Consider the following 55,628-nt stretch of genomic DNA (forward strand, 5'->3'; position numbering starts at 1 on the left):
AGCAGTGACTGCCTGACCGACATGGGGCTCCTTCCGAGGCGACGGGGGACGCATATATGCATACCGGGAAACGTTCAGCCGCGGCCTCGCGGCGCGCCGCGAGGCCGCGGCTGGGTGGGCAATGGCTTTGAAACCCGTCGTTCGTCGTGCTCTGAGAGGTCACAGACGGATAACATGGGGGCGGTGTGCCCGGGCTCCGGGTGCGACTGGGCAGAAGCACGCCCACCCGACAGATGGAGATGCCACGTGGCCAACCCTCTCGAGAAACTCCTCCGTGCCGGCGAAGGCCGCGTCATCCGCCGCCTCCAGCAGGTCGTGAAAGCCGTCGGTGCGCTCGAAGAGGAGTACACGCAGCTCACGGACGAGGAGCTCCGCGGCGAGACGGCGGAATTGCGCGCGCGCTATCAGGCGGGGGAGACGCTCGATGAGCTCATGCCCGAAGCCTTCGCCGCCATCCGCGAGGCCGCCAAGCGCACGCTCGGCCAGCGCCCCTACGACGTTCAGATCATGGGTGGTGCGGCGCTTCATCTCGGCAACATCGCCGAGATGAAGACCGGTGAGGGAAAGACCCTGACGGCGACCTTCGCGGCCTACCTCAACGCCATCGCCGGTGAGGGCGTCCACGTCATCACGGTCAACGACTTCCTCGCCAGCTATCAGGCCGAGCTGATGGGACGCGTCTATCGCGCGCTGGGGATGACCACAGGCACGATCGTCTCCGGCCAGACGCCCGAGGTGCGCCGCGAGCAGTACAACGCCGACATCACCTACGGCACGAACAACGAGTTCGGCTTCGACTATCTGCGCGACAACATGGCGTGGCGCAAGGAGGACCTCGTCCAGCGCGGCCACTTCTTCGCGATCGTCGACGAGGTCGACTCGATCCTCATCGACGAGGCCCGCACGCCGCTCATCATCTCCGGACCCTCTTCGGGCGAGGCCAACCGGTGGTTCGCGGAGTTCGCCAAGATCGCGCGCACGCTCGAAGCCGGCGTCGACTACGAGGTGGATGAGAAGAAGCGCACGATCGGTGTGCTCGAGCCGGGCATCGAGAAGGTCGAGGACTACCTCGGCATCGACAACCTGTACGAATCGGCCAACACGCCCCTCATCTCGTTCCTGAACAACTCGATCAAGGCCCTCGCGCTCTTCAAGCGCGACACCGACTACGTGGTCATGAACGACGAGGTCATGATCGTCGACGAGCACACCGGCCGCATCCTCGTCGGACGCCGCTACAACGAGGGCATCCACCAGGCGATCGAGGCGAAGGAGGGCGTCCCGGTGAAGGCCGAGAACCAGACGCTCGCCACCGTGACGCTGCAGAACTACTTCCGTCTCTACGACAAGCTCTCCGGCATGACCGGTACCGCCGAGACCGAGGCGGCCGAGTTCATGTCGACCTACAAGCTCGGCGTCGTCCCGATCCCCACGAACAAGCCGATGATCCGCAAGGACCAGCCCGATCTCGTCTACAAGAACGAGCAGGCCAAGTTCGCCCAGGTGGTCGAAGACATCGCTGCTCGCCACGAGAAGGGCCAGCCGGTGCTCGTGGGCACGGTGAGCGTCGAGAAGAGCGAGTACCTCTCACGTCTGCTCGCCAAGAAGGGCGTCAAGCACGAGGTGCTCAACGCCAAGAACCACGCCCGTGAGGCCGAGATCGTCGCCCGCGCCGGACGCCTGGGGGCGGTCACGGTGGCCACCAACATGGCCGGACGAGGCACCGACGTCATGCTCGGCGGGAACGCGGAGTTCCTCGCAGTGCAGGAGATGAAGAGCAAGGGCCTGGACCCGGTCGAGACTCCCGAGGAGTACGAGGGGGCCTGGGACGAGGTCTACCAGCACGTACGTGACACGGTCGCGGCGGAGGCCACCAAGGTCGTCGAGGCCGGCGGTCTGTACGTGCTCGGTACCGAGCGCCACGAGTCGCGTCGCATCGACAACCAGCTGCGCGGTCGATCCGGTCGCCAGGGCGACCCGGGCGAGAGCCGCTTCTACCTGTCGCTGACCGATGACCTGATGCGGTTGTTCCAGTCTGGCGCTGCGGAAGCGATCCTCGCGCGCACCAATTTCCCCGATGACGTCGCGATCGAGTCGGGAATGGTCTCGCGCGCCATCAAGAGCGCGCAGGCGCAGGTCGAGGCGCGTAACGCCGAGATGCGCAAGAACGTCCTGAAGTACGACGACGTCCTCAACCGTCAGCGTGAGGCGATCTACACGGACCGCCGTCAGATCCTGCACGGCGACGACATCCAGGGGCGCGTCACGAAGTTCATCGAGGACGCGATCGACGCGATCGTGGACGACCACACCGGCAGCGGTCACACCGAGAGCTGGGACTTCGACGCGTTGTGGACCGAGCTCAAGACGGTCTACCCCGTGGGCGTGACGATCGACGAGGTCGTCGCCGAAGCCGGCGAGAAGGGACGCGTCACCCCCGCAGGGCTCAAGCGCGAGCTGCGCAGCGATGCATCCATCGCCTACGCCGCGCGCGAGGAGCAGCTGGGCGAACAGGCGATGCGCGAGCTCGAGCGTCGCGTGGTGCTCCAGGTGCTCGACCGCCGCTGGCGCGATCACCTGTACGAGATGGATTACCTGAAGGACGGCATCGGGCTTCGTGCGATGGCCCAGCGCGATCCGCTCATCGAGTACCAGCGCGAGGGCTACGAGATGTTCCAGGCGATGATGGGGCAGATCAAGGAGGAGTCCGTCGGGTTCCTCTTCAACCTCGAGGTCGAGGTGCGTCGCCCGGACGGCGAGCACACCGAGGTGGAGGCCAAGGGGCTCGTCGCCCCCTCGGTCGAAGGCCAGCGGCTCGAGTACAGCGCGCCCACCGAGGACGGCGACGTCGAAGTGCGCAATGATCGCGGTCAGGTGCAGAAGGCGGCCACGGGCCGCGCGCGCCAGGCCGCAGCCCCGGCCGCCGCGGCGCCACCGGCCGCCGAAGCCCCGCGTGGAGCGTTCGGTCAGCGCACCGAGGCGCCCCAGCCCGAGGCGCAGAATCGCGCACAGCGCAGAGCGAAGAAGAAGTGAGATCGGCGAGCGCCCCGCAGGATGCGGGGCGCTCGCTCGTTCAGGGGGTGCCCCAGTCGAAGGACTGCTTGCGCACCTCGAGGTAGACGAACGTCTCCGAGGAGATGACACCGGGGATCGTGCGGATGCGGGCATTCAGCAGCTCAGCGAGGTCCTGATCGGACGCGCAGACGACCTCGATGAGGATGTCGAAGCTTCCCGCGGTGAGCACGAGGTAGTCGACGGCGGAGATCTGCTCGAGTTCCGCTGCCACGGCGCGGCTGTCGCCGCTGACCCGCAACCCCACGAGTGCCTGGCGGTGGAAGCCGAGCCGCATGGGGTCGGTCACGGCGACCACCTGCATGATGCCCGAATCCGTCAACCGCTGCACCCGCTGTCGCACGGCAGCCTCGCTGAGCCCGACGGCTTTGCCGATTTCGGCATAGGAGCGGCGCCCGTTCTCCTGAAGCTGTTCGATGATGCGTTTGGAGGTGTCGTCGAGTCGATCGCGCGCGGCCATGGGAGTCCTTCGGGTAAGGGGTGTTACCCCTTCACCGTATCGGCGGCGATTATGTGAGAACGGCCGAATGACGTGCCGGAACCGCCAGTCGTGCCAGCGGATGCGGATTGGCCCGGCCGCGCCAGGACTATCCTGATCGGATGAGTTCGCTGCGCCCCCTCGATCAGTCCCGGAAGCTGAAGGACGTCCTCTATGAGATCCGCGGCGAGGCCCTGGTGGAGGCCGACCGGCTGGAGGCCGAGGGGCACACGATCCTGAAGCTCAACACGGGCAACCCGGCGGTCTTCGGCTTCGACGCGCCTTTCCAGATCGTGCGCGACATGATCGATGCGATTCCTTCCGCGCATGGCTACAGCGAGAGCAAGGGCATCATGTCCGCGCGTCGTGCCGTCGTGTACCGGTACGAGCAGGAGCCGGGCTTCCCGCCCTTCACCCCCGATGACGTGTATCTCGGCAACGGCGTCTCCGAGCTGATCACGATGACGATGCAGGCGCTCCTGGACGAGGGCGATGAGGTGCTGATCCCTGCACCGGATTACCCGCTGTGGACGGCGATGACGAGCCTCGGCGGCGGGACGCCGGTGCATTACGTCTGCGATGAGCAGAACGGCTGGCAGCCCGACATCGAGGACATCCGTTCCAAGATCACCGATCGCACCAAGGCGATCGTCGTCATCAACCCGAACAACCCCACCGGTGCCGTCTACACGCGCGATGTGTTGACCCAGATCGTGGAACTCGCCCGCGAGCACTCGCTCCTGCTTCTGGCCGACGAGATCTACGACCGCATCCTGTTCGACGACGCCCGCCACATCCCGCTCGCGACGCTCGCGCCTGACCTGCTCTGCCTGACCTTCAACGGCTTGTCCAAGACGTATCGCGTCGCCGGGTACCGCAGCGGGTGGATGGTCATCACCGGGCCCCGCCACCATGCGCGAGGCTTCCTAGAGGGCATCAACCTGCTCGCATCCACGAGGTTGTGCCCGAATGTTCCCGCGCAGCACGCGGTGCAGGCGGCGCTGTCGGGCGTCCAGTCGATCGACGCGTTGATTGCTCCGACCGGGCGCCTGCACGAGCAGCGGGATGCGGCGTGGGAGGGCCTGGAGGCGATTCCGGGTGTCTCCTGCGTCAAGCCGGCCGGCGCCCTGTACGCGTTCCCGCGGCTGGATCCGGAGGTGCACGAGATCCGAGACGATGCGAAGCTCGTGCACGACCTCCTCGTAGCCGAGCACATCCTCCTCGTCCCGGGGACGGGCTTCAACTGGCCGACCCCGGATCACCTGCGGATCGTGACCCTTCCCGAGTCCCGCGTGATCTCAGAGGCCATCGAGCGCCTCGGCAACTTCTTGTCGTCCTACCGCCAGTAGGCCGGCGTCAGCGGCGCGCGGTCAGGCGCCCGCGGGCGATGAGAGCATTCTCACAGGAGGGCGAGCGAGGTGGCTCGCCAGCGGCGGTCCATGCCCTCCAAGCGGATGGCCACGGCACGGGTGCGTGCGGGTCCGGCGACGACCACGACGGCCTCGACGACGCCGTCGGCGGGCTCGGAGTGGTGCACGCTGAGAATCGAGTGCACGGGGCGAGCGGCGGCGACGCCACGCGCACTGCGGGCGCGGGTGGCGAGGTTGACGCGCGTGAGAAGGGCGCGGTAGGTGTCCTCGGTCATCCATCGTGCGAGCTGATCGATGTCGCGGACCCCCGCGAGGGCCTCGAGCACGCCGTTGGTGAGGTTGCGCACCAGCGGCACGGGATCGGGCAGCTCGGACGATGACGTCGGCTGCGGCGCGAAGAAGTCTGCGGACAAGCGCATGAAGCTGCGTTCGGGGCGCGTCGCGCCGGTGGCGATCTGAACCATCTGGGCCTCACATGAACGGGGATCCTGAGCGGGATCAGTAGAGCAGTTCGGCCAGGTCGGAAACGGTTTGTGGAAAACTTCTCATGATTGCGGGGGTATCGGTCTAATCTCGCGGCGTGCGCTGGGAACGCTTCTTCGAAGACCTGCAGGGGCAGTTCGATGCCGAGTGGGAAGCGGAGCGCGCGGTCTTGGATACAGAGGCCGAGCGGCTGCGATTGTCACGCGTGACCCTGCGCGAGAGGCTTCTGGTGCTCGCCCGCACGGATGAGACGCAACGCCCCGACCTCGCTGTCGATCTCATCGCCTCGGAGGCGCTCATCGGAGTTCTGACCGCGGTCGGTGCCGACTGGATGGCGCTTGAGGCGCAACGACGCAGTGTGCTCGTGCCGGTCGCGGCCGTTGCTTCCGTGGGCGTGGGGGAGGGCGACCTCCTGCGCGCGGCGCGACCGCATCCGTCACCGCGGGTGGGTGTGTCGGAACGTATGGGGATCGGCTTCGTCCTGCGCGATCTCGCGCGACGACGCATTCCCGTCACGATGCAGGTGGGAACGCGCTCCGTGTCGGGGACGATCGACCGTGCCGGGGCGGACCACTTGGATCTCGCGCTGCACGACATCGACGAGCCGCGTCGCTCCGCGAACGTCCGCGGCTACCGCCTGGTCCCCTTGACCGCACTCTCCTGGGTGCGGTGGGAGGGCGCCGACGTCCTCTGAGACGGTCAGTCGGGGTTGCGCACCCGACCGTGCCCCCACAGCTCCGGGAAGCTGGCGGCATTGGACTGCCGCCACAGCGCCATCCGGCGGGCGTCTTCTGCTTCGTCGTCGAGATAGTCCGACACGCTGGCCTCTTCGATGCGCCACTGGCGGCTCTCGCCGATGCGGACGCCGCGCAGCCGTCCTTCCATGACGAGGGCAATGACCTCGTCGACCGACACCGACAGTGCCTCGGCAACGGATGCCGGGGTAAGGAGGCGGCCCTCGGGCGGGGTCGTGTCGGGCATGCCCTCAATTATGCGGTGCCCTTCCGACGCCTCGGCGCGGTGGCGCGCCATGTGGATAAGAGCGCTGTGGATAAGATCCGACGGTCCGACGGGGCCTCGGTCAGCATGTACGCCATGACAGCTCAGGCCACGCCCCGTCAGCGTCCTCGCGCGTTATGGGCGGATGCGCGCTTCGTGATCGGCGTCGTGCTCGTCCTCGCCTCGATCGCCGGCGTCTGGTTCGTCGTCGCATCGGCGCGGCAGACGGTCCCCGTCTATGCGGCGACGCGAACACTCGTGCCCGGCGAGAGCATCTCGCCGTCGGAGCTGCGCGTCGTCGACGTCGCGCTGGGGTCACTGGAGGGCGCCTACGCGTCGGGGGACACGCTGCCCACCGACGCCGTTGCGACGCGCACGATCCCCGCCGGCGAGCTCATCCCCGCGGCCGCCGTGGGCGCCGCGTCCGACGTCCGCACCACCACGATCGTCGTGCCCAGCAGCACCGCCATCCCCGCGTCCGTGGAGGCGGGGACCCCGGTGGAGGTCTGGGCCGCCCCGCTCGACGGCGAGGGTGTCCGGCAGGCTCCCCGCATCCTGGTCGCCGATGCGGTGGTTGCGGCCCTTCCGAGCAGTGACACGGTGATGGCGAGCGCTTCGCCCTCTGTCGAGCTCATCGTTCCCCGGGAGTGCGTGGCGGATGTGCTGGCGGCGCTCGCGGGCGAGGCGACGTTGTCGGTGGTCCCCGCGCGAGGGGTGTCGTGATCTCCCGTGCGGTCCTCGTCCTCCCGCAGGCTGTCGCGCTCGCGCTGCGGGAGCAACTCCTGCTGGAGGGTGCTGCCGACGTGGCGATCTATGCCCCGGAGCGGTTCACGGCCACCGTCGCAGCCGGCCACCGACCGGATGCGGAACTGGACGCGCTCCTCGCTGCCGCCGACACCCTGGTGCTCGCCGCGCGCGTCGATCAGCTGACCGTACACACCATCGCTCTCGCGGACGCCCGTGGTGTGCGGGTCCTGCCGCTCGGCGACGACGCGGCCGCCGCTCGTCTGGCCGCGGCCTTCGGGCTCTCGTCTCCGATAGCGGCGACCGGTTCGGCGAGAGAGGCGGCGGCCGCCCTCACCACCGCGTCAGCCTCGCCTGTGACCACTCGACCAGCCATCTCCGGTCCGCGCCTGGTCGCCGTGTGGGGGCCGCACGGCGCTCCCGGGAGAACCACCATCGCCGTGGGACTCGCCGCCGAACTCGCCCGCGGTGGCCGTCACGTGGCGCTCGTCGATGCGGACGCCCACGCGCCCTCCCTGGCTATGGCGCTCGGGCTTCCCGACGAGGGCCCGGGATTCGCGGTCGCATGCCGCCAAGCCGAGCTGGACGCCTTGGACGAGGTCGAGCTCCAGCGCATCTCGGTGCCTCTCGGAGGCGCCGATGTGGACGTGCTCACCGGCATCAACCGCCCGTCGAGATGGCCGGAGCTCAGCGAGAAGCGCGTGCGTGCCGCGCTCGCCGCGTGCGCAGAATGGGCCGAGCACACCGTGGTGGACGTCGCCGCCTCGCTCGAGCGCGACGAGGAGATCGTGAGCGATGTGATCGCCGGACCCCGTCGGAACGCCGCGACACTGGCCGCGCTCGAGGCCGCGGATCACGTCGTGGCGGTCCTCGCTGCCGACCCCGTCTCCGTCGCACGCTTCCTGCGATCGGTGGCTGAGCTGCGGGCGATCGTCGGCTCGACGCCGTTGACAGTCGTCGTGAACCGGCTCCGCCGCGGCGGTGTCGGCATCGACGCACGTGGACAGCTCCGCCGCACGCTGGAGCGATATGCGGACGTGCGCGAGATGTGGTTCGTCCCGGAGGATCGCAGAGCGGCGGATGCGGCGATGCTGGCGGCGCGGCCCGCCGCCGAGGTGGCAGCCAGATCGGCGATGGTCTCGGCCATCCGACGCATCGTCGGGGAGTCGTTGCTGCCGCCGATGACGGTGGCGACCACGCGCCGCGAGCGCCGCGGCGGTGGGAGCCCGCGCGAACGGTGGGCCGCGTCCGCATAGGGTGGAGTGGTGTCGACCCTCAGCGATCTCGTCTACGCGCACGGCTTCTCCGACCCCGCCGATGTGGAGTGGCTGCACCGGCTGGCCGGGGACGGGCAGCTCCTCGCGGATCTCGCCTTCGCGGACATCGTGCTGTGGGTGCCCACCGACGACGACTCCTTCATCGCCGTCGCGCACACGCGTCCGTCCGGCGCAGCGACGCTCTTCTACCGCGACATCGTCGGTGACCGTGTCCGGCCACAGTGGCGCGCCCAGGTGCGCGAGGCCTTCACGAGCGGTCGCATCGTGGATTCCGCGTCGCCGGACTGGTTCGAGGAGACCCCCACGCGCGTGCGCGCCGTGCCCGTCGTCCGTGCTCGCGCGGCAGCGGATGCCCACGCCCGCGTCCTCGGCGTCCTGACGCGCCATACGAACCTCGGAGAGGCCCGCACGCCGTCGCGTCAGCAGATCACCTTCAACGACTGCGCCGACGACCTGTTCGGGATGGTGGCGACAGGCGAGTTCCCCGACGTCGCCGCACCCGCATCGCCGCGCCGCGGCGCGCCCCGTGCGTCCGACGGTCTCATCCGGATCGACGTGGACGGACTCACCACCTTCGCGAGCCCGAACGCGCTGTCCGCGTTCTACCGGATGGGATTCGAGGACGAGCTCGAGGGCGAGCCGCTCGTGGAGGTCATCACGCAGATCCTCCCCGAGAAGCGTCAGTTCGACGAGTCGCTGCCGGTCGTCGCCACCGGCCGCGCGCCGTGGCGCGTGGACATCGAGGCCAGGGGCGTCACCGTGGCGCTGCGCGCCATTCCGCTGCGAGACCACGGCAACCGCATCGGTGCGATCGTGCTGTGCCGTGACGTGACAGAGCTCCGTCACCGCGATCAGGAGCTGATCACCAAGGACGCGACGATCCGTGAGATCCATCACCGGGTCAAGAACAACCTGCAGACCGTCGCCTCGCTGCTGCGGATCCAGGCTCGCCGCACGCACTCGGACGAGGCCCGCGACGCACTCACGCACGCCACGCGGCGCGTATCGGCGATCGCCGTGGTGCACGACACGCTCTCGGAGGGGCTGACGCAGAACGTCGACTTCGACGAGGTGTTCTCGCGCGTGCTGAAGCTCGTCGCCGAGGTGGCGGCAGCGCCCACGACGCGGGCGCGGACTCGCAAGACCGGTTCGTTCGGAACGCTGCCGAGCGAGTATGCGACCCCACTGGCGCTCGCTCTCACTGAGCTCGTCACGAACGCCGTCGAGCATGGACTCGCCGGGCAGGAGGGCGAGGTGGAGATCGCCGCGGAGCGCTCCGAGGACAACCTGGAGGTCCGGGTCCGCGACAGCGGGGTCGGTCTTCCCGAAGGTCAGGTGGGCCGCGGCCTGGGCACGCAGATCGTGCGCACCCTGATCCAGGGAGAGCTGGGCGGCACGATCGACTGGCACACGATCATGGGTCGGGGCACCGAGGTCACGATCGACATCCCGCTGCGCTACATCGACCGCAGCGAGGTGTGAGAACGACGCATCCGCCGCACCTGGCGCTTGTGGGCGCAGGAACGGCGGATGCGGAGTGAAAAGCGTGTCGGAGCGCTCAGGAAGCGCGACGGGCGCGCGCGGCGCGGCGCTTGAGGGCGCGGCGCTCATCTTCGGAGAGGCCTCCCCAGACGCCCGAGTCCTGGCCGGTCTCGAGGGCGTACTGCAGGCAGATCTCCGTGACGGTGCAGCGAGCGCACACGGACTTGGCCTTCTCGATCTGGTCGACTGCCGGACCGGTGTTGCCGACCGGGAAGAACAGCTCCGGGTCTACGGTCAGGCAGGCTGATTTGTCGCGCCAATCCATGTGATGTTGCTCCTCAGGCGTCGGAAAAAGGTCAGAACGGGTGGGTTGTGAAAGAGCCCGGATCGGGGTCCGGTACCCTGTGTGATGTGCGAGCTTCAGCTCGCCCCACGCCGCTGTGGGAGCACACGACGTCGTCAATCGTTCCACAGTGACCAGGGTGAATCAAGGGTTCACCGGTTGTTTTGTGTCCCGTCACCAACTGCATGCGTGCGAATACTGTCCAATCCCACAACTCCGGAGATGCCATGCGCAACGACCTGCTGAGCCTGGTCGCGGGCGGACTCGTGGTTCTCGAGGGCGTCGCGCTCGCGGGGCTCGCCCTCTGGCAGCTCATCGCTCTCGCGCAAGGCGACACGGCGTCCCCGGCGACGGCGATCGCCCTGATCGTGCTGACGCTGCTCGGTGCCGCGCTGGTCGTCGCCTTCGGCGTCGCCGCGGCACGCGGTCGCTCGGCCGGTCGCTCGGGAGGCATCGTGGTCCAGCTGCTGGTGCTCGCGGTCGCGATCGGAGCGGTGACCGGGACGTACGGGCATCCGCTCAACGGGCTCCAGCTGGGCGTTCCCGCGTTGATCGTGCTCGTGCTTCTGATCTCGGCGGCGCGCCGGGCGGCTCAGAACGCCCGGCGCGAAGACTGATCCTTCTCAGCCCTCGATACCGAGGAGCTTGCGCAGTCGGGCGACGTGACCGGTCGCCTTGACGTTGTAGAGCGCCTGCTCGATGCGTCCGTCCGCGTCGATCACGAACGTCGAGCGGAGCACGCCCTCGACGGTCTTGCCGTAGTTCGTCTTCTCGCCCCACGCACCGTACGCATCGTGCACCGCGTGGTCAGGGTCGGAGAGCAGCGGGAAGGTGAGGCCGTCGCGCTCACGGAATGTGCGGAGCTTCTCGGACGAGTCCCGTGAGACGCCGAGCACGGTGTACCCGGCGGCGGTGAGGGAGGAGAGGCTGTCGCGGAAGTCGCACGCCTGGGTCGTGCACCCCGGCGTCATGGCCGCGGGGTAGAAGTAGAGGATGACGGGCCGGCCACGGAACCCCTCGAGCGAGACGGCGTCGCCGTCCTGGTCGTGGAGCGTGAAGTCGGGGGCGATGTCGCCGGGCTGCAGCTGAGTCATGATTCCAGCGTAGGCGCTCAGCGACCTCCGAACGTGGTCAGCAGGCGCTGCAGAGAGTCCAAGCGCGCCGCACCGCTCGGGCCCAGCCTGCCCTCGGCCACCGCGGCGATGATCGCGCAGTCCGGGGCGTCGGGCAGGTGGGTGCAGCCGCGCGGGCAGTCCTCGGCGACAGCGGCCAGGTCGGTGAAGGCGCGCAGGATGTTCGCGGGGTCCACGTGACCCAGCCCGAAGGAGCGCACGCCCGGGGTGTCGATCACCCAGCCGGAGCCCCCATCGCCTCGGTAGCGCAGCGACACCGTCGAGCTCGAGGTGTGGCGCCCGCGCCCGGTGACCTCGTTGACGTGGCCGGTCGCGCGCCCGGCGCCCGGCACGAGCGCATTCACGAGGGTCGACTTGCCGACGCCGGAATGTCCGACGAAGACGGTGGAGTGTCCGATCAGCGCGGCGCCGATGCGTTCGACCGGCATCTCGCCGCGAGCGCTCGTGAAGACGTCGATGTCGATGCCGTCGAAGTGCGACAGGAACGGCGCCGGGTCGGCCAGGTCGGTCTTGGTCACCACGAGAAGCGGGCGGATCCCGGCGTCGAGCGCGGCGATCAGATAGCGGTCGACCAGGCGCGCTCGCGGCTCCGGGTCTGCCGCGGCCACGACGACGAGCATCTGGTCGGCGTTGGCGACCACGACGCGTTCCACCTGGTCGGTGTCGTCGGCGCTGCGCCGGAGGAGGGTGGTGCGATCCTCGATGCCCACGATGCGGGAGAGCGTGCCCTCGGTGCCGCTCACATCCCCGACCACCCGGGCGCGGTCGCCCGTGACGATCGGGGTGCGCCGCAGCTCCCGCGCGCGAGTGGCCACGATCTCGCGCTCGGTGGGCTCGTCTTCGTCCACGAGCACCTGGTAGCGCCCGCGGTCCACGCCGAGGACGCGTGCGATGCGCGCGTCGGCATGGGCCGGCCTGCGCTTGGTGCGCGGCCTGTTCGCTTTGGGGTTCGGGCGCGCGCGGAAGGCGGACTCGTCGTAGGCGAGGTCGTCCTCGTCGTCGTCCGGCGGCAGCCAGCTCACCCGGCGGACTCCGTGCCCGCGAGCATGCGGTCCCACAGCTCGGGGAACTCCGGCATGGTCTTCGCCGTCGTGCCGATGTCGTCCACGACGACGCCCGGCACGGCCAGTCCGACCACTGCGCCGGTGGTGGCCATCCGGTGATCATGGAACGCGCGCCACAGCCCTGCGGAGAGGGGGCGCGGTGCGACGCGGATGCCGTCTTCGAGCTCTTCGGCCTCGCCCCCCAGGGCGCGGACGTTGTGCACGAGCGCCGCCAGGCGATCGGTCTCGTGGCCGCGCAGATGACCGATGCCCACGAATGTGGAGGGCGCATCCGCCAGCAGCGCGAGTCCCACCAGGGTGGGCGCGAGCTCTCCCACAGCCGAGAGATCGAGGTCCACGCCGGTGATGCCATCCCCGCCGGTGACCGTCAGGCTTCCGTGACGGCGGCTGCTTCGTGCACCGAACGCGCCCAGCAGCTCGGGCAGCTGAGCACCGGGCTGCGTCGAATGCGCGGGCCACCCGCCGACGGTGACCTCGCCCCCGGTGACGAGTGCGGCCGCGAGGAACGGGGCCGCGTTGGACAGATCCGGTTCGATGGCGATGTCCTTCGCGCGGATCGGTCCGGGGGGGACGATCCACTCGCCGGGCGCCGGGCGCTCCACATGGACGCCACGGTGCGCGAGCGATTCCACGGTCATGTCGATGTGGGGGATCGAAGGCAGACGCGCGCCGTCGTGGCGCAGGTGCAGGCCCACGTCGAAACGCGCCGCCGACAGCAGGAGGCCGGAGACGAACTGGCTCGACGCGCTCGCGTCGATCGTCACCTCGCCGCCGCGCACATGCCCGCGCCCGCGTACGAGGAAGGGTAGCGACCACGTGCCGGCATCGTCGATGTCGACGCCGACCTCGCGAAGCGTTCGGATCATCTCGCCCATCGGGCGGTGCAGCGCGCTCTCGTGGGCCGTGACGGTCACGTCGCCCCGGGCGAAGCCGGCCACCGGCGTCACGAAGCGCATGACGGTGCCGGCCTGGCCGCAGTCCACGACGACGTCGGCGGGTGCGGCGATCGCGGGCGTGATCCGCAGGTCGTCGCCGAAAGGGCCGGACCCCTCGATGCGCTCGATGCCCACGCCGAGGGCGGCGAGGGCGTCCAGCATCCGCGCCGAGTCGTCGGAGTGCAACGGCGCGCGCAGGATGCCGGGGCCGTCCGCCAGTGCGGCGAGGACCAGTTCACGGTTGGTCAGCGACTTGGAGCCGGGCACGTGGACGATCGCCCGCACCGCCGCGGACGCGCTCGGTGCGGCCCAGCCGGCGAGATCGGGGGAATAGCGCTCGTCGCTCATCGGTTCCACCCTACTGAACCGTTCCGATCGACGGTGAAGGAAGGTCGCGTATGAACGCCGTGCTCGAGCGCCCGGAAGTCGCTCGTGGGCAACGCGTAGGATTGCCCACGATGGACGACACCAGTTCTGCCGTGGACACCCGCTCCCAGTTCGAGGAGCAGGCGTTGCCGTTCATGGATCAGCTGTACGCGGCGGCGATGCGCATGACGCGCAATCCCTCGGACGCAGCGGATCTCGTGCAGGAGACCTTCGTGAAGGCGTTCTCCTCGTGGGCGACGTTCGCGCAGGGCACCAACCTCAAGGCCTGGCTGTACCGCATCCTGACGAACACGTACATCAACGTGTACCGCAAGAAGCAGCGCGAGCCCTACCAGGGCGCCATCGATGATCTCGAGGACTGGCAGCTCGGCGGCGCAGAGTCGACCACCGCCACCAGCACCCGTTCCGCCGAGGCGGAGGCGATCGATCATATGCCGGCGTCGATCGTCAAAGAGGCGCTGCAATCGATCCCCGAGGACTTCCGGCTGGCGGTGTACCTCGCTGACGTCGAAGGTTTCGCCTACCAGGAGATCGCCGACATCATGAAGACCCCTATCGGCACGGTCATGAGCCGCCTGCACCGAGGCCGGCGCATGCTTCGTGACCTGCTCGCCGACTACGCGAAGGAACGGGGCATTGCCCCGTCTGCACCCAGGAGCAAGAAATGACCGACTGCGGCTGCGAGAAGGCCCGGCGCGATCTCGAGGAGTACCTCCGCAACGAGATGTGCCACGTCGAGCACAGCGATATCCGCGAGCACCTCGAGACGTGCGCGGAGTGCCGCGACGAGGCGCTCGTCGCGACCACGCTCACCGAGGTCGTGGCGCGCGCGTGCAAAGAGACGGCACCCGACAAGCTCCGCGACCAGGTTCTGGAGCGGCTCCGCGCCGCACAGGCGACTCATCACTGACGCACAGAGTTCCGCTCCCGCGCACCATCCCCGATCGATAGGGTGACGGCGGCACTCTGAGTCCGTGGGAGGTCGCGTGTCACAGGCGGGCTCGTCGCGCACCCGGCGCCACGTGATCACGGCGGCGCAGGTGCGTCGATACGCGGTGCGCCATGCGGTCGCCCTCGGCCTCGCCGTCGTCATCCTGGCTGCATCGATCGCCACGGGCTCCCTCTGGGGTGCGGATGCGACCGCCTGGGGAAGCGGCGCTGCCGCGCTCGCGGACGGCCGGTGGTGGTCCGTTGTCACGGCCCTCGTCGTGCCCGATTCGACGGTCGAGGTCTTCCTCAGCCTCCTCCTCGCGCTGACGGCATTCGCCTATGCCGAGTCGGTGCTGGGTCACGTGCGCTCCGCGATCGTCTTCGTGGCCGGCGGGGTCGTGTCGATCCTTCTCGGCGCGCTCGCGCACGCCGTGCTGTGGGGATTCGACGAGCTGCGCCCCCTGGAATCGAACGACCCCGTGCTGGATCCTTCGATGGGGATCTTCGCCGCGGTACTGGCCGCATCCGCTCTCTCTTCCGCGCTCTGGCGGCGTCGGATCAGGCTCGTCGCGCTCGCCATCGTCGTCATGTTCGCCCTGTACGCGGGCGATGCCGACTCGTGGTATCGGCTGATCGCGGCCCTGCTGGGACTCGTCGCGGGGTCGCTCATGGCGCGGCGGATGCCCCGGCTGGACTGGCACCGGTCCTCCTCGCGCGAGGTGCGCGCTTTGATGGCGGTGCTCGTCGCGATCACCGGTCTCGGGCCGCTCGCTGCGGTGATCGCGGGCGGCGGTCGGGGTCCGTTCTCGCTGGTGGCCTCGTCCTTCCTCGCCTTCGACGAGCATCTCGTCCAGCGGTGCGAGGTGAGCTACCGACCCGTGTGCGATCACGAGTTCGCGCTCGTGCTCACGCGCGGCGTCGGACCCGTGCTCCTCGCCCTCGTGCCGCTGGTGCTGCTGATCGTGGCCGCACTGGGTCTTCGACGCGGACGCCGCGCCGGCCTCGTGCTGGCGGTCTGCGTCCAGGGCGTGCTGGCCGTCCTCGCCCTCTACGCGCTGCTCAGCGGAGAGCTCGCCATCGAGCCCTGGGCGGACGGGTCGGGACTCGAGTACCTGCTGTGGGGCATCGCCTCGATCGGCGTACCCGTCGCGAGCGCCTCGGCGCTGATCGTGGTGCGGCGACGGTTCCCCGTTCGCGCGACCCGTCACGCGGCCCGAACCTTCGCGGCGACGGTGCTGATCGCCTTCCTCGCCTGCGGTGCCGTCTTCGTGGCGAGTGAGACGCTGCTGCAGCAGTCGTTCGACGTGACTCCGACGCTCACGGACATCGTCGTCGAGTCATGGCGACGGTTCGTCCCTCCTGCCTTCCTGCAGGGCATCGGCCAGCCGCCGTTCCCGCGTCACGGCGCAGCCCTGTGGATCTACCAGTGGGTCGGCGTCGTCTTCTGGGCGATCGTCGTCCTCGCTCTCGTGCGCCTCTACCGCAGCGTCCGTCGTCCCGAGGATGCGGATGCGCGCCTGTACCGCGACCTGCTGCGGCGGGGCGGCGGGACCCTCTCGTTCCTCGGGACCTGGCGCGGCACCAGCTACTGGTACAGCGTCGACCGCACCTGCGCCGTCGCGTACCGCCTCGTGGGCGATGTCGCTCTCGCGGTCGGTGACCCGCTCGCGCCGAGCGGAGAGCAGGAGCGCGCCATCAGGGGCTTCGTCGACTTCTGCGGCGAGTCCGGGTGGACGGCGGCCTTCTACAGCATCCACGACGATGCTCTGCCGGTCTTCGACGACATGGGATGGAAGTACGTCTCCGTGGGGGAGGAGACGGTGCTGGACGCCTCCGAGGTCACTCTCGAGGGTAAGCAGTGGCAGAAGGTGCGCCAGCCGGTGACCCGCGCAGAACGCGAAGGCATGACGGCGGTCTGGACGCGGTGGGCGGATCTCAGCGCCGCCGAGCGTTCGCAGATCCGCGAGATCGACGAGCAGTGGGTCGCCGACAAGGCGCTGCCCGAGATGGGATTCACCCTGGGCACGCTCGAGGAGATCATCGACCCGGACGTGGCATTGCTGCTCGCGGTCGACGACGCGGGCCGCATCCAGGTCGTCACGAGCTGGCTGCCCTCCTGGCGCGACGGCGTGCCGAGTGGATGGACGCTCGATTTCATGCGGCGACGCGCCGACGGGCCCAACGGGCTGATGGAGTTCGCGATCGCGCGCGCCGCACAGCAGGCGGCCGCCGACGGGGTGGCCGAGCTCAGTCTCTCCGGGGCTCCGATGGCGGTCAACCCCGACGTCGAGGTCCCCGGTGACACGTCGATCCTCTCGGGGGTGCTGGGCTGGTTGGCCCGGACTCTGGAGCCGGCGTACGGCTTCGACTCCCTCTTCCGGTTCAAACGGAAGTTCCATCCCCGGTATCGCACGATCTGGCTGGCGTACGGCGACCCGGTCGATCTGCCGCGGATCGGTACCGCCGTCGGCAGGGCCTACCTGCCCGACGCTACTGTGCGTGATGTGCTGGCGCTGCTGCGCAGCGCTCGAGGAGGAGACAGATGATCCAGTGGCTGCTGACTCTCGAGCTCATCAACAGTCCGCTGCGATGGGTGGTCTGGTCGGTCGCCGCCGTGTGCGCCCTCATCGTGCTCGTCGTGCCGCCGCGCCGCATCCGCCGTCTGCTGATCACCGCCGCGGCGGGCGCCGTCATCGGCTACGCCGGTGCCCATCTGCTGGAGGCGTGGGACGTCTTCCAGGGGCCGCTTCCGGTGCATGCCGCCGTCTGGATGTCGGCGGGTGTCGCGACCGTCGCCATGGGCGCGGTGGGGGTGTTCGTCCGTCCGTGGTGGCGTCGCGCGGTGGCCGCGTTGCTGATCGTCACCGGCGTGATCGGGATGGGGGTGAGCGTCAATGCCGCCTATGGACTCACCGGCAATCTCGCCGCGATCCTCGGCATACAGGCGTTGGACAGTGCTCCGCTGCCGGGAACGTCTGCCGCATCGGGGGACGCAGCGACGCTGTACCAGACGTGGACACCGCCGGCGGGCATGCCCTCGAAGGGCCGAGTGAGTGCGTTGTCGGGGGATCAGAAGATCCCGGCCACAGGGTTCCAGGCGCGAGACGCGGCGCTGTACCTGCCGCCCGCAGCTCTGGTGCCGGACCCGCCGCGCCTGCCGCTGCTGGTGTTCATGATGGGCCAGCCCGGCACTCCCGATCCGACGGTGCTGGCCAAGAGCCTCGACGCCTTCGCGGCCGCCCACAACGGCCTCGCCCCGATCGCGATCGTCGCCGATCAGCTCGGCTCGGTCGATGTCGACCCCGCATGCGCGGATTCCACGAAGTACGGGAAGGCCTCCACGTATCTCAACGTCGATGTCCCCGCGTACGCGCGGGCGCGCCTGAACATCGTCGACGACCCCGCCTACTGGGTCATCGGCGGCTACTCGAACGGGGGAGCCTGCGCCCTCACATACGGCGCCCAGTTCCCGCAGACCTGGGGCAACATCATGGACATCTCCGGCAACGAGTACCCGGGCTCGGAACACATCGATCAGACCGTCAAGGAGGTCTTCGGCGGCAATCGTGCAGCCTTCGACGCGGCGAGTCCGGCTGCGCTGCTCGCCGCGCATCCCGGGCAGTACGCGGGGCATGAGGCCGTCTTCACGCACGGTGAGCAGGACGCACAGTTCGGCCCGGGACAGGTCGCGAACGCCGCGCGTGCACAGGCGGCCGGATTCGCGGTACTCACGCAGACCATCCCGGGGGAAGGGCACACCGGACCCGTCCTCCAGAAGGGTCTGGACTATGCGATCGGCGCGCTCGCGCCCCGCCTCGGCCTGGAGGCACCCGCCGCGGGGTGACGCCTGGGACGAGAGAAGGCGGGCCCCGGCATTCCGGGGCCCGCCTTCACATGAGCCGGCTCAGAACGTGAGCGCGCGGCGCAGGAGCTCCGCCTGCTCGATCTGGTGCATCTTCGCCGAGCCGGCCGCGGGCGAAGCGGATGCGGCCCGCGAGACCACGCGGATCGTGCGGTCATGCAGGTGCTTGACGACCTCGAGAGCGATGAAGGGCCACGCGCCCTGGTTCTCGGGCTCTTCCTGGACCCACACGAGCTCCGCGTTCGGATAGCTGTCGATGACGGCGTTCAGCTCGTCGATCGGCGCGGGGTAGTACTGCTCGAGGCGCACCAGCGCCACACGGCCGTCGGGGTTCTTGTCGAGCTCCGAACGCAGATCCCAGTGGATCTTGCCGGCGTGCAGCAGCACGCGCGTGACGGCGTTCTTGTCGACGCCGCGCTCATCGTCCAGCACCGGCTCGAACCTGCCCTGTGTGAACGCCTCGACGGGGCTGACGGCGTCGCGCAGACGCAGCATGGCCTTCGGGGTGAACACGACGAGCGGGCGGCGCGGCTGAGCGTACGCCTGGCGGCGCAGCAGATGGAAATAGGAAGCGGGCGTCGAGGGGCGCGCGACGGTCATGTTCTCCTGCGCGCACATCTGCAGGAAACGCTCGATGCGGGCGGAGGAGTGGTCGGGGCCGGCGCCCTCGTAGCCGTGCGGGAGCAGCAGCACGACGCTCGACTGCTGGCCCCACTTCTGGTCGGCCGACGAGAGGTAGGTGTCGATCACCGTCTGGGCGCCGTTGGCGAAGTCACCGAACTGCGCCTCCCACAGCACCAGCGCGTCCGGGCGCTCGACCGAGTAGCCGTACTCGAACGCGACAGCCGCGTACTCGCTGAGCAGCGAGTCGTAGACGAAGAAGCGTCCCTGACCCTCGCTGAGGTTCGTCAGCGGCAACCATTCCTGACCGTTGTCGCGGTCGTGGAAGACGGCGTGGCGCTGCACGAACGTGCCGCGACGGGAGTCCTGGCCCGCCAGGCGCACCGGCGTTCCCTCGACGAGCAGGGATCCGAATGCGAGCAGCTCGCCGAAGGCCCAGTCGATGCCGCCCGAGCGGCTCATGGTGTGCCGCTTGTCGAGCAGCTGCTGCAGCTTGGCGTGCACCGTGAAGCCGTCGGGCTTGTTCACGAAGGCGTCGCCGATCAGCTGTACGACGTCGGTCGACACGCCTGTCGTCTCCGGCTCGCCGACGGCCCGCTCGACCTCGACGCTCTCGGCGACGACAGGGTGGGTGCCCGTCTCCGCCTCGTGCGTCTCGGCGAACGCCACCTCGAGGCGGTCCTGGAAGTCGCGCTTGGCCTGCTCGTACTCTTCCTCGGTGATGTCGCCCCGACCGACGAGCGACTCCGTGTAGAGGCGGCGCACCGAACGCTTCGCTTCGACGAGGTTCGTCATCAGCGGCTGCGTCATCGACGGGTCGTCGCCCTCGTTGTGACCGCGGCGGCGGTAGCTCACGAGATCGATGACGATGTCGCGGTGGAACTCCTGGCGGTACCGGAAGGCCAGCTCGGCGGCGCGCACGACGGCTTCCGGGTCGTCGCCGTTCACATGGAGGATGGGAGCCTGGATGGTCTTGGCCACATCCGTCGCGTAGACCGAGGTGCGTCCGTCGACCGGCAGCGTCGTGAAGCCGAGCTGGTTGTTGATGACGACGTGTACGGTGCCGCCGGTGCGGTATCCGCGCAGCTGCGACATCTGCAGCGTCTCGACGACGACACCCTGGCCGGCGAAGGCCGCATCGCCGTGGACGAGGATGGGCAGCCACGCGAAGGTGCCGATCGGCTTGCGGTCCTGCTTGGCGCGCACGATGCCCTCGAGCACGCCGTCGACGGTCTCGAGGTGCGAGGGGTTGGCGGCGAGGATCACGGGAAGCTCCGTGCCCGCATCCGATTGGAACGTGCCTTCGGTGCCCAGGTGGTACTTCACGTCGCCCGAGCCGCGTTTGTTGCCGGGCAGGCTCGTGCCCTCGAACTCGCGGAAGACTTGGCCGTAGGTCTTGCCGGCGACGTTGGTCAGCACGTTCAGGCGACCGCGGTGCGCCATACCGATGGCCGCGCCGTCGAGTCCCGCGGAGGCCGCGCCCTGCAGGATCTCGTCGAGCAGCGGGATGACCGATTCGCTGCCCTCGAGGCTGAAGCGCTTCTGGCCGACGTACTTGGTCTGCAGGAACGTCTCGAAGGCCTCGGCCTGGTTCAGTTTGGAGAGGATGCGCAGCTGCTCGTCGTGGCCGGGCTTCTGGTACTTCACCTCGACGTTGTCCTGGAACCACTTGCGCTGCACCGGGTCCTGGATGTGCATGTACTCGATGCCCAGGGTGCGGCAGTAGGAGTCGCGCAGCACCCCGAGGATGTCGCGGAGCTTCATCTGGCGCTTGCCGCCGAAACCGCCCACGACGAACTCGCGGTCGAGGTCCCAGAAGGTGAGCCCATGGCTCTCGATCTCGAGGTCGGGGTGCGTGCGCTGGACGTACTCGAGCGGATCGATGTCGGCCATCAGGTGGCCGCGCACCCGGTACGAGTTGATGAGCTCCTGGACACGTGCGCCCTTGTCGATGCGCTCCGCCAGATCGACGTTGATGTCGCTGCCCCAGTGGATGGGGGCGTAGGGGATGCGCAGCGCCGCGAAGATGCCTTCGTAGAAGTCACGCTGGCCGATCAGCAGCTCGTGGACCTTCTTGAGGAACTCGCCGGAACCGGCGCCCTGGATCACGCGGTGGTCGTACGTGCTCGTCAGGGTGATGGTCTTGCCGATGCCGAGCTCGACGAGCGTCTTCTCGCTCGAGCCCTGGAACTCGGCGGGGTACTCGAGGGCTCCCGCGCCGATGATGCAGCCTTGGCCCTTCATGAGGCGGGGCACCGAGTGCACGGTGCCGATGCCGCCCGGGTTGGTGAGCGAGAGCGTGGTGCCCTGGAAGTCGGCTGCCGTCAGCTTGTTCGTGCGGGCGCGCTTGACGAGGTCCTCGTAAGAAGCGAGGAACTCGTTGAACGTGAGCGACTCCGCACGCTTGATGCTCGGCACCATGAGCGCGCGCGTTCCGTCGGGCTTGGGGAGGTCGATCGCGATGCCCAGGTTGATGTGGGCGGGAGCGACGACCGAGGGCTTGCCGTCGACCTCGGCGTAGAAGACGTTCTGGCTCGGGAACTCCTTGAGCGCCTGGATGAGCGCCCACCCGATCAGGTGGGTGAAGCTCACCTTGCCGCCACGGGTTCGCGCCATGTGGTTGTTGATGACGATGCGGTTGTCGATCATCAGCTTGGCCGGGACCGTGCGCACACTCGTCGCAGTGGGCACCGTCAGCGACTCGTCCATGTTGGCGGCGAGGGTCTTCGTCATACCCTTGAGGGTCGTGACGACGTCCTCCTGCACCTCGCCCGCAGGGTCGGAGGGTTGAGCCTTGGGAGCCTGCGCCGGGATCGGCTGCGGCTTGGCCGGCTTGCCGGTCGTGCGAGCCACAGGCTGCGAGCCGATCACGGGGATCGGCGCGGTCACCGGGTGGGGCTCGGACGCGGCGGGCGCTGCCTGGGGGGCGCCCCCTGATCCGGCCTGGGAGTGGTAGGCCTCCAGGACCGGCCACCAGGACTTGTCGACCGAGTTACGGTCGACAAGGAACTGTTCGTAGAGTTCCTCGACGAGCCACTCATTGGCTCCGAACTCTCCTTCGTTCGATACTCCGACGCCCGTCACCTGGCTCGACACTCTCGATCGCCCGCTTTCGTGAGATTCATCCGCAATGCGGGGCCGTCGTGGGCCCACACGCACGACACGCAAGCCTAGTCGAGTATTCCGGCGTCCGCTCCCGGCGCGTCGCGGTTGACAGGCCCGGCGGAGTATGGGCGGCGTACGCTCTGCAGACATGGAGTTCTACGGCGCGCACCCCGAGACCGACCTCACCTACTCCGACGTGTTCCTCGTACCTCGACGCTCCGGCATCACGAGTCGTCTGGATGTGGATCTGTCGCCCCGTGACGGCACCGCGATGCGCATCCCCGTCGTCTCCGCCAACATGAACTCCGTCACCGGCGCGCGACTCGCCGCGACGCTCGCTCGACGTGGCGGGCTGGGCGTGCTTCCCCAGGACATGCCGCTGCAGGAGCTCGCTGCCGCCATCCGTTGGGTCAAGCGTCAGCCGGTGCGCTGGGACACCCCGATCGTGCTGCCTCCGAGCGCGACCGCAGCGGATGCCGCCAAGCTCCTGCCCGCGACGGAGGGGTACGGCATCGTCGTGGCCGACCCTTCGGCTGCATCCCTCGACCTCGCCGAGGTCGTCGGCGTCGTGCCGGCAACGCGTCTCGCGACCGCGCTGCCGGACGCGACCCTGGGTGATCTCGTGCGCGCCCGTCCGATCGCGATCGATGCGGACGACGTGACGGATGCCCGTCACGCGTTCGACCTGCTCGTCGCGGCGGATGCCGAGACGGTGTGCGTTGTCGAACGCGGTCATCTCGTCGGCACGCTCTCTCGCCGCAGCGCGCTGCGTTCGACGCTGTACAGCCCCGCGGTGGACGCCGACGGGCGCCTGATCGTCGCCGCGGCGATCGGCATCAACGGGGACGTCGCCGCCAAAGCGCAGGCCCTGGCCGCCGCCGGTGTCGACGTGCTCGTGCTCGACACCGCCCACGGGCACCAGGAGGGCATGCTCCGCGCCCTGCGCGCCGTCGCGGATCTAGGCCTCGGCCTGCCTCTCGTGGCGGGCAACATCGTCACCGCGGACGGCGTCCACGATCTCGTCACCGCGGGCGCCTCCATCCTGAAGGTCGGGGTGGGTCCCGGCGCCATGTGCACCACGCGCATGATGACCGCCGTCGGTCGGCCGCAGTTCTCGGCCGTGCTGGAGACCGCGTCGGCGGCACGTGAGCTGGGAGCGCACGTGTGGGCGGACGGCGGCGTGCGCTACCCGCGGGATGTGGCGCTCGCTCTGGCGGCGGGTGCCGCATCCGTGATGGTCGGGTCGTGGTTCGCGGGGACGATCGAGGCTCCCGGTGAGCTGTTCGCGGATCCGCAGGGGCGGGTCTACAAGGAGTCGTGGGGCATGGCCTCGACGAAGGCCGTGCACGCCCGGTTCGGCGGGCTGGACGCCTACGAGCTCGCCCGCAAGGAGCTCTTCGCCGAGGGGATCTCGTCATCGAAGATCTACCTCGACCCGTTGCGGCCGGGGCTCGAGGATCTGCTCGACATGATCACCTCGGGGGTGCGCTCCTCCTTCACCTACGCGGGGGCGGCGACGGTGCCGGAGTTCCATGAGCGCGCGCTCGTGGGGCTCCAGTCGGCCGCCGGCTACGAAGAGGGCAAGGCCCTGCCCGTCAGCTGGTGACCCGTCAGGGCTCGAGTCCTCCATGCCCGAGTTGCGTCGCACATGCGCAGATGCGCCACTTCTCCGCATCCGCCACAGGTAGTGACAGGCGCGGTTGCACAGAAGTGTGGCGGCAGCGCGACGAGCTAGCCCAGCGGACGCGGGCGGGATGTCGGGAGTCCGGCGCCGCGGAGGATGTCGTACAGGCGTCGCGGGTCGTCGAGATCACCGGTGCGCCACCGCGAGAACCCGCTAACGACACGCCGCAGGGCGTCCTCTCGATCCTTCTCCGCCGCGAGGGACTGCAGTGGCGTGCGTCCGCTTTCGCGAGCACGGGTGAAGTACTTGCCGAGGCCGTCGAACTCGCCGATGTGGTCATGCTGCGGCCAGAAGAAGTCGGCGATGTACAGAGCGGCGTCGGTGAGGTGGATGCGGTGCTGGATCACCGGCTGCGGGAATCCGAGCTCCGCGATCAGCACTCTGCTCTGGCTCTCGCGGACGTTGGCCGCGCCGTCCCGCGCGAACACGACCGCGCGATGGATGCGGGCGAGTCCCCGGCGCCGTCGTGCGGCCACACGTTCGCGCACCTGCGCGAGGGTGGCGAGCGCCCCACCGGAACGTCCGCTCCAGATCGCCTGGTCGATCGCGGCGACTCCCTGGAGGAACGGACCGGATGCGGCGAGATCGACCGCGGTCTGCGCCGGGCTGGTCACGAAGCAGTCGCCCCAGGGCAGGATCTCCACCTCCGCCATCGCACGCGTGTGCCGTCGCATCAGTCCGGTCGAGCGTCCTCCCGCATCCGCCTCGACGGAGACATCCAGCCGCACGGGCCACTCGCCGAGCGTGTCGATGCCATGCAGCGCGGCCGCGGCGTGATGGCTGAAGACGGTGCCGGCTGCGACGCGGACCGACGCTTCCCAGACGCGTTGCGCGTGGCGCGCGATCGGCGTGAGCTCCCGCCAGCGGGTGCCGTCGACGAAGACGCCGGGTGCGGCTCGCACGACGATCCCTGCCTCGATCTCGCGCCGCAGGCGGCGCTCATCGAGCCGGTCGAAGGGCTCGTCACGCCGTCGGCGAAGGTCGGTGAGCGGAGGAGTGTCGCGCCAGGTCATGCGGCCATGATGCGGCGCGCCGAGAGGGCGGCGGGTGCCGCATCCGTTCCTGCAGGACGGCGCGCCGCATCCACCGGACGGGGGAGGAGGGGTCAGGACGCCCGGGGTGCTTCGCCTGCCGCCTCGGGGCTACACATGTGCGCACCTGCGACAGGAATCATCTGTCGCAGGTGCGTAGAACTGTGGCGGTTGCGCAGATGCGACGCAACTCGGGCATCAACCATGCGGGGAGCAGAGACGGCGTCGGGCGCCCGAGTGCACAGGGACGGGACGCAGCAGCCGGGGCTCCCGTAGACTGTCCGGCACGATGGACGACCCTCCCAGTTGCAGACGATGGCCCCACCGACCCGCCTCCCTCGAGGGAGGTGACGTGTGATGGATTACGTCATGCTGGGCGTGGGGCTCTTGCTCACGATCGGGACCGGTCTGTTCGTCGCCAGCGAGTTCGCGCTGGTGAATCTCGACCGCGCAGACCTCGAAGCGCGCAGGGATGCGGGTGAGTCGCGGCTCGCGATGACCATCAGCGCGCTGCGCATCACCTCGACCCATCTCTCGAGCGCGCAGCTGGGCATCACTCTGACGACACTGCTGACCGGTTACACGATGGAGCCGGCGATCTCGAACCTCCTGCGTCCGGTGCTCGCGGGTTGGGGTGTGCCGGAGGCGATCGTGGTGGGGCTCGCGGCCACGATCGGCATCGCCATCGCCACGGTCTTCTCCATGATCCTGGGCGAGCTCGTCCCCAAGAACTTCGCCCTCGCGATCCCGCGGCAGACCGCGAAACTCGTCATGCCGTTCCAGGTCGCATTCACGACGGTGTTCCGTCCGGCGGTCTCCGTGCTCAACGGCAGCGCGAACGGCATCCTGCGCTCCATCGGCATCGAGCCGAAGGAGGAGCTCTCCGGAGCCCGCACCGCCGAGGAGCTCTCCAGTCTCGTGCGCCGATCCGCGAGCGCCGGCGTGCTGGAGGAGGACACGGCGTCACTGCTGGATCGCAGCCTCACCTTCGCGCGCCTGACCGCCGACGACGTGATGACGCCGCGTCCCCGTGTACACGCGGTCGCCGCATCCGACTCGGCGAACGACATCATCCAGCTCGCCCGCAAGACCGGGCACAGCCGGTTCCCCGTCTTCGGCGATTCGATGGACGACATCGTCGGCATCGTTCACCTGAAGGCGGCCGTCGGTGTCCCGCGCGAGCGGCGCACCGAGGTGCCCGCCGCCGCCCTCGCGACCGAGCCGCTGCGGGTTCCCGAGACCGTGCACCTCGATCAACTCGTCGCCGAGCTTCGTGCCCGCGGCTATCAGATGGCCGTCGTGCTCGACGAGTACGGCGGAACGGCCGGCGTGGTCACCCTTGAGGACCTCGTCGAGGAGATCGTGGGCGAGGTGCTCGACGAGCACGACCGCCGCCGGGCCGAGATCGTGCGCGGGGTGGACTCGCTGACCGTGTCGGCGGCGCTGCGCCCGGACGAGGTGCTCGATCGCACCGGCATCCGCGTTCCCGAGGGAGAGGTCTACGACACGCTCGGTGGCTTCCTCATGGCCGAGCTCGGCCGCATCCCGGCCGTCGGCGATGAGGTCGAGATCGAGGACGGAACGCTCGCCGTCGTGCGCATGGACGGTCGTCGCGTCGACCGTGTGCGTTTCACCCCCAGACCCGTCCCGGAGGATGCGGACATCGACGAGCAGGAGCGGAACCGATGAGCGACTGGGCGGGAATCCTCTGGCTGGTCGTGCTGCTGGTGTTCAACGCGTTCTTCGTCGGCGCTGAGTTCGCGGTGATCTCCGCGCGGCGCTCGCAGATCGAGCCGCTCGCGGAGAAGGGCTCGCGCTCCGCGAAGACGGCGCTGTGGGCGATGGAGCACGCGACGCTCATGCTCGCGACGTGCCAGCTCGGCATCACGATCTGCTCGCTGCTGATCCTGAACGTCTCGGAGCCGGCGATCCACCACTTGCTGGCGGTGCCGCTGGAGCTGACCGGATGGGGCGAGGCAGCCGTCGACGTCATCGCGTTCGTCGTCGCGCTCGTGCTGGTGTCGTACCTGCACGTGGTCTTCGGCGAGATGGTGCCGAAGAACCTGGCCTTCTCGGTGCCCGACCGGGCGGTGCTGATGCTGGCGCCGCCGCTCGTGTGGGTGTCGCGGGTGTTCCACCCCGTCATCGTCACGCTGAACTGGATCGCCAATCACGTGGTGCGCCTGTTCCGTGTGGAGCCGAAGGACGAGGCAGCCTCGACCTTCACGCTCGAAGAGGTGGCCACGATCGTCAACCAGTCGCGCATCGAGGGCGTCCTCGAGGATGCGGCCGGCACGGTGTCGGCCGTCGTCGAGTTCACCGACAAGGATGCGGGCGATGTCGCCGTCCCGCTCGAGGATCTGGTGACGCTGCCGCAGCTGACGACCCCGGACGAGATCGAGCGCGCGGTCGCCCGACACGGCTTCTCGCGATACGTGATCGTCGACGACGAGGGGATGCCGGTCGGCTACGTGCACCTGAAGGATGTGCTGCGCGTGGCGGAGGACGGCGTCGACCCCTCGGTCGATCGTCCGATCCCGGCCAAGCGGATCCACCACATGGTGCAGGTGCAGGAGACGACCGACCTCGAGGATGCGCTGGCGGCCATGCGCCGGGCTGGGCGTCACCTCGCCCAGGTGCGCGACGCTCAGGGCAACACGACCGCCGTCCTCTTCCTGGAGGACGTCATCGAGGAGCTGATCGGCGAAGTACAGGACGCGACGCGCCGCGGCCGCTGAGCCGGGCTCAGCGGCGGCGCGCGGCGCGCTCGTACTGCGGCGGCCAGGGGCCGACGACACCGAGCTCATCGGCGGCGCGGAGCGCGAAGTGCGGGTCGCGGAGCCATTCGCGGGCCGCCATGATCGCGTCCGCGTCGCCGTCCTGCAGCACCTGCTCGGCCTGCGCCCCGGTCTCGATGAGTCCGACGGCGCTGACCGCGAGCCCCTCGTCGCGCACACGCCGGGCGAGCGGCACCTGGTAGCCGGGCCCGACGGTGATGTCCTGGTGGGCGACGAGTCCGCCGGAGGAGATGTCGAAGAAGTCGGCACCGGCCTCGGCCGCCCACACGGCGACCTGAGCGGTCTCCTCGATGTCCCAGCCGCCCTCTGCCCAGTCGGTGCCGGAGAAACGGACGAACACGGGCAGCTCGCCGGCGGCCTCGCGTACCGCGGCGACGACCCGCAGCAGGAGACGCGCGCGGTTGACCAGCGGGCCGCCGAACTCGTCGGTGCGGTGGTTGGACAGCGGCGAGAGGAACTCATGAAGCAGGTAGCCGTGGGCTGCGTGCACTTCGAGCACGTCGAAGCCCGCCTCGACGGCGCGGCGTGCGGCGGCGGCGAACGAGGCGACGAGCGCGTCGATCTCGTCGCGGGTGAGCTCACGCGGGGTGGCGTAGCCCTCGAAAGCGATCGCGGAGGGGGCGACGGCCTCCCATCCGCCGGCCTCCGCCGGCACAGTCCCGCGGTGCCCGGAGAAGGGCGAGTACGTCGATGCCTTACGCCCAGCGTGGGCAAGCTGGATGCCCGCGGCCGCGCCTCGGGCGTGGATCGCGGTGACGATGGGGGCCCAGGCGTCGCGCTGCTCGTCGGAGTAGATTCCGGTGTCCTCGGGCGAGATGCGGCCCTCGGGCGACACCGCGGTGGCCTCGCTGATGACCAGACCCGCACCGCCGGAAGCGAATTGGGCCAGGTGCACGTGATGCCACTCCCCGGGGAATCCGTCCTGCGCGCTGTACTGGCACATGGGGGCCACCCACAGTCGGTTGCGGAACTCGACGCCTCGAATCGTGTAGGGGCTGAACAGCGCGGTCACGGTACTCCTTCGCGGATAGGGTGGCGCCATGACGGCGATCGAGCAGGATGCCACGCGCACCGCGCGCATCCTTCGCATGCCAACAGCGGACGATGACAAGTATTCCCGTGGGGTCGTGGGCCTGCGCACCGGTTCGGCGGATTATCCGGGCGCGGCGGTGCTGGGAGTGAGCGCCGCCTGGCGCGCCGGATGCGGAATGGTCCGCTACATCGGGCCCTCGCGTGCGGCCGACATGGTGCTGGCGCACCGACCCGAGACGGTCACCGCGCCCGGACGCGTCCAGGCCTGGGTGATCGGCTCGGGAACGGATGCGGCGTCTCGCGATCCGTCCGAGACCGAGGCCCTGCACGAGGTGCTCGCCGGCCGCGAGCCCGTCGTCGTCGACGCGGGTGCTCTCGATCTGGCGCCCGATGCCACGGCGCCGACGATCCTCACCCCTCACGCCCGGGAGTTCGCGCGGCTTCGTGACGCCCTCGGGCTCGCGCCCCTGGGCGACAGGGAAGACGAAGCGCTCCAGACCGCTCGCGAGATGGGCGCCGTCGTCCTGTTGAAGGGTTCCGTGACGCTCGTGGCGGATCCCGACGGCGGCCTTCGCCGCATCCGCTCCGGCGTGCCCTGGCTCGCCACCGCCGGCACGGGAGACGTGCTCGCGGGTGCGCTCGGAGCGGTCGTGGCGGGTGCGGTCGCGGCGGGCGATCCCTCGCCGGAACGTCTGGCGGATGCAGCGGCCGCCGCGGCGTGGCTGCACGGACGCGCCGGCGCGCTGGCCGCCGAGCGTCGGGGGAGCCGGGGCGGTCCGATCACGGCGGGGGACGTCGCCGAGCACCTGCCGCGGGCGGTGGGGGAGACCCTCGCGACCCACGGCTGATCAGGAAGCTCCGTGGCACGCCACGTAGGATGAGGCCCGTGTCGAGACGGGCTCTGTTGTGGATCGCTTTCCTCGTCGTCCATATCGGGGTCTCCGTTCTCGGATGGGTCATGCCCAACGAACCCATGGGCGACGTCTATCGGGTGTACGAGCCGTGGTCGGGGGCGTACCTGAACGGTGGGTGGTGGCCGCAGACCGACACGGCGACGGGCCAGGAGGTCAGCGCCTACTACGGCTTCGTCGGACTGACCGACGCCTGGGTCTACCCGCAGCTTGCGATGCTGCCGATGCTCGCCACGTGGCTGTTCGCCTGGGCGGTGTCGTACACGCCGGCGTGGGCGATCATGGTGGCCCTCGTCGATGCCGCGGCCTTCGCCGTCCTCGTGGGTCGCGGGCGTTCGCGCGGACGCGTCACGGCGGCCTGGTTCTGGCTCGCGTTCATCGCGCTGATGGGCCCGGTCGCGCTCTACCGACTGGATGCGGTGACGGTGCCGCTGGGCATCATGGGAGCGCTGTGGCTGATCGGCCGTCCGTGGCTCGGTGCCGCTCTTCTCGCGGTGGCGACGTGGATCAAGGTGTGGCCGGCGGCCCTCCTGGCGGCCGCGGTCATCGCCGTCCGCCGCCGTCTCGCCGTGATCGGTGCGGCCGCCGCCGTGAGCGCAATCGCGCTGGGCGCGGTCACGCTCCTGGGCGGCGCGGCCTACGCCTTCGGGTTCGTGAGCGACCAGACCGGTCGAGGGCTGCAGGTGGAGTCACCCGTCAGCACCTTCTACCTGTGGGACGCGATGCTCGGCGGCCCCTCGCAGATCTTCTACGACCCCGACCTGCTGACGTTCGAGGTGTCGGGCCCTGCCGTCAACCCGGTGATCACCGTCATGACGCCGCTGTTGGCCGTCGGGGTGCTGGGCATCGCGGCGCTGGGTGCGTACAAGATGTGGCGGGGCGCTCACTTCAGCGCCGTCTTCCCGACGCTCTCGCTCGCCCTCGTCGCGGCGTTCATCGCCCTGAACAAGGTCGGTTCGCCCCAGTACATGGTGTGGCTGAGCGTGCCGCTCGTGATCGCGCTGGTCCTGGACCGCAAGCGCTGGTTCGGTCCCGCCGTTCTCGTGCTCGCGATCGCGGGCGCGACGCAGATCATCTACCCCATGGTCTACTTCGACCTGCTGGTGGCGCTGCCGTTCCCGGTCGTGGTCATCACGATCCGCAACATCCTGCTCGTCGTGATCGCCGCGTGGGCGGTGGTCAAGCTCGCTCGGGTGCGTACACGCTCCAGCTTCGCCCGCACGCCCGGCGTCTTCGCCGGCTGACGAAAGGACCGGCATGCTCATCGCTTTCTCCGTCGCCCCGAGCGGCACGGGCCGCGCGGACGGCTCCGTGCACGACGCCGTCGCCGCAGCCGTGAAGATCGTGCGCGATTCCGGGCTGCCCCACCGAACCGGCTCGATGTTCACTGAGATCGAGGGGGAGTGGGATGAGGTGTTCGCCGTCGTGAAGGCGGCCACCGAGGCGGTGCTGCCGTTCGGCTCGCGTGTCTCACTGGTGCTGAAAGCCGATATCCGCCCGGGGTACACCGGCGAGCTGGACGCCAAGATCGAGCGACTCGAGCGGGCGATCGAGGATGCGGCCTCCGACGGCGCCCCTTCGGCCTGACGGTCCGTCTGGCGAAACGATTCGGCGGCCCCGGTCCGCGTGACTAGCATGTTCCGGTGACCTCTTCGAACCAGACGAAGGGGGCGGCGATGTGGGCGCTCCTCTCTCTCGCCATCGGCAGCTTCGGCATCGGCATGACCGAGTTCACGGTCATGGGCCTGCTGCCCGACATCGCGGGCGCGCTCCTGCCGAACCAGACCGCGGCGGACCCGGATGCGGCCATCGCGCAAGCCGGCTGGCTGATCAGCCTCTATGCGCTCGGCGTCGTGGTCGGTGCGCCGACGATCGCGGGGCTCGTCGCCCGGTTCCCGCGCCACCGCGTGATGGTGCTCCTCGCCCTGGCGTTGACCGTGTTCAACGCCCTCACCGTGATCGCGCCGAACTTCGAGCTCGTCGCGGTCTCGCGCTTTCTGGCGGGGCTCCCGCACGGCGCGTACTTCGGGATCGGAGCGCTCGTCGCGGCTGACGTGCTCGGACCGGGTCGGCGTGCGCAGGGCGTCGCCTTCGTGCTGACCGGACTCACCGTGGCGAATGTCGTCGGCGTGCCGGCCGGCACCTACCTCGGGCAGCAGTTCGGCTGGCGCGTCGCGTTCGGTGTGGTCGCGGCGATCTTCGCGCTCGCCACCGTCTGCATCGCCCTCTTCGTGCCGCGCGCTCCGGGGCAGCCGGGGCGCACGTTGCGGGCGGAACTGGGCGTGTTCCGCATCCCTCAGGTGTGGTTCACCCTGGGGATCGGCTCGATCGGCTTCGGCGGGTTCTTCGCGGTGTACAGCTACGTGGCGCCGCTGGTGACGGAGGTGGCCGACGCGCCGCAGGCGGTCGTGCCGCTCGTGCTGGTGGGCATGGGGCTCGGCATGACGGTCGGCAACCTGCTGGGCGGGCACCTCTCCGACGTCAACCTGCGCCGCACGTTGCTGCTCGGCCTCGGGGTGCTGGCGGTGTCGCTGGCCGTTCTCGCCCTGACCGCCGCCTGGATCTGGGCGCTCGCGATCATGGTGTTCGTCGTGGGTGCCGTCGCGTCGGCGCTCAGCCCCGCGATCCAGACGCGGCTCATGGATGTGGCGGGCGACAACCAGTCGATCGCCGCCGCACTCAACCACTCCGCCCTCAACATCGGCAACAGCCTCGGCGCCGCTCTCGGCGGTGCCGTGATCGCCGCGGGCTGGGGCTTCGCCGCCCCGTCCTGGGTCGGCGCGGCCCTCGCGGCCGCGGGACTCGCGATCGCGCTCACCGCCTACGGTGTCGAACGCCGCCGCGGCGTGCCGATCGTGTACGCGCACTCCTCGTCGTCCGCCCGCTGACGGCGGCTGCTACGCGTCGAGGAGCCGGCCCAGGTGGTGGGCGACCGCATCCGTCTCGATGAGGAAGCCGTCGTGGCCGTAGTCGCTCGTGATGACGGCTGCCCGGTCGCCGTCGAGAGTGTCGCGGATGCCGTGGGCGATGCGGTGCTGTCCGTCCACGGGAAACAGGCGGTCGCTGTCGATGCCGAGCACGAGCGTGCGCGCGGTGATGCGGCCCAGGGCGTCTTCGACGCCGCCGCGCTCGCGGCCGACGTCGTGCGAGTTCATCGCCTCGACGAGGGTGAGGTAGCTGTTGGCGTCGAAGCGTCGGGTGAACTTGTTGCCGTGGAAGTCGAGATAGGACTCGACCGCGAAGCGTCCGCCGCGTCCGAGGGGGCTCACCTCCGACTGCCAGGAGCGCTGGAAGCGCAGGTTCAGCTCGGTGGGGCTCCGGTAGTTCAGCAGCGCCATCCGCCGTGCCAGCGCGAGACCGCGGTGAGGTCCCTCGCCGGCGGGGGCGTCGTAGTAGTCGCCGCCCGCGTAGCCCGGGTCGATACGGATGGCCTCGAGCTGCACCGAGTTCAGGGCGATCTGGTCGGCGGTGGTCAGCGGGGGCGCTGCGAGCACGGCCAATCGCTCCACGCGCTCGGGATAGGTCGCTCCCCACTCGAGCGCGTGCATACCGCCCATCGAGCCGCCGACCACGGCGCGCCAGCTGCCGATGCCGAGCTCGTCCGCCAGCAGGGCCTGCGCCGCGATCTGGTCGCGGATCGTCAGGTACGGGAAGCGCGCGCCCCACTCGGTGCCGTCGGGGGCGATGGTGGCGGGACCGGTCGAGCCCTGGCAGCCGCCGAGCATGTTGGGGGCGACGACGAACCAGCGGTCGGTGTCGATCGCGGCACCCGGCCCGACGATCGCGTGCCACCATCCGTCGGTGGGGTGGGCTAGACCCGCCTCGCCGCGCACGTGGCTGTCGCCGGTCAGGGCGTGCAGGATCAGGATCGCGTTGTCGCCGGCGGGCGAGAGCTCGCCCCAGCTCTCGTAGGCGAGCCGCGCGACGGGCAGGACGGCGCCGTTCTCGGTGCGGAAGCCGCGGAAGGCCGCGAAACGGCGGTCACCGGCCGGGTCGCCGTCGCGCCACGCGCCACTCGCGGGCGGGCGGCCACGGGCGAGTCGGGCGTCGGCCTCCGTGACCGGAGCGCTCGGCACCGTGTCCTCGGAGGTCTGCCAATCCATCGCTCCATTCTCGCGGCGTCATCACCTCGCCGCGTCCGTGTTACGTCACAACGACGACCGCGCGATGCACGAACGCCCCGGATGCGGTATCCGGGGCGTTCGTGTCAGGCGGTTCAGGCGCGGGCGGCCTCCGAGGCGCGGCGAGCAGCGGCCAGCGCGCTCTCGAGGTCCGCCTTGAGGTCGGCGACGTTCTCGAGGCCGACCGACAGGCGCACGAGACCCGGCGTGACACCGGCCGTGAGCTGCTGCTCGGGCGTGAGCTGCGAGTGCGTCGTGGATGCGGGGTGGATCACGAGCGAGCGCACGTCGCCGATGTTGGCGAGGTGGCTGAAGAGGGTGAGGTTGTCGACGAAGGCTCGTCCGGCACCCACGCCGCCCTTGAGCTCGAACGAGAGCACCGCGCCGACGCCCTTCGGGGCGTACTGGTTGGCGGCGGCGTACCAGGGCGAGGTCGGCAGACCCGAGTAGTTCACCGAGGCGACGTCGTCCTGGTTCTCCAGCCACTCCGCGATCTCCTGCGCGTTCTGCACGTGGCGCTCGACCCGCAGCGAGAGGGTCTCGATGCCCTGCAGCAGCAGCCAGGCGCTGATCGGGGCGATCGCGGCGCCGAGGTCGCGCAGCAGCTGCACGCGCGCCTTGGTAACGTAGGCGACGCCGTCGCCGAGCGCACCGGTGTAGCTGAGGCCGTGGTACGAGGGGTCGGGCTCGGTGAGCTCCGGGAAGCGGTCGACGTGCTGCGACCACGGGAAGCGCCCGCCGTCGACGATGACGCCGCCGATCGTCGTGCCGTGTCCGCCGAGGAACTTCGTCGCGGAGTGCACGACGATGTCGGCACCGAACTCGAAGGGGCGGATGAGGTACGGGGTCGCGATCGTGTTGTCGACGATCAGGGGAACGCCGGCTTCGTGCGCGACGTCGGACACCGTCCGGATGTCGAGGACGTTGATCTTCGGGTTGCCGACCGTCTCGGCGAAGAACAGCTTGGTGTTGGGGCGCACCGCGCGGCGCCACTCCTCGGGATCGTCCTGATTCTCGACGAACGTCGTCGTGATGCCGAGCTTGGCGAGCGTGTACTTGAAGAGGTTGTATGTGCCGCCGTAGATCGAGCTGGAGGAGACGATGTGGTCGCCGGCTCCGGCGATGTTGAGCACCGCGAACGTCTCGGCCGCCTGACCGGAGGCGACCAGCAGCGCTGCCGTGCCTCCCTCGAGCGCCGCGATGCGCTCCTCGACGACGCTCTGCGTGGGGTTGATGATGCGGGTGTAGACGTTGCCCGGCTCGGCGAGCGAGAAGAGGTTCGCGGCGTGGTCGGCGTTGTCGAACACGTATGACGTGGTCTGGTAGATCGGCGTCGCACGTGCCTTGGTGGTGGGATCCGGTGCGGCGCCGGAGTGGATCTGCTTGGTCTCGAAGAGCCAGTTCTCGGGTGCGGACATCACGTGCTCCTAAGTCTGCGGTTGCCGCGGCGGCTGTCGCGAACATGACGAGGCTAGAGCGGCGCGGTGCGCGCGACAACGTCCGAGAAACGCGGGGTAACACGGGCCCGGCAGCGGTTGTGTAACACCGGGTTCACCGCGAGGCCCTAGCGTGAGTGCATGGCGAACAGACGAGCAGTGGTGACGGGTGCGAGCACGGGGATCGGTGAGGCGAGCGCTCGCCGACTCCGCGCCGACGGATGGGAGGTCGTCGCGGTCGCACGTCGCGCCGAGCGGCTCGCCGCTCTGGAGGCCGAGACCGGTGCTGTGGCATACGCCGCCGATCTGACGGTCGAGGCCGATGTGCAGGCGCTCGCCGACTGGCTGGCCGCGTCCGGTCCCGTGCACGCCCTCGTGCAGGTCGCGGGCGGCGCGCGCGGTGTCGATGATGTCGCTGACGGCAACCCGGATGACTGGCGATGGATGTACGAGGCCAATGTGCTGTCGACCCAACGCCTGGTCGCGCTGCTGCTGCCGCAGCTGCGCACGGCGGCGGCCTCCGATGGTCATGCCGACACGCTCTTCGTCACCTCGACGGCCGCCCAGGTCGCCTACCAGGGCGGCGGCGGATACAACGCCGCGAAGGCCGCGGAGAGCATGCTCGTCAAGGCACTGCGACTCGAGCTCAACGGCGAGCCCATCCGCGTGAGCGAGGTGGCGCCGGGCATGGTGCAGACAGAGGAGTTCTCGCTGAACCGCCTGGGCGGCGATCAGGGCGCGGCAGACGCTGTCTACCGCGGCGTCGAGAACCCGCTGACGCCCGATGACGTCGCCGATGTCATCGCGTACGCGCTGAACGCGCCCGGTCACGTGAACCTCGACCTCGTGACGGTGCGACCCGTCGCGCAGTCCGCGCAGCACCTCGTCGCTCGCGAGCCGCTGCGGGTGCGCGAGGCGTGATCGCGTGAGCGCAGCGGGTGCGCCGGTTCTCGTCGTCGACGCTCTGACGGCCCGGCCCGGCGGGCGCGAGCTGCGTCGGTTCTGGCGAGCCTTCGTTGCAGAGCATCCGCAGGTGCGCCCTCCCCGCTCCCGCGCTCGTGTCGCCGTCCTCTTCTCAGGCGCCATCGTGAGCGGTCTCGGCGCGCTCACCGCCGTTCTCGGGATTGTGTCGCTGCTGACCCGCAGACAGGGAGGAACACCGGGCGAGATCCTCACGGCGGCGGTTGTCGTGTTGCTCTTCGCGTGTGCGCTGGTGATCCTGGGCCGTGCCGCGGTGCACACCGGCCGACGTCGGATGTGGCCTCGTCAGCACTGGGCACTCGCCCGCTTCGCAGCGGACAACGGCTTCAGCTACCACCCCGGGCCGTTTCCTGCCGGGCTGCCGACGCGGAGCTATCGCGGTCGGCTCGTCCAGATACGCGCGCTGCGGTGGGTGACGCCCGCGGGGCGTTTCATCGAATGGTCGGACTTCGAGCAGGACTGGGGCACGAGCGCCTACCGCCACACTCAGTTCGGCGGGTGGATCCGCATCGGTCTCAGCCATCCGCTGCCCCGGATCATGCTTCCATCGGCGCACGGCGACGAGCGCGCCCTGGCCGCAGACTCCGAGCTCGCGCCGTCCGTGCCTCCTCAGCATGAGGCGCCCTCCTTCATCCTCGACCTCGTCGCCGAGATGAACGGGTGGGAGGTCGAGAGCATCGACGACGTGCTGCTCATGACGCGCTCTCGGGATGTCGTGACGACGGACCCGGCCCAGTGGTCGGAGATCATCCGCGCCACGGCCGCCGTGGTCGACGGGCTCGAGGAGCGGGAGCGTCGCCGCGAGGACTGATCCTCCGAGTCAGCGCGCGGTCGTCCCCCCGGCGGCCGCATGCGCTGCGGCCTCGGTGTCGGTATCCGCGAACGCCACCTTCGGCACCACCACTAGCACCGCCGCCGCCGCGAACCCGCCGGCGGCGCACACGATCCACACGGTGATGTAGCCGCCCAGAGACGCGGCGGTGGAGCTCGCGACGGCACCCGCACCGACCGCGAGCACGACGCCGAACACCGCCGAGGCGAAGGTGCCGCCGATCGTCTTGGTCGTGTTAGTCAGTGCGGAGGCGATGCCGGTCTGGCCCCGCGGCGCCGCCGCAGCTGCTGCGGCGGGCAGGGCGGCCACGAGCGCACCCGAGCCCAGTCCCGCGATCGACAGGTTCATGAGCACCTGCCAGAGCTCCCGGTGCAGCGGCAGGAACATCAGGTAGCCGATGCCCACGAGCAGGGCCGCCCCGATGAGCACGACGCGCGGGCTCGCGCGGCGCGAGGTGATCGAGAAGATGACGGCGCCGACGATCAGAGAGACGAGATACACCCCGATCACGTTGGAGCGGCCGGTCGCGTCCAGGCCCAGTCCGTAGCCGAGCGAGGAATCGGTGCCGGCGTAGGTCGACAGCGGGCCCTGCGCGCCGAGCAGGCTGATGCCCACCAGGGCCGCCGTGGCCTGCACGGGCCACATCTCGGGGCGGCGGAGCACCCGGATGTCGACGGCGGGGTCCTCCTGGCGGAGCTCGAAACGCACGAACCACACGAAGGCGGCGAGCCCCGCCGCCAGCAGCAGCCAGGTCCACACGAAACCGGGACCGTTGATACGGAGGAAGGTGAGCGCTCCGGTGACGAGCAGGAGCGCGACCGCGAGGATGACGAAGCCGCCCGCATCCAGTCGCCGTCCCGCGACAGGCTCGGATTCCGGAACGCCGAGCCAGATGACCACGCCCACCAGCGTCACGGCGATCGCCGGCAGCATGAGGGTCAACGGAAGGTTCTGGGAGGTCACGGCGAACAGTCGACCGGCCGCCAGTGCGCCCACGATGGCGCCCGCCTGGAGCCCGACGACGAGAAGACCGGCCGCGCGGCGGGTGGCGGAGACGCCGCGGCCCTGCCGGCGCCCGCGTTCGAAGATCAGCGCGATCTCGAGCGGCAGCCACACGACGTAGAAGCCCTGCAGCGCCCAGGCGATGAGGAAGCTCCAGAAGGTGCCCGCGAATGCGATCCACCACGTGGCCCCGGCCGTGAGGATCGTGGCGATCAGCAGGATGCGCTTGTGTCCGTACATGTCGCCGAGCTTGGCCATCACCGGGACGACGAGGGCCGACAAGAGCAGCTGCGCGGCCTCGAACCAGTTCACATCGGCGTCGTGGACTCCCAGGTGCACCACGATGTCGCTGAACAGGGGCACGTAATAGCCCTGCAGGATGCCGCTGACGATCTCGACGAGGATGAACCAGCCGATGAGGCCCGCCGTGATGCCGAGCGCCGATCGACCGGGCGCACGGGTGCCGGTCATGGCGAAACGCTACACCGCGCCGCGCTCTAGGCTGGGACGGTGACGAACGAGGAGAGCGCCGTGGCGCCCGAACGCGAAACTCTGACCTGGGACCTGTTCGGTGAAGCGAGCCGCGACATCGCCCGCGATGTGATCGCCGCCGACTTCGTGCCCGAGGTCGTCGTCGCGATCGCCCGCGGCGGGCTGCTGCCGGCCGGAGCGATCGCCTACGGACTCGGCGTGAAGAACTGCGGCGCGATCAACGTCGAGTTCTACACCGGCATCGGCACGGTGCTCGACGCTCCGGAGCTGCTTCCTCCCGAGCTCGACATGACCTACCTCAACGGGCGTCGCGTGCTCCTCGTCGATGACGTCGCCGACAGCGGTCGCACGCTCGATCTCGCCGTGCGCCTGCTCGTCGAGCGGGGGGCGCACGTGCGCTCGGCCGTGATCTACACGAAGCCGACGACGATCATCCAGCCGGACTTCAGCTGGAAGAACACCGATCTGTGGATCGACTTCCCGTGGTCCTGGCAGGGTTCGGTCCTCGAAGAGGACCAGGGTCTTCCCGGCTCCGCCTGACCCATGGCCAAGACGCTGCCCGAGCTCGCCGCGGCGGGCCTCATGGATGCGGGCTGGGCCGAGGCACTTGCCCCGGTCGCCGACGACATCGCCGCGCTGGGGGAGCGCCTGCGACGGGAGACGAGTGCGGGGCGTGCGTACCTGCCCGCCGGGGAGCGGGTGCTGCGCGCCTTCCAGCGGCCGCTCGCCGACGTCAAGGTGCTCATCGTGGGGCAGGACCCCTATCCGACGCCCGGCCACCCGATCGGTCTCTCGTTCGCCGTGGACGCGCACGTGCGGCCCATCCCGCGCAGTCTCGCCAACATCTATCGCGAGCTGAACGACGACCTGGGCATCCCGCCGGCCGTCCACGGCGATCTCTCCGCCTGGAGCGAGCAGGGCGTGATGCTGCTGAACCGGGTGCTCACCGTCGCTCCGGGGTCTCCCGCATCCCACCGCGGATGGGGGTGGGAGAAGGTCACCGAGCACGCGATCCGCGTCCTCGCCGAGCGTGGCGGCCCTCTCGTCGCGGTGCTGTGGGGGAGGGATGCGGCCGGCCTCACGCCGATCCTCGGCGAGGTCCCGAGCATCCAGTCGCCGCATCCGTCACCGCTGTCGGCCAGCAGGGGATTCTTCGGTTCCCGTCCGTTCTCCCGCGTCAACGAACTGCTGATCGCGCAGGGCGCTACGGGGATCGATTGGCGGCTTCCCGCGTAGGCTGGGCGCCATGCTCGAAGAGGAATACCAGCGCCGTCGGCGGCTTCCGCGACACCTGCGTCGCCAGGCCCCGCCCGAGCGCGGCTTCGAGTTCCGCATCCGCGAGGCGACGACGGCGGACATCCCCGACATCCGCGAGATCTACAACTACTACGTCACCAACTCCGTCGTGACCTTCGACGAGAAGAAGTGGTCGCTGACGAAGTGGCGGGAGAAGTTCGACCATCTGCGCAAGCTCGAGCTCCCCTTCCTCGTGGCGGAGAGCCCGTCGGGGCAGATCCTCGGATACGCGCTCGTGCAGCCCTGGGCGGGAAAATCCGCCTACCGCTACACGGTCGAGGACTCGATCTACCTCGGTCAGGCCGCGTCGGGCAAGGGCCTGGGAACGGCTCTGCTGGCGGCGCTCATCGAGGCCTGTGAGGAAAAGGGCATCCGCGAGCTCGTCGCGGTCATCAGCGACAAGGGCGCCGAGGGTTCGATCCGTCTCCACGAGAAGCTCGGCTTCACCGAGGTCGGGCGCATGGGCCGTGTCGGGTTCAAGTTCGGGCGCTGGCTCGGCACCGTCTACCTGCAGAAGTCACTCAAGCCCAAGAAGAAGCGCGGTCTGTTCTCGCGCTGAGGCCCTCATGCCTCGGGCAGCGTCGGCACCGCGGCCAGCAGCCGCTGCGTGTACGCGGCGTTCGGATGCCGGAGCACGCGCGAGGTCGGTCCCTCCTCGACCATGCGGCCGTCCTTCAACACGATCACACGGTCGCAGAGCGCCTGCACGACGCCGATGTCGTGCGAGACCATCAGGAGGCTGAGTCCGTCACGACTGCGCAGCCGGTCGATCAGACCGATGATCTGAGCGCGCACCGTCACATCGAGCGCGGACAGCGGTTCGTCGCCGACCAGCAGCCGCGGGCGGTGCACGAGGGCGCGAGCCAGGGCGATCCGCTGGCGCTGTCCGCCCGAGAACTCGTGCGGATATCGCCCGGCGGCGTCGGCGGGGAGATCGACATCCGCGAGGACCTCGGCCACGCGCGCCTCGCGGTCGCCCGGGATGCCCAGGGCCCACAGCGGTTCGGCCACGATGCGGCCCACCCGCATCCGCGGATCGAGCGACGCGTACGGGTCCTGGAAGACGATGCCGGTCTGACGCCTGAGCCAGTGCAGTCGGCGCGCGGAAGCGGTCGGATCGACCTGGCGGCCCTCGAAGCTGACCGTGCCGGCCGTGGGGACATCGAGTGCGAGAAGGAGACGGATGAGCGTCGACTTGCCCGAGCCCGACTCTCCGATGATGCCCAGCGACTCGCCCTCGTGCACATCGATGTCGACCCCGTCGAGCGCGTGCGTCAGCGCCCGCGGCGCGAAACGCGCGGCGCGCGGTGCCCGGTGGGTGCGCGAGAGGCCGCGGCCCGACAGAAGCGCCGTCATCGCTCATCCTTCTCGTCAGGACGCCACAGCGTCGCCCGTGCGTCCCGGAGGAGCCCCTGCGTCGACGGCGAGCGCGGAGCAGTGAGCAGCGTCGCCACCGGCCCCTGCTCGACGATGCGGCCGCTCTCCATCACGACGGCGTGCGTCGCGATCTGCGCAAGCACCGCCAGGTCGTGCGTGATGAACACGAGCGACATGTCCGCATCCGCGGCGAGCGTGCGCAGCAGATCGAGGATCTCCGCCTGGATCGTCACGTCGAGCGCCGTCGTCGGCTCGTCCGCGATGAGCAGTCCCGGATCCAGCGCGAGAGCCATGGCGATCGCGACGCGTTGACGCTGACCGCCCGAGAGCTGATGCGGATACCGGTCGACGATGCGCTCCGGGTCGGGAAGTCCCACACGCCGGGCGCCGGCGATGGCGACCTGTCGCCGCTCGGCACGGCCCAGGTGCCGGTGGATGCGCGGCGCCTCCGCGATCTGCCGGCCGACCGTGCGGATCGGGTTCAGGGCCGTCTGCGGTTCCTGGAACACGATGCCCACCTCGTCGCCGCGGATGTGGGCGAGCTCGCGCTCCGTCGCGCCGATCACCTCGTGGCCGTTCAGCCGGATGCTGCCGCTCGCCGTGGCGCCCTCGGGCAGCAGTCCCAGGATCGCGAGCGCGGTGAGCGACTTGCCCGATCCGGACTCTCCGATGATCCCGAGCCGGTCGCCGTCGGCCACCCGGAAGCTGAGCCCGTCGACGACGCGAACTCCGTCGATGTCGATGACGAGGTCGGTCACCTCGAGGCTCATGCGACGACCTCCGGCAGGTGTGTGCGCGCCCGACGTGCCGAGCCGCTCCGGGTGCGCAGCGTCGGGTCTGTGGCGTCGCGGAGTCCGTCGCCCAGCAGGTTGAACCCCAGCACGGTGGCCGTGATGGCGAGGCCCGGCCACAGGACCGACAGCGGGTAGACGGTGAGGTACTGCTGGAGCTGCGACAGCAGCACCCCCCACGAGGGATCGGTCACGGGGGCTCCGAAGCCCAAGTAGCTGAGCCCGGCCTCGGCGAGCACCGCGACGGCCATCGACCAGGACAGCTGCACGATGAACACCGGGGCCACGTTGGGCAGCAGGTGCCGGGTGAGGTTCTGCCATCCGGAGAGTCCCGAAGCGCGCGCTGCCACGACGAAGTCGCTGTGCAGCACGCGACGTAGCTCGGGTCGGCTGACCCTGGCGATGTTCACGCCGAAGCCGATCCCGACGGACCACACGACGACGGCCAGCGATCCGCCCCACACCGCCGAGATCATCATGGCGATCAGCAGCACGGGGAAGGCCACGAGCATGTCGACGAGAACCGCGACCGCCTCTCGCACCCAGCGGTGGGTGAGAGCGCCGAGAGCGGCCAGGGAGAGCCCCACGATCGTTGCGATGACACCCGCGCCGGCGGCCACCACGACCGTCGTGCGCGAGCCCGCCATGAGGATGCTCAGAATGTCGCGTCCGGTGGCGTCGGTGCCCAGCAGATGCGCGGGCCCCGGCCCCGCCCAGCGGCCGGCCACATCCGCGGCTTGGGGGTCGTACGGGGTCCAGAACGTCGCGAGGGAGGCGACCGCCACCAGCGCGAGGACGATGACCACGCCGGTGGCGCCGGCGGGCTCCGAGAGCAGCCGGCGCCACCACGGGACGCGCGAGGCGCTCATGCGGCCGACTCCCTCTGTCGCGGATCGATCAGACGGTGCACGAGATCGACGACGAAGCCCACCAGCAGGACGAAGGCGGTGAGAGCGAGAAGCTCGCCCTGCACCATGGGCAGGTCGCGTGCCGACACGTCGCGCACCAGCATCCGTCCGATGCCGGGCAGCGAGAACAGTTGCTCGATCACGACGGCCCCCACGATGATGCCGGCGACCTGCAGCCCCAGCACCGTCACCACGGACAGGCCGACGTTCGGCAGCCCGTGCCGGATGAGGGCTCGGGTGCGCGTGAGACCCTGCGAGGCGGCCGTACGCACGTAATCCTGTCCTATGGCCTGCAGCGTGGCGCTGCGCACGAATCTCAACAGCATCGCGCCCTCGACGATGCCGATCGTCAACGCCGGCAGCACGAGCGAACGAAGGGCAGCGCCCGGGTCGCTCCACCCGTCGCGCGGGAAGCCCTGTGCCGGAAGCACGCCCCACCAGACGGCGAACACGACGACGAGCATCATGCCGGCCCAGACGACGGGTACCGCCGCGAGCGTCTGCGCGCCTACACCGATGACGGTGCCGCCCAGCCGTGAACGCCGGAGCGCGGACACGACGCCGAGGGGGCCCGCGAACAGCAGAGCGATCGTGAGCGAGAGAGCGCCGAGCGGAAGGGTAACCTGCGCCTTCTGGGCGAGTTCGGTGGACACCGGGGTTCCGGTCAGCAGCGAGGCGCCGAGATCGCCGCGCAGCACCCCGCCGACCCAGTCGAGGTACTGCGCCGCGAGAGGCGCGTCCAGATTCAGCCGGTCACGGATGGCGGCGATCTGCTCCGGGGTGGAGTTCGTGCCGCCGATCAGCTGCGCGACGTCGCCGGGAAGGATGCGCAGGGTGAAGAAGATGATCACGCTGGCGACGACCAGCCCCGCGGCGAGCAGGGCCAGTCGCATCAGCGTGTATCGGATCACCCGTCGCTCTTGCCGAGTTCGGTCACGTTGAGCCGCTCGTTGACGTTCACCGAGGGAAAGCCCGAGACGTTCGCGCCGACCGCGACGACGCTGGCTCCGTTGTACAGCCAGTCCGCGGCCGCGTCGTCCGAGACGATGCGGGCCGCCTGGGCGAGGAGCTTCGCCGCCTCCTCATCGCTGGTGGCTGCGCGCGCCTGCGTGTACAACTGGGTCACCTGTGGGTTGTCGTACGTGAAGTAGTACTCCGGGTTCGTCCAGTTGACGAAGTCGCGCGCCTCGGTGTGCAGCACGAAGCTCAACTCGTAGTCGTGGTTCGTGTAGACGTTCGTGAGCCAGGTCGGGAAGTCCACCGAGTCGACCTTGAGGGTGATCCCGACGGCGTTCAGGTCAGAGACGAGCAGCTGCGAGATCGTCGCCGGGTAGAACGAGGGGATGGTCAGGGTCAGCGTCGTGTCCGAGGCGCCGGCGTCCGCGAGGAGCTTCTTGGCGGCGTCGGGATCGTAGGGAGCGACCTCTGAGAGGTCTTCGTAGCCCGGGTCGAGAGACGGGATCGGGCCGTACATGGTCTTGCCCGCGCCCAGTGCCTCCACGAAGGCATCGTGATCGATCGCCTGGCGGATGGCCTGACGCACACGCTTGTCCGCGAGCGGTCCCGAGGTCTGGTTGAAGGCGAGGGTGCCCTTGTCGGTCGAGTCGCCGATGACCAGCGAGAAGTCGCCGTTCGCCTCGATCTGCGTCTTGAGGTTCGCGTCGAAGCCCGTCACCACGTCGACCTCGCCCGCCAGAGCGGCGTTGAGCGCCGCCTGGTTGTCGGGGATGTAATCGAAGACGACCTCCGCCGCCTTGGCGGGGGTGCCCCAGTACGCGGGATTGCGGGCGAACGTGATGTTGTCGCCGCGCGTCCAGCGCTCAAGCGTGAAGGGCCCGGTGCCGTTGGCCGCCGTCTGATAGTCGACGCTGTCGCCCTCCTTCAGGATGATGCCCGCGCGGCCGCTGAGGTTCCACAGCAGCTGCGAGTCCGGCTGGGAGAGCGTGAGCGTGATCTTCTGCCCGTCGGCCGTCACCCCCGTGACATTCGCGAGGGTTGCGGCGTCGACCCATCCGGCGTTGTCGCGGTGCTGGGTCAGGGAGAAGACGACATCCTCCGGGGTCAGCGGCTGGCCGTCGTGGAAGGTGACGCCCTCCCGCAGCGTGAAGGTGTAGGTCAACCGGTCGTCCGAGACGGTCCAATCGCTGGCCAGTGCCGGCACGATCTCCTGCTCGGGCGTGCGCGCGACGAGGCCCTGGTACAGGTTGTCGATGAGGATCTGATCCAGTGCGGAGCCCGAGGTCTGGCGGATGTCGAGGTTCGTGGGCTCGAGTGCGAGCCGCACGACGACGGAGGAGTCCGCATCCGGGGAGCCGGTCGGCGTCGGCGCCGTCGAGGCTGTGCAGGCGGAGAGGGAGAGAACGGCGGCGGCCACGAGCGCTGCGAGGGCGAGGGGCGTTCGGCGGTGCATGGGGAGTCCTTTCCGCGGACGCGGGGGCATGGAGGGAGGACGGGGCGGTGCGGTGTACCAGCCTAGATCGCCGCCGGGGCTGCAGGAGTCTGCGTCACGTCACAATTCGACCGCGTCAGCAGGCCTCGACGATTCGACCCAGCAGGGTCGCGAGGCGCTCAGGGATCTGCTCGTGCACATTGTGGTGCGCGGGCACCACGATCACGTCGGCGTCCGGGCGGTGCCGGCGGAACTCCTCCGCATCCGCTTCCGTCACGTATCCGGCGTCGCCGCGCACGAGCGTGATCGGCGCGCGCACGGCGGCGAGGTCGTCCCATCCGCTCTCGGCGAGAAGCTCTCGCATGGCGTCCGGTGCGGAAACTTCGGCGTCGGATGCGACGGCCGCCGCTGCGAGGTGAGCGAAGTGGTGCTTCCACTCCACGCGCCCGTCGGGGCGCACCCGTGAGTTCAAGTACACGCCGCGGGTGGCCGCTTCGCGCGAACCGCCCAGACCGAAGGACAGCGCCCGATCCACCAGTTGCTCCCGATCGGCCCAGTCCGTCGGGCCGGCGAAGAAGGCGCGCATCTGTGCCGGGCCGGCGGCGGGATCCACTCCGGGAGTCAGGTCGATGAGGACGAGGCTGCGCACCAGGTCGCCCCGCGCCGCTGCCACGGCGGTCGCGGTGAGTGCGCCGAGGGAATGCCCGACGAGCACCTGCGGGACCTCGGTCCAGGCTTCGAGCGCGGGCACCACATCGTCGGCGAGTGTGCGCGCGACGTAACGGGCGTCATTGCGCCAGGAGGAGTCGCCGTGCCCCGCGAGGTCGATCGACAGGGCGGGCAGCCCGAGCGCGAGGACCGTGGTGTCCCAGGTGTGCGCATTCAAGCCCGCGCCATGGAGGAAGGTCACGACCGGCGCCTCGGCGCCGTAGCGGAGGGCGGAGAGGGTCCTGCCGTCCGCCAGGCTCAGATCGCGCCGCTCGGCCGCCGGCAACGGCGTCGTGAGCCCGAGGCCCTCGGCCTGGGCGGGCAGGAAGGAGAACTCGTCGAAAGCGTCGTCGGTCACCCCCGAATGCTACGGCGGGCGGGCGGGCGAGCGGTTGCGGGGCGCCGATGCGTCTCATTGCGCAACCGCCCCGCTTCCTCCCGGGCGTGGGTATGGTGGGCGGCATGGGTGAGGAGCGGCGTGTGCACCTGTCGAAGGCGGCACCGGAGGTCTATCAGGCGATCGATGCGATGGCCAAGCAGGTGGGAGCTCTCGCGGCGGATGCCGGCGTCGAGCCGCGGCTGAAGGAGCTCGTGCAACTGCACGCCTCGCAGCTCAACGGCTGCGCCTACTGCGTGCGCGTGCACCTCGACCGCGGGATGAAGGCGGGTCTCGACGTCGACACCGTCGCCCAGTTGCCGACCTGGCGCGAGTCGGGCGTCTTCACGGAGCGCGAGCGTGCGGCGCTGGAGCTGACCGAGTCGCTCACCTTCATCCACGAGGAGGGCGTCTCGGACGAGGTCTACGACCGGGTCGGCTCCGTCCTCTCCGAGGCCGAGTACGTCGCGCTGAGCTGGATCGTCATCTCGATCAACGCGTTCAACCGCGTGGCCATCGCCGGACGGTACCCGGTGCCGCCCCGCACCGTGCCGACACCGTGAACGACCCCGGCGGTCTCGTCGCCGGAGCCGTGAACTTCCGCGACATCGGCGGGCTGCCCGCGGGTGAGCGGACGACCCGCAGGGGTGTGCTGTTCCGCTCCGGCAACCTCGCGCGCCTGGATGAGAGCACCCGTCGCCGCATCTCCGAGCTCGGTCTGCGGCGCATCGTCGACCTGCGCGACGACGACGAGGTGCGCACCGATCCCACGTTTCTCGGGCCCGATGCGCCGGAGACCGTGCGCGTGCCGCTGTTCCTCGGATCCGTCGCCTCGTTCTTCGCCGAAGACGTGAGCCTCGCCGAGATGTACGACCGGCTCATCGATGACGCCGCACCCGCGCTCGCGACCGTTGCTCGGGCGGTGGTGGAGGAGCAACCCGTCCTCGTGCACTGCACGGTGGGCAAGGACCGCACCGGCGTCTCGATCGCGCTGATCCTCGCGGCGGCGGGTGTCGACGAGGATGCCGTGGTCGCCGATTACGCGCGCACCGCCGCATCCCTGCCCGCGGCGCGCAACCGTCAGGTGGTGGCGTGGCTCCGCGCGGCCCACCCCGAAGCCCGTCACGCCGTGGAACTCGCCACGGCGTCCCCGGCTCCCGTCATGCGGGCTCTGCTGGGCCGGCTGCGAGCACAATACGGATCGGCCGGCGACTACCTCTCCGCCGCGGGCGTCGGCGATGCCGAGCTCGTCGAGCTGCGCCGCATCCTCATCGCCTAGCGATCCGGCAAAGGTGAGGCATACCTTCCTTGGTGGGCGTATACTCGCCTCATCATGCCCGAGAACGACGTCCACAACGCGAATGCGTGCCGTGCGTCCAAGCACGCCCGCGCGCAGCACCTGGTGACCGCTGACGAGTCGTCGCTCGACGACCTCGAGATGCTGCTCGCCACGCTGCCGTTGTGCTCGACGGGTCGGGTGTTCGTCGAGGTTCCGGATGCGGCGCACATCGCCGAGATCCGTGTGCCGGCACGTATGACCATCACGTGGTTGACCCGCGACAGCCGCTCCGGCGCTCCGGGTACCGGACGCTCGTGCGCGCCCGGCGAGGCGCTCAGTCGGGCGGTCGTGGCGTGGGCCGACGAGATGTTGTGCGACGACGACGGATGCGGCACCTCGGTCACCCTGCTCGGCGGCTATCTCGGCACCGCCGACATCTTCGACCACCTGGTCGAGCGCCGCGGCATCGATGCCGCGCGCATCCACACGCCCGCGCGCTTCGGGCTCGCCACAGCCTGAGCGCGTCCGTTCCCGCCCCGCGCGTCGAGCGAGCCGAGACGCGGCGATCCCTCCTGCTCGTCCAGCGAACGGAGCGAGTCGAAACGCGGTCAGCGGGGGATGTAGTTGCCGTCGGCGAGGCCCGCTTCGACCTCGAAGCGGTTCTGCAGCGGATCGCGTCCGGCGAGGCTGTAGAGGATCGGCATCAGCATCCCGAACCGACGCCACTGACGCTCGTGCACGGACTCGTGCGCGAGCAGCCTGTCGTCGATGCGGCCGTCGCCGGTGAGGAAGCAGTGGCCCACGCACACCCCGCCGCGCGGGAACGCCCATGACGGCATCCCGCGGAACACGAACAGGCTGCCGCGCCGCTCGATGCGTCCGCGGCTCCACAGCGTTCCCCAGATCCACCCGACCGCGCATCCGTAGGCGTAGCCCAGCGCGCTGATCGGCGAGTCCAGGAGGAAGGACGGGATCCAACGCTCCACCGCACGCGACCGCGCCACGGCGCGGTCGGCGCGCTGCTGCCACCCGGCGGGCGGTCGCGCGGCACTCACGCGAGGGCTCCGACCAGTCGCAGCAGAGTGCCCATATCCTCGCTCGCGGCGGCGGGGGATGCGGGGGCGAACCCCGCGAGCGAGGAGCCGGCCAGCGGAACGGCCTCCCGCAGCGCCTTCAGAGCCGTGACCAACTCGGCCAGCGAGGCGCCGAAGGGCTCGGAGTCCTTCACCCCGGGCATCTCGGCGGGATCGAGGGCGTCGACATCGATGTGGACGTGGACGGCGCCGACGCCGCGTTGCTGAACGGTCCGGGCGAGAACGGTGGGATCCGAAAGTGCTGCCGCATCGATCACGGTGATGGCCTGCGCATCGATGTACTCTCGTTCGGCCTCGTCGATCGCGCGCGCGGCGACCAGGATGACGTCGGCGGCCGCGACCGTGCCCGCGGGCAGAGCGAGATCGGGGGCGCCGTCGCCGAGCACGGCGCGCAGCGCCATCCCGCCGAAGGCGTGCGACGTGGAGGACTCCGGCGTGTGAAGGTCCGGATGCGCGTCGACCCAGACGACCGCGATGCGTCCGGTGCGCGCTGAACGCTCCACGGCGGCCACGCCGACGGTGCAGTCCCCGCCGACGGTGAGCGCGCGTTCGTCGGATGCGGCGAGGGCCTCGCGCAGATCGTGCTGCACCTGGCGCAGTGCGCTATAGCGGTGCACGCCGGTGTCGAGCGCCTCGCCCGCGCCGAGTGGAACCGGCACGCTCGTGCACGCCGCTCGCGGCAGATCGCCCGCGATGGCCTCCGCGCCGTCCACGAGTTGCATCGCGCGCGCGGACGGCGAGCCCTGCCACACGGGTGTGATGAGGAACCGTGTCATGTCGACTCCCGGATGGGGGAGGGGCCGCGGCGGACGCGGCCCCTCCGTCTTCTCACTGCTGGTGCTGCTGCGGCAGCTGCTGCTGCTGGCCGAGCTCGTCGCCCGCGACTCCGGCGCCGAGGGCGCCCTGCGGGGACCCCCCGGCCTTCAACGCGGCCAGGCGCGCCTCGACCTCGGTCAGCTCGCCGACGTCCTCGAGGCTCTCGAACTGGGCATCGAGGCTGGATGCGGCGAGCTCCGCCTTGCCGGCGGCCAGCGCCTCCTGGCGACGGATCTTGTCTTCGAAGCGGCCGATCTCGCTTGTCGGGTCGAGGACGTTGACACTCTTGATCGCGTCGTGCACCTTGTTCTGCGCCTCGGCGACCTTCGCGCGCGCGAGCAGCTCACTGCGCTTGGAGCGAAGCTGCTCGAGCTTCTGCTTCATGCCGTTGAGGCCGTCCTTGAGCTTGTCGACGACCTCGGTCTGCGCCGCGATCTGTGGAGCGGAGGCCTTGGCCTCGTTCTCCTCGGAGATCTGACGCTGTAGGGCGATCTTCGCGAGGTTGTCGAACTTGTCGGCATCGGTCGTGTTGCCGGCGCGGCGCATCTCATCGGCGCGACGGCTGGCGGCGAGTGCCTTGCTGCCCCACTCGGCGGCCGCCTGGACGTCCTCCTGGTGGTCGCGCTCGAGAAGGCGCAGGTTGCCGATCGTCTCCGCGATCGCTGCTTCCGCGTCGGCGATGTTGTTCGTGTAGTCGCGGACGAGCTGGTCGAGCATCTTCTGCGGATCCTCGGCCTGGTCGATCATCGCGTTGATGTTCGCCCGGACGAGGGTGGAGATGCGTCCGAAGATGGACTGCTTGGCCATCGTGTTTCCTTTCGTCGTGGTTCGTGGAGTCCGTCAGAATCTGCCGCCGCTGCCGCCGCGGGAACCGCCGCCGCCGAAGCTTCCGCCGATCCCGCCGCGGAAGCCCCCACCGCCGAAGCCCCCACCGCCGAAGCCTCCGAAGCCACCGCCTCGTCGACGACCGCCGCCGAGGGCGGAGCCGATGATGATCCCGCCGAGCATCGCGCCGAAGTCGCCTCCGCCGGCGGATCCGCCGCCGAAGCCGGAGACGTCCGACTGGGCGGCGGAGATGGCATCGGCCGCCAGGCGTGCCGCGCGGGAGGCCGCATCCAGCGCCTGCTCGGGCGCCGCCTGGGCTTGCTGCTCGGCCAGGGCGAAGGATGCGCGGGCATCGGCCAGGCGGGTACGGGCGGTTGCACCGACCGCGCCGCGCCGGGACGAGATGAAGTCCTCCGCGGCTCCGATCTGGGCCTGCGCGTGCGCGAGGGTCGGCGGCAGAACCTGCCGAGCATGCTCCGCGCGGGCCGCCGCGTCGCGAGCGGATCTCAGCAGGGCATCGAGTTCGTCATCGACGCGCTGCAGCGCCGCGAGGGTCGCCACCGGGTCGTCGTCTGCCGCGGCCAGCTGCGCGCGGGCGGCCGCGGAGGCGGGGGCGAGTCGACCGTCGGGGTCCGGCAGGCTCTCGGCGGCGGCGACGTCCCGCGTGAGCTCGGCGCGCAGCGCGGGAATCTCCGCCCGAGCGGCGGCGAGGCGATCGCCGTGTGCCCCTACTGCATCCGCCAACTGGCGTGCCTGCGCGAGGGCCTGCTCGGCGGTGCGCAGCGCGACGGCGGCTCTGCCCGTGTCTCGGGCGGCGACCGCGGCCTCGGCCGCCGCAAGCTGGGCATCGGCGAGAGCGAGCCGGTCGGTGGCCTGCGCAGCGTTGTCGACGATCGTGCTCAGCGCCGCGGCCGGGTAGGTGGCAGCGAGCTGGGCGAAGCGCTCCCGGGCAGCCTGAAGGGCAGGGGCAGCCTCGGCGCGCGACGAGCGAAGTCGCTCTCGAGTGCCCGGAAGATCCTGCTCGATCCGCCGGAGGTCGGCGAAGGCATCGAGCTGCGCCTGCACCCGTGCGCCGGCGGCGGCCGCGAGCTGCAGCGTCTGCTCGTGCCAGGCGCGCACCTGCTCGTCGGTGTCGGGGATCTCGTCGTCCAGCTGCTGGCGCACCGTGAAGGCCTGATCCAGCTCTGCGCGCGCCGTGGACAGAGCCTCACGCAGACCTCTCGTCGCCTCCTCGCCGAACTGCGCGGCGGCGAAGCCGTGCTCCTGCTCCGCCTCACGGAGGGCGTCGTCGGTGGCGACGAGAGCCGCGGCCGCGCGGGTGCCGAGATCCTCGGTGCTCTCGGCGGGACGGGATGCGGCACGCCGGCGAGCCGCGCGGATCACGAAGTACGCGGCCACGGCCACCAGCGCCACGAGGGAGACGACGATGATGACGATGCCCACCGCGCCGCCGGAACCGGAATCGGAGGAACCCGAACCGGGCACGCCGCCGCCGGAGTCGCCGCCGCCTCCCGCGCCGCTGCGGGCCGCGGACATCCCGTCGGCTGCGGCGATCGCGGCACCCGCCCAGTCACCGTCTCGGAGAGCCGGATACACCCAGTCCTGATCGACGGTGGTGATCTGGATCTCGCTGAGCGGGCCCGAGGTATCGCTGGAGATCCAGTACTGACGCGCGTCGACCGCGATGGCCAGCAGGTACTGGTTGGGTCCGAGGCCGCCCTGCTGGGCGGTCTGGGTCGCCCAGTCCTTCGCATCGGACGGGTTGCTGAAGCGATCGACGTAGACGACCCACAGATTGAGGTTGTCGGTCTGGGCGAGCTCCTCGAGGCGGTCCTCGACCTGAGCGCGCTCCGCGTCGCCGAGGACCCCCGCCTCGTCGCTCACGTACGACGCGCCGAGTTGCACCGGCGGGGTCGCTGCGGCCGGGCCTGCGACCAGCAAGACCGCGGCCAGCGCGGCCACCAGTGCATATGCCCAGCGCAGTCGCATCGATGGCCTCCCTCGGGGCGGACGGCGCCCTCGTCCGAGTCTATTGAGGGCGAGTCTGTGTGCGCCATGGATGCGGGTCGCTGCCGGATATGCATGCGCCGGCTGGTTACGCTGCTCGGCGTTATGGATGACCGATACCCCACGGATGTGCTCGCCGCCGGATGGCGGGAGCGGAATGCGAAGACCCTCGCCGCGGTCCCCGCCGAGCGCGACACGGTGGTCGAGGTCGCAGAGGACGGATTCTGCGGCGCCGTGACCTCGGTCGAAGGCGGGCTCGTCGAGCTGGAGGATCGCACAGGTCGGCGACGCATGTTCTCGCTCGGTCCCGGCTTCCTCATCGACGGCGAGGCGGTCCGTCTCGTGGCCCCCACCGTCGCTCCAGCAGCGGCCGGGCGCGCGCGCACCGCATCCGGATCGTTCGCGGTCGCCGACCAGCGCGCCCGTATCGCCCGCCCGAGCCGCATCCTCGTCGAGGGCAAGCACGACGCCGAGCTCGTCGAGAAGGTGTGGGGGGACGACCTGCGTGTGGAGGGCGTGGTCGTCGAGTACCTCGAGGGCATCGATCTGCTCTCGGACCTGCTCGAGGCGGAGCCGCCCACGGCCGAGCGTCGGTACGGCGTGCTCGTGGACCACCTCGTCGCGGGGTCGAAGGAGTCGAGGATCGCCGCGGAGGTCGCCCGCGGTCGACACGGCGCCCACGTGCGCATCGTCGGCCACCCGTTCATCGACGTGTGGCAGTGCGTCACGCCGCGCGCGGTCGGGATCGCGGCGTGGCCGGAGGTGCCGCGGGGTATCGACTGGAAGACGGGCGTCTGTCGCGGGCTGGGATGGCCGGCGCGCGACAAAGCCGACCTCGCGCGCGCGTGGCAGCGTATCCTCGCCAGCGTCCACAGCTATCGCGACCTGGAACCGGCTCTGCTGGGTCGTGTCGAGGAACTCATCGACTTCGTCACGGCCTGAGGTGCTTCGTATCCTGGGGGGATGACCGATCCCGCATCCGGCGTCTTCCGCGATCGCCCCGTCTCGTTCGTGCGCCGCAGCGGAAGGATGTCGGAGGCGCAGGAGCGCGCGTGGGCCGAGCTCGGCCCGCATCTGCTGCTGCCGGTGGCTCGGGACAACGCGGCCACCTCCGTCGCGGCCGACGCGCAGATCGACGTGGCGACGGTGTGGGGGAGACAGGCTCCGCTGATCGTCGAGATCGGCTCCGGGCAGGGCCATGCCATCGTGCACGCGGCGACCACGCGACCCGACGTCGACTTCCTCGCGGTGGAGGTCTTCCGCGCGGGGCTCGCGCGGACCATGCTCGACGCAGACCGCGCCGGCGTGCGCAACCTGCGCCTGGTCGAGGCGAACGCCCCCGAGGTGCTGGAGCATCTGCTGCCTGCGGGGTCGGTCGATGAGGTCTGGATCTTCTTCCCCGACCCGTGGCACAAGAAGAAGCACACGAAACGGAGATTGGTGAAGCCGGACGTCGTGCCGACGCTCGCGCGTGCGCTCCGCCCCGGCGGGATGCTGCGCCTGGCCACCGACTGGGAGGATTACGCGCTGCAGATGCGTTCCGTGCTCGACGAGGCGGTGGTGTTCGACCGCGCGTTCGAGGGGGAGTGGGCGCCGCGCTTCGATGGTCGGGTCATCACGGCGTTCGAGCGCAAGGGCGAGCGAGTGGGGCGCGCGATCCGCGACCTCGCCTACCGCCGATCGGCCGGTTGAGGTGCCCGCCGCGCAGACGGCCGACCGCATTCCGCTGCGGGCATGGCCGCTGGCGGCCTCGGCGCTGGTCGCGCTCTCCGCGCCGGCCTTCTTCGTGCTCCTCACTCCCTGGCTGGGCTGGAGCATGCTCGCGGCGGGGCTCGCCACGGCATGGTGGGCGGATCGACGTCACCCGCGCGCCGCCTCGCTGTTGCGGGATCTGTCCTTGATCGCCGTGGGGATGCTGATCGTCAGCGCCATCCCGCTCGCCGCTGAGCTCGACAACGCCGCGATGGTGCGCTTCACCCTCGCGCTGGGCGGGGCCGTCGCGGTGCCTTACGTCGTGTCGCGGTTCGTGTACCGTGACCGCGCGATCCGCTTCCCGTGGCGCGGGGGCGGCCGATGGAGCCGATTCCAATGGGTGTGGCTGGTGGCGGTGCTCGTCCTCGGGTGGCTCATCCTGCCCTTCTACTTCATCAGCTCGGGGGTCTATCAGAACTGGCCCGTCGTGGATACGCCCGATCTCATCGCCCGCCTGTTCGTCGGGGTCGGGGCCGTCGGTATCTGGGACGAACTCTTCTTCATCTGCACGGTCTTCGCGCTGCTGCGTCGTCATCTGCCGGATACGACCGCCAACGTCGTGCAGGCGATCGTCTTCGTCTCGTTCCTGTGGGAGCTCGGTTACCGCGCCTGGGGGCCCGTTCTCACCATCCCGTTCGCGCTGCTGCAGGGGTACATCTTCTTGCGCACCCGTTCCCTCGCCTACGTCGTCACGGTGCACCTGCTGTTCGACGCGGTGGTGTTCGGTGTCCTCGTCCACGCGCACAATCCGGGTCTCGTGGACGGCTTCTTCCTCATCTGAGCGTGACTCAGGCGCCCTCCGATAGAGTCGTCCCGGGTTCCGACCGGACCCCCGGACGACGGATCAGTACCCGGTGAGCGACAAGACTGGCCGGAAGGCACGTCATGTCGTGGGTCGTCCTCATCGTCTCCGGAGTGCTCGAGGCCGTCTGGGCCAGTGCGCTCGGCCGGTCCGAGGGGCTGTCGAAGCCGCTGTCGAGCATCGTGTTCGCGGTTGCTCTCGTGCTGAGCATGGGGGGGCTTGCGTTCGCCATGCGCGAGATCCCGACCGGCACGGCGTACGCAGTCTGGGTCGGGATCGGAGCGGCGCTCACGGTGGTCTGGGCGATGCTCAGCGGCGCCGAGCCGTTCACGGTCGTGAGGCTGCTGCTGATCGCCGGGCTCGTGGGTTGCGTGATCGGGCTGAAGCTTACCGGCGACGCTTCCTGAGCCCACAGGCTTTTGCTCGGCGCTCGAAGATGGGAGCATCCTGTGGGGGCCGGCATAGCCGCTTCGCCTAGGATCGCTCGCGCCACGCGGGGAGAGGAAAGTCGTGACGGTGACCGGTTCGCAACTGCATGCCGATTCGGGGAACACGCGTACGCCGCGATGGCGCCGCGCGGTGACGGCCATACACGGCTGGGTC

Annotated in this window: 55 protein-coding genes and 1 riboswitch (2 of these 56 cut by a window edge); of the genes, 31 read left to right on the forward strand and 24 right to left on the reverse strand. The window is 69.9% G+C overall.

From position 1 onward, the window contains the following. On the reverse strand, positions 1-23 hold the 5' portion of the coding sequence (locus SK224_RS14775) for a PadR family transcriptional regulator (RefSeq protein WP_320435415.1). The gene continues 550 nt to the left of window position 1, outside the view; only the first 23 of its 573 coding nucleotides appear in the window; the start codon lies at positions 21-23; its stop codon lies beyond the left edge, outside the window. Positions 24-246: 223 nt separating this feature from the next. Between SK224_RS14775 and secA the strand changes: the two genes are divergently transcribed. Continuing rightward, on the forward strand, positions 247-3,033 hold the full coding sequence (gene secA, locus SK224_RS14780) for a preprotein translocase subunit SecA (RefSeq protein ID WP_320435416.1): 2,787 nt from the start codon (positions 247-249) through the stop codon (positions 3,031-3,033). Positions 3,034-3,073: 40 nt separating this feature from the next. On the opposite strand, the gene SK224_RS14785 is transcribed toward secA, so the two are convergent. Next, complete coding sequence (locus SK224_RS14785) at positions 3,074-3,532, reverse strand: Lrp/AsnC family transcriptional regulator (protein ID WP_307319551.1); 459 nt, start codon at positions 3,530-3,532, stop codon at positions 3,074-3,076. A 140-nt stretch (positions 3,533-3,672) separates the two neighbouring features. On the opposite strand from SK224_RS14785, the gene SK224_RS14790 reads away from it, so the two are divergent. After that, positions 3,673-4,899 (forward strand): pyridoxal phosphate-dependent aminotransferase, encoded by a 1,227-nt coding sequence (locus SK224_RS14790; RefSeq protein WP_320435417.1) that lies wholly within the window; start codon positions 3,673-3,675, stop codon positions 4,897-4,899. Positions 4,900-4,949: 50 nt separating this feature from the next. On the opposite strand, the gene SK224_RS14795 is transcribed toward SK224_RS14790, so the two are convergent. Then, positions 4,950-5,384 (reverse strand): Rv3235 family protein, encoded by a 435-nt coding sequence (locus tag SK224_RS14795; RefSeq protein WP_137416396.1) that lies wholly within the window; start codon positions 5,382-5,384, stop codon positions 4,950-4,952. 116 nt (positions 5,385-5,500) lie between these two features. On the opposite strand from SK224_RS14795, the gene SK224_RS14800 reads away from it, so the two are divergent. After that, the gene (locus SK224_RS14800) at positions 5,501-6,097 is read left to right on the forward strand and encodes a hypothetical protein (RefSeq protein WP_320435418.1); all 597 of its coding nucleotides are present in this window, start codon (positions 5,501-5,503) and stop codon (positions 6,095-6,097) included. A gap of 5 nt (positions 6,098-6,102) precedes the next feature. Here the strand turns inward: SK224_RS14800 and SK224_RS14805 are convergent, their stop codons facing one another. Beyond that, positions 6,103-6,384 carry a helix-turn-helix domain-containing protein gene (locus SK224_RS14805; protein ID WP_320435419.1) on the reverse strand — a complete coding sequence of 94 codons (282 nt, stop codon included), beginning with the start codon at positions 6,382-6,384 and terminating at the stop codon, positions 6,103-6,105. A gap of 114 nt (positions 6,385-6,498) precedes the next feature. Here SK224_RS14805 and SK224_RS14810 point away from each other — a divergent pair, with 114 nt between their 5' ends. From SK224_RS14810 to SK224_RS14820, 3 genes are read left to right on the forward strand one after another with little or no spacing between them, the layout of a single operon-like run. Beyond that, entirely contained in the window at positions 6,499-7,125 is a 627-nt protein-coding gene (locus tag SK224_RS14810) for an SAF domain-containing protein (protein WP_320435420.1), read from the forward strand. Beyond that, entirely contained in the window at positions 7,122-8,402 is a 1,281-nt protein-coding gene (locus SK224_RS14815) for a hypothetical protein (RefSeq protein ID WP_320435421.1), read from the forward strand. The genes SK224_RS14810 and SK224_RS14815 overlap by 4 nt, the downstream gene beginning before the upstream one ends. Positions 8,403-8,411: 9 nt before the next feature. Beyond that, a complete protein-coding gene (locus SK224_RS14820; protein WP_320435422.1) occupies positions 8,412-9,905 on the forward strand; it encodes a sensor histidine kinase in 1,494 nt (497 codons plus the stop codon). 76 nt (positions 9,906-9,981) lie between these two features. Here the strand turns inward: SK224_RS14820 and SK224_RS14825 are convergent, their stop codons facing one another. Beyond that, positions 9,982-10,230 (reverse strand): WhiB family transcriptional regulator, encoded by a 249-nt coding sequence (locus SK224_RS14825; protein WP_121060093.1) that lies wholly within the window; start codon positions 10,228-10,230, stop codon positions 9,982-9,984. A gap of 245 nt (positions 10,231-10,475) precedes the next feature. Between SK224_RS14825 and SK224_RS14830 the strand changes: the two genes are divergently transcribed. Further along, on the forward strand, positions 10,476-10,865 hold the full coding sequence (locus tag SK224_RS14830; RefSeq protein WP_320435423.1) for a histidine kinase: 390 nt from the start codon (positions 10,476-10,478) through the stop codon (positions 10,863-10,865). 6 nt (positions 10,866-10,871) lie between these two features. Here the strand turns inward: SK224_RS14830 and bcp are convergent, their stop codons facing one another. The 3 genes from bcp to aroA are packed head-to-tail and all read right to left on the reverse strand — an operon-like array spanning position 10,872 to position 13,728. Beyond that, entirely contained in the window at positions 10,872-11,342 is a 471-nt protein-coding gene (gene bcp / locus SK224_RS14835; protein ID WP_309732628.1) for a thioredoxin-dependent thiol peroxidase, read from the reverse strand. 17 nt (positions 11,343-11,359) lie between these two features. Then, positions 11,360-12,403, reverse strand: coding sequence for a ribosome small subunit-dependent GTPase A (rsgA, locus tag SK224_RS14840; protein ID WP_320435424.1), 1,044 nt, complete (start codon positions 12,401-12,403; stop codon positions 11,360-11,362). Beyond that, positions 12,400-13,728, reverse strand: a complete 1,329-nt coding sequence (gene aroA / locus SK224_RS14845) for a 3-phosphoshikimate 1-carboxyvinyltransferase (protein WP_320435425.1) — start codon at positions 13,726-13,728, stop codon at positions 12,400-12,402. Before aroA ends, rsgA begins: the two co-directional genes overlap by 4 nt. A 110-nt stretch (positions 13,729-13,838) precedes the next feature. Between aroA and SK224_RS14850 the strand changes: the two genes are divergently transcribed. The 4 genes from SK224_RS14850 (at position 13,839) to SK224_RS14865 (ending at position 18,541) form a co-directional block, all read left to right on the forward strand. Next, entirely contained in the window at positions 13,839-14,435 is a 597-nt protein-coding gene (locus SK224_RS14850) for a sigma-70 family RNA polymerase sigma factor (RefSeq protein ID WP_320435426.1), read from the forward strand. Next, positions 14,432-14,677, forward strand: a complete 246-nt coding sequence (locus SK224_RS14855; RefSeq protein WP_137416407.1) for a zf-HC2 domain-containing protein — start codon at positions 14,432-14,434, stop codon at positions 14,675-14,677. The genes SK224_RS14850 and SK224_RS14855 overlap by 4 nt, the downstream gene beginning before the upstream one ends. A gap of 76 nt (positions 14,678-14,753) precedes the next feature. After that, a complete protein-coding gene (locus tag SK224_RS14860; RefSeq protein WP_320435427.1) occupies positions 14,754-17,243 on the forward strand; it encodes a DUF2156 domain-containing protein in 2,490 nt (829 codons plus the stop codon). Beyond that, a complete protein-coding gene (locus SK224_RS14865) occupies positions 17,240-18,541 on the forward strand; it encodes an alpha/beta hydrolase (RefSeq protein ID WP_320435428.1) in 1,302 nt (433 codons plus the stop codon). Before SK224_RS14860 ends, SK224_RS14865 begins: the two co-directional genes overlap by 4 nt. A 60-nt stretch (positions 18,542-18,601) precedes the next feature. On the opposite strand, the gene SK224_RS14870 is transcribed toward SK224_RS14865, so the two are convergent. Beyond that, positions 18,602-22,276, reverse strand: coding sequence for a multifunctional oxoglutarate decarboxylase/oxoglutarate dehydrogenase thiamine pyrophosphate-binding subunit/dihydrolipoyllysine-residue succinyltransferase subunit (locus tag SK224_RS14870; protein ID WP_320435429.1), 3,675 nt, complete (start codon positions 22,274-22,276; stop codon positions 18,602-18,604). A 157-nt stretch (positions 22,277-22,433) separates the two neighbouring features. Here SK224_RS14870 and SK224_RS14875 point away from each other — a divergent pair, with 157 nt between their 5' ends. Further along, complete coding sequence (locus SK224_RS14875) at positions 22,434-23,891, forward strand: GuaB1 family IMP dehydrogenase-related protein (protein ID WP_320435430.1); 1,458 nt, start codon at positions 22,434-22,436, stop codon at positions 23,889-23,891. 125 nt (positions 23,892-24,016) lie between these two features. On the opposite strand, the gene SK224_RS14880 is transcribed toward SK224_RS14875, so the two are convergent. Further along, positions 24,017-24,982 carry a hypothetical protein gene (locus SK224_RS14880; RefSeq protein ID WP_320435431.1) on the reverse strand — a complete coding sequence of 322 codons (966 nt, stop codon included), beginning with the start codon at positions 24,980-24,982 and terminating at the stop codon, positions 24,017-24,019. Positions 24,983-25,357: 375 nt separating this feature from the next. On the opposite strand from SK224_RS14880, the gene SK224_RS14885 reads away from it, so the two are divergent. Together SK224_RS14885 and SK224_RS14890 are read left to right on the forward strand one after the other, a co-directional pair. Beyond that, complete coding sequence (locus tag SK224_RS14885) at positions 25,358-26,689, forward strand: hemolysin family protein (protein WP_320435432.1); 1,332 nt, start codon at positions 25,358-25,360, stop codon at positions 26,687-26,689. Then, complete coding sequence (locus SK224_RS14890; RefSeq protein WP_320435433.1) at positions 26,686-27,738, forward strand: hemolysin family protein; 1,053 nt, start codon at positions 26,686-26,688, stop codon at positions 27,736-27,738. Before SK224_RS14885 ends, SK224_RS14890 begins: the two co-directional genes overlap by 4 nt. A gap of 7 nt (positions 27,739-27,745) precedes the next feature. Here the strand turns inward: SK224_RS14890 and SK224_RS14895 are convergent, their stop codons facing one another. Beyond that, a complete protein-coding gene (locus SK224_RS14895; RefSeq protein ID WP_320435434.1) occupies positions 27,746-28,810 on the reverse strand; it encodes an NADH:flavin oxidoreductase/NADH oxidase in 1,065 nt (354 codons plus the stop codon). Between the two features lie 28 nt (positions 28,811-28,838). Between SK224_RS14895 and SK224_RS14900 the strand changes: the two genes are divergently transcribed. The 4 genes from SK224_RS14900 to SK224_RS14915 all read left to right on the forward strand — a co-directional run bounded on the left by SK224_RS14900 (position 28,839) and on the right by SK224_RS14915 (position 32,629). Continuing rightward, positions 28,839-29,678, forward strand: coding sequence for an NAD(P)H-hydrate dehydratase (locus SK224_RS14900; protein WP_320435435.1), 840 nt, complete (start codon positions 28,839-28,841; stop codon positions 29,676-29,678). 38 nt (positions 29,679-29,716) lie between these two features. Further along, positions 29,717-30,985 (forward strand): hypothetical protein, encoded by a 1,269-nt coding sequence (locus SK224_RS14905; RefSeq protein ID WP_320435436.1) that lies wholly within the window; start codon positions 29,717-29,719, stop codon positions 30,983-30,985. Positions 30,986-30,998: 13 nt separating this feature from the next. Beyond that, the gene (locus tag SK224_RS14910) at positions 30,999-31,328 is read left to right on the forward strand and encodes a thiamine-binding protein (protein WP_320435437.1); all 330 of its coding nucleotides are present in this window, start codon (positions 30,999-31,001) and stop codon (positions 31,326-31,328) included. Positions 31,329-31,417: 89 nt separating this feature from the next. After that, positions 31,418-32,629, forward strand: coding sequence for an MFS transporter (locus SK224_RS14915; protein ID WP_320435649.1), 1,212 nt, complete (start codon positions 31,418-31,420; stop codon positions 32,627-32,629). 9 nt (positions 32,630-32,638) lie between these two features. Here SK224_RS14915 and metX read toward each other — a convergent pair whose 3' ends face one another. Further along, positions 32,639-33,844 (reverse strand): homoserine O-acetyltransferase MetX, encoded by a 1,206-nt coding sequence (metX, locus tag SK224_RS14920; RefSeq protein ID WP_320435438.1) that lies wholly within the window; start codon positions 33,842-33,844, stop codon positions 32,639-32,641. Between the two features lie 113 nt (positions 33,845-33,957). Further along, on the reverse strand, positions 33,958-35,280 hold the full coding sequence (locus SK224_RS14925) for a bifunctional o-acetylhomoserine/o-acetylserine sulfhydrylase (RefSeq protein ID WP_274287615.1): 1,323 nt from the start codon (positions 35,278-35,280) through the stop codon (positions 33,958-33,960). Positions 35,281-35,439: 159 nt separating this feature from the next. On the opposite strand from SK224_RS14925, the gene SK224_RS14930 reads away from it, so the two are divergent. Both SK224_RS14930 and SK224_RS14935 read left to right on the forward strand, forming a co-directional pair. Next, on the forward strand, positions 35,440-36,219 hold the full coding sequence (locus SK224_RS14930) for an SDR family oxidoreductase (RefSeq protein ID WP_320435439.1): 780 nt from the start codon (positions 35,440-35,442) through the stop codon (positions 36,217-36,219). Between the two features lie 4 nt (positions 36,220-36,223). Next, positions 36,224-37,090: a hypothetical protein gene (locus SK224_RS14935; protein WP_320435440.1), complete on the forward strand. Its 867-nt coding sequence runs from the start codon at positions 36,224-36,226 to the stop codon at positions 37,088-37,090. Positions 37,091-37,099: 9 nt separating this feature from the next. On the opposite strand, the gene SK224_RS14940 is transcribed toward SK224_RS14935, so the two are convergent. Then, positions 37,100-38,584 (reverse strand): MFS transporter, encoded by a 1,485-nt coding sequence (locus SK224_RS14940; RefSeq protein ID WP_320435441.1) that lies wholly within the window; start codon positions 38,582-38,584, stop codon positions 37,100-37,102. Between the two features lie 60 nt (positions 38,585-38,644). Here SK224_RS14940 and SK224_RS14945 point away from each other — a divergent pair, with 60 nt between their 5' ends. From SK224_RS14945 to SK224_RS14955, 3 genes are read left to right on the forward strand one after another with little or no spacing between them, the layout of a single operon-like run. Continuing rightward, positions 38,645-39,145 (forward strand): phosphoribosyltransferase, encoded by a 501-nt coding sequence (locus SK224_RS14945; protein WP_320435650.1) that lies wholly within the window; start codon positions 38,645-38,647, stop codon positions 39,143-39,145. A 3-nt stretch (positions 39,146-39,148) separates the two neighbouring features. Continuing rightward, complete coding sequence (locus SK224_RS14950) at positions 39,149-39,841, forward strand: uracil-DNA glycosylase (protein WP_320435442.1); 693 nt, start codon at positions 39,149-39,151, stop codon at positions 39,839-39,841. A gap of 10 nt (positions 39,842-39,851) precedes the next feature. Beyond that, the gene (locus SK224_RS14955; protein ID WP_320435443.1) at positions 39,852-40,460 is read left to right on the forward strand and encodes an N-acetyltransferase family protein; all 609 of its coding nucleotides are present in this window, start codon (positions 39,852-39,854) and stop codon (positions 40,458-40,460) included. 5 nt (positions 40,461-40,465) lie between these two features. Here SK224_RS14955 and SK224_RS14960 read toward each other — a convergent pair whose 3' ends face one another. From SK224_RS14960 to SK224_RS14985, 6 genes are all read right to left on the reverse strand, one after another. Next, complete coding sequence (locus SK224_RS14960) at positions 40,466-41,257, reverse strand: ABC transporter ATP-binding protein (protein WP_320435444.1); 792 nt, start codon at positions 41,255-41,257, stop codon at positions 40,466-40,468. Beyond that, positions 41,254-42,048 (reverse strand): ABC transporter ATP-binding protein, encoded by a 795-nt coding sequence (locus tag SK224_RS14965; RefSeq protein ID WP_320435445.1) that lies wholly within the window; start codon positions 42,046-42,048, stop codon positions 41,254-41,256. Before SK224_RS14965 ends, SK224_RS14960 begins: the two co-directional genes overlap by 4 nt. Continuing rightward, a complete protein-coding gene (locus tag SK224_RS14970) occupies positions 42,045-42,938 on the reverse strand; it encodes an ABC transporter permease (RefSeq protein WP_320435446.1) in 894 nt (297 codons plus the stop codon). The genes SK224_RS14965 and SK224_RS14970 overlap by 4 nt, the downstream gene beginning before the upstream one ends. Next, on the reverse strand, positions 42,935-43,888 hold the full coding sequence (locus SK224_RS14975; RefSeq protein WP_320435447.1) for an ABC transporter permease: 954 nt from the start codon (positions 43,886-43,888) through the stop codon (positions 42,935-42,937). Before SK224_RS14975 ends, SK224_RS14970 begins: the two co-directional genes overlap by 4 nt. Further along, positions 43,885-45,387 (reverse strand): ABC transporter substrate-binding protein, encoded by a 1,503-nt coding sequence (locus SK224_RS14980; RefSeq protein ID WP_320435448.1) that lies wholly within the window; start codon positions 45,385-45,387, stop codon positions 43,885-43,887. The genes SK224_RS14975 and SK224_RS14980 overlap by 4 nt, the downstream gene beginning before the upstream one ends. Before the next feature lie 115 nt (positions 45,388-45,502). After that, a complete protein-coding gene (locus SK224_RS14985) occupies positions 45,503-46,432 on the reverse strand; it encodes an alpha/beta hydrolase (protein WP_320435449.1) in 930 nt (309 codons plus the stop codon). Between the two features lie 104 nt (positions 46,433-46,536). Between SK224_RS14985 and SK224_RS14990 the strand changes: the two genes are divergently transcribed. The 3 genes from SK224_RS14990 to SK224_RS15000 are packed head-to-tail and all read left to right on the forward strand — an operon-like array spanning position 46,537 to position 48,248. Beyond that, on the forward strand, positions 46,537-47,013 hold the full coding sequence (locus SK224_RS14990) for a carboxymuconolactone decarboxylase family protein (protein WP_320435450.1): 477 nt from the start codon (positions 46,537-46,539) through the stop codon (positions 47,011-47,013). Then, positions 47,010-47,729: a tyrosine-protein phosphatase gene (locus tag SK224_RS14995; RefSeq protein ID WP_320435451.1), complete on the forward strand. Its 720-nt coding sequence runs from the start codon at positions 47,010-47,012 to the stop codon at positions 47,727-47,729. Before SK224_RS14990 ends, SK224_RS14995 begins: the two co-directional genes overlap by 4 nt. A 54-nt stretch (positions 47,730-47,783) precedes the next feature. Continuing rightward, the gene (locus SK224_RS15000; protein ID WP_320435452.1) at positions 47,784-48,248 is read left to right on the forward strand and encodes an SIP domain-containing protein; all 465 of its coding nucleotides are present in this window, start codon (positions 47,784-47,786) and stop codon (positions 48,246-48,248) included. Positions 48,249-48,337: 89 nt separating this feature from the next. Here the strand turns inward: SK224_RS15000 and SK224_RS15005 are convergent, their stop codons facing one another. Genes SK224_RS15005 through SK224_RS15020 form a run of 4 tightly spaced genes read right to left on the reverse strand, consistent with a single transcriptional unit; the run spans position 48,338 to position 52,453 of the window. After that, entirely contained in the window at positions 48,338-48,784 is a 447-nt protein-coding gene (locus SK224_RS15005; RefSeq protein WP_320435453.1) for a Fe-S oxidoreductase, read from the reverse strand. Continuing rightward, positions 48,781-49,599 carry an arginase family protein gene (locus SK224_RS15010; protein ID WP_320435454.1) on the reverse strand — a complete coding sequence of 273 codons (819 nt, stop codon included), beginning with the start codon at positions 49,597-49,599 and terminating at the stop codon, positions 48,781-48,783. Before SK224_RS15010 ends, SK224_RS15005 begins: the two co-directional genes overlap by 4 nt. A gap of 52 nt (positions 49,600-49,651) precedes the next feature. Beyond that, a complete protein-coding gene (locus SK224_RS15015) occupies positions 49,652-50,446 on the reverse strand; it encodes a PspA/IM30 family protein (RefSeq protein WP_320435455.1) in 795 nt (264 codons plus the stop codon). Between the two features lie 33 nt (positions 50,447-50,479). Then, entirely contained in the window at positions 50,480-52,453 is a 1,974-nt protein-coding gene (locus SK224_RS15020) for a TPM domain-containing protein (protein ID WP_320435456.1), read from the reverse strand. A 123-nt stretch (positions 52,454-52,576) separates the two neighbouring features. Between SK224_RS15020 and SK224_RS15025 the strand changes: the two genes are divergently transcribed. From SK224_RS15025 to SK224_RS15045, 5 genes are all read left to right on the forward strand, one after another. Then, complete coding sequence (locus SK224_RS15025) at positions 52,577-53,413, forward strand: DUF3097 family protein (protein ID WP_320435457.1); 837 nt, start codon at positions 52,577-52,579, stop codon at positions 53,411-53,413. A gap of 21 nt (positions 53,414-53,434) precedes the next feature. Next, positions 53,435-54,163 carry a tRNA (guanosine(46)-N7)-methyltransferase TrmB gene (trmB, locus tag SK224_RS15030; RefSeq protein ID WP_320435458.1) on the forward strand — a complete coding sequence of 243 codons (729 nt, stop codon included), beginning with the start codon at positions 53,435-53,437 and terminating at the stop codon, positions 54,161-54,163. A gap of 1 nt (position 54,164) precedes the next feature. Then, a complete protein-coding gene (locus SK224_RS15035; protein ID WP_413816795.1) occupies positions 54,165-55,004 on the forward strand; it encodes a CPBP family intramembrane glutamic endopeptidase in 840 nt (279 codons plus the stop codon). Between the two features lie 30 nt (positions 55,005-55,034). Further along, positions 55,035-55,099: riboswitch (guanidine-III (ykkC-III) riboswitch) on the forward strand. A 9-nt stretch (positions 55,100-55,108) separates the two neighbouring features. Then, complete coding sequence (locus SK224_RS15040) at positions 55,109-55,432, forward strand: multidrug efflux SMR transporter (RefSeq protein WP_320435459.1); 324 nt, start codon at positions 55,109-55,111, stop codon at positions 55,430-55,432. A gap of 109 nt (positions 55,433-55,541) precedes the next feature. Continuing rightward, on the forward strand, positions 55,542-55,628 hold the 5' end (the start) of the coding sequence (locus SK224_RS15045) for a hypothetical protein (RefSeq protein ID WP_320435460.1). 1,194 nt of this gene lie beyond the right edge of the window; 87 of the gene's 1,281 nt are visible here — the first part of the coding sequence; the start codon lies at positions 55,542-55,544; the stop codon falls past the right edge of the window.

Origin of the sequence: Microbacterium sp. BG28 (genome assembly GCF_034044005.1) — a bacterium.
Classification (GTDB): domain Bacteria; phylum Actinomycetota; class Actinomycetes; order Actinomycetales; family Microbacteriaceae; genus Microbacterium.

Excerpts from the sequence above, each read along its gene's own strand:
- SK224_RS14785 (WP_307319551.1), bottom strand. The coding sequence starts at position 3,532 with ATGGCCGCGCGCGATCGACTCGACGACACCTCCAAACGCATCATCGAA.
- SK224_RS14790 (WP_320435417.1), top strand. The coding sequence starts at position 3,673 with ATGAGTTCGCTGCGCCCCCTCGATCAGTCCCGGAAGCTGAAGGACGTC.
- SK224_RS14795 (WP_137416396.1), bottom strand. The coding sequence starts at position 5,384 with ATGGTTCAGATCGCCACCGGCGCGACGCGCCCCGAACGCAGCTTCATG.
- SK224_RS14805 (WP_320435419.1), bottom strand. The coding sequence starts at position 6,384 with ATGCCCGACACGACCCCGCCCGAGGGCCGCCTCCTTACCCCGGCATCC.
- SK224_RS14810 (WP_320435420.1), top strand. The coding sequence starts at position 6,499 with ATGACAGCTCAGGCCACGCCCCGTCAGCGTCCTCGCGCGTTATGGGCG.
- SK224_RS14825 (WP_121060093.1), bottom strand. The coding sequence starts at position 10,230 with ATGGATTGGCGCGACAAATCAGCCTGCCTGACCGTAGACCCGGAGCTG.
- SK224_RS14830 (WP_320435423.1), top strand. The coding sequence starts at position 10,476 with ATGCGCAACGACCTGCTGAGCCTGGTCGCGGGCGGACTCGTGGTTCTC.
- bcp (WP_309732628.1), bottom strand. The coding sequence starts at position 11,342 with ATGACTCAGCTGCAGCCCGGCGACATCGCCCCCGACTTCACGCTCCAC.
- aroA (WP_320435425.1), bottom strand. The coding sequence starts at position 13,728 with ATGAGCGACGAGCGCTATTCCCCCGATCTCGCCGGCTGGGCCGCACCG.
- SK224_RS14850 (WP_320435426.1), top strand. The coding sequence starts at position 13,839 with ATGGACGACACCAGTTCTGCCGTGGACACCCGCTCCCAGTTCGAGGAG.
- SK224_RS14855 (WP_137416407.1), top strand. The coding sequence starts at position 14,432 with ATGACCGACTGCGGCTGCGAGAAGGCCCGGCGCGATCTCGAGGAGTAC.
- SK224_RS14865 (WP_320435428.1), top strand. The coding sequence starts at position 17,240 with ATGATCCAGTGGCTGCTGACTCTCGAGCTCATCAACAGTCCGCTGCGA.
- SK224_RS14875 (WP_320435430.1), top strand. The coding sequence starts at position 22,434 with ATGGAGTTCTACGGCGCGCACCCCGAGACCGACCTCACCTACTCCGAC.
- SK224_RS14880 (WP_320435431.1), bottom strand. The coding sequence starts at position 24,982 with ATGACCTGGCGCGACACTCCTCCGCTCACCGACCTTCGCCGACGGCGT.
- SK224_RS14885 (WP_320435432.1), top strand. The coding sequence starts at position 25,358 with ATGGATTACGTCATGCTGGGCGTGGGGCTCTTGCTCACGATCGGGACC.
- SK224_RS14890 (WP_320435433.1), top strand. The coding sequence starts at position 26,686 with ATGAGCGACTGGGCGGGAATCCTCTGGCTGGTCGTGCTGCTGGTGTTC.
- SK224_RS14900 (WP_320435435.1), top strand. The coding sequence starts at position 28,839 with ATGACGGCGATCGAGCAGGATGCCACGCGCACCGCGCGCATCCTTCGC.
- SK224_RS14910 (WP_320435437.1), top strand. The coding sequence starts at position 30,999 with ATGCTCATCGCTTTCTCCGTCGCCCCGAGCGGCACGGGCCGCGCGGAC.
- SK224_RS14915 (WP_320435649.1), top strand. The coding sequence starts at position 31,418 with ATGTGGGCGCTCCTCTCTCTCGCCATCGGCAGCTTCGGCATCGGCATG.
- metX (WP_320435438.1), bottom strand. The coding sequence starts at position 33,844 with ATGGATTGGCAGACCTCCGAGGACACGGTGCCGAGCGCTCCGGTCACG.
- SK224_RS14925 (WP_274287615.1), bottom strand. The coding sequence starts at position 35,280 with ATGTCCGCACCCGAGAACTGGCTCTTCGAGACCAAGCAGATCCACTCC.
- SK224_RS14930 (WP_320435439.1), top strand. The coding sequence starts at position 35,440 with ATGGCGAACAGACGAGCAGTGGTGACGGGTGCGAGCACGGGGATCGGT.
- SK224_RS14940 (WP_320435441.1), bottom strand. The coding sequence starts at position 38,584 with ATGACCGGCACCCGTGCGCCCGGTCGATCGGCGCTCGGCATCACGGCG.
- SK224_RS14950 (WP_320435442.1), top strand. The coding sequence starts at position 39,149 with ATGGCCAAGACGCTGCCCGAGCTCGCCGCGGCGGGCCTCATGGATGCG.
- SK224_RS14955 (WP_320435443.1), top strand. The coding sequence starts at position 39,852 with ATGCTCGAAGAGGAATACCAGCGCCGTCGGCGGCTTCCGCGACACCTG.
- SK224_RS14960 (WP_320435444.1), bottom strand. The coding sequence starts at position 41,257 with ATGACGGCGCTTCTGTCGGGCCGCGGCCTCTCGCGCACCCACCGGGCA.
- SK224_RS14965 (WP_320435445.1), bottom strand. The coding sequence starts at position 42,048 with ATGAGCCTCGAGGTGACCGACCTCGTCATCGACATCGACGGAGTTCGC.
- SK224_RS14970 (WP_320435446.1), bottom strand. The coding sequence starts at position 42,938 with ATGAGCGCCTCGCGCGTCCCGTGGTGGCGCCGGCTGCTCTCGGAGCCC.
- SK224_RS14980 (WP_320435448.1), bottom strand. The coding sequence starts at position 45,387 with ATGCACCGCCGAACGCCCCTCGCCCTCGCAGCGCTCGTGGCCGCCGCC.
- SK224_RS14990 (WP_320435450.1), top strand. The coding sequence starts at position 46,537 with ATGGGTGAGGAGCGGCGTGTGCACCTGTCGAAGGCGGCACCGGAGGTC.
- SK224_RS15000 (WP_320435452.1), top strand. The coding sequence starts at position 47,784 with ATGCCCGAGAACGACGTCCACAACGCGAATGCGTGCCGTGCGTCCAAG.
- SK224_RS15010 (WP_320435454.1), bottom strand. The coding sequence starts at position 49,599 with ATGACACGGTTCCTCATCACACCCGTGTGGCAGGGCTCGCCGTCCGCG.
- SK224_RS15015 (WP_320435455.1), bottom strand. The coding sequence starts at position 50,446 with ATGGCCAAGCAGTCCATCTTCGGACGCATCTCCACCCTCGTCCGGGCG.
- SK224_RS15020 (WP_320435456.1), bottom strand. The coding sequence starts at position 52,453 with ATGCGACTGCGCTGGGCATATGCACTGGTGGCCGCGCTGGCCGCGGTC.
- SK224_RS15025 (WP_320435457.1), top strand. The coding sequence starts at position 52,577 with ATGGATGACCGATACCCCACGGATGTGCTCGCCGCCGGATGGCGGGAG.
- trmB (WP_320435458.1), top strand. The coding sequence starts at position 53,435 with ATGACCGATCCCGCATCCGGCGTCTTCCGCGATCGCCCCGTCTCGTTC.
- SK224_RS15040 (WP_320435459.1), top strand. The coding sequence starts at position 55,109 with ATGTCGTGGGTCGTCCTCATCGTCTCCGGAGTGCTCGAGGCCGTCTGG.